Genomic DNA, 57,671 nt, shown 5'->3' with positions numbered 1-57,671 from the left:
CGATACCGGCGATCACTTCGTTGCCGAGTTCGCCGGACTCGGCAGCGTAACAATAGATTTCGAATAGACAAAGCGGGATTTCGAATAACAAGCGTTGGGCTTCCCAACAAACAACAGGAGGCGTAGGTGGCAGCCAAGCTGACCGCAGCGATCATCGGGTCGGGCAACATCGGCACCGATTTGATGTACAAGCTGGAACGATCCGAGGTGATCGAGCCGCGCTGGATGGTGGGTATCGACGCCGACTCCGAGGGCATGAAGCGGGCGGCCGATCATGGCCTGATCACCATGAGCGGCGGGGCTGACGAACTGCTCGGATCCAGTGAGAAGCCTGACTTCATCTTCGAGGCCACGTCAGCCTACGTGCATCGAGAGTACGCGCCGAGATATCAGGAGGCCGGCATCACCGCCGTCGACCTGACCCCGGCCGCGGTGGGGCCCGCAGTGGTGCCGCCGGCCAATCTGCGCGAGCACCTCGACGCGCCGAACACCAACATGATCACCTGCGGCGGTCAGGCGACGATCCCGATGGTGCACGCGGTGAGTTCGGTTGTGCCAGTGCCGTATGCGGAGATCGTGGCCTCGGTGGCGTCAGTGTCCGCGGGGCCGGGCACGCGAGCGAACATCGACGAGTTCACCCGCACGACCTCGAGGGGCGTCGAGACCATTGGTGGCGCGCAACGCGGCAAGGCGATCATCATTCTCAACCCGGCCGACCCGCCGATGATCATGCGCGACACCATTTTCTGCGCCATTCCCGAGGACGCCGACACCGATGCGATCGCTGCGTCGATCCACAAGCGGGAAAAGGAGATCCAGCAGTACGTGCCGGGGTATCGGCTCCTGCAGGACCCGCAGTTCGATCCGCCGAGCGTCCTCAACGGCGGCCATGCCCGCGTCTCGATCTTCGTCGAGGTCGAGGGTGCCGGAGACTTCCTGCCCCCGTACGCGGGCAACCTCGACATCATGACCGCCGCCGCCACCAAGGTCGGCGAGGAAATCGCGAAACAGAAGCTGGGAGCGTCGGTATGACCACCGCACAATCGGACCTGATGGCCAACGCGCGCAAGTACTCCGACACTCTTGACATCCGGGTCACCGACTCGTCACTGCGCGACGGTAGTCACCACAAACGTCATCAGTTCACAGAGGACGAGGTCCGCTCGATCGTGGGCGCCCTCGACGATGCCGGTGTGCCGGTCATCGAGGTCACTCATGGCGACGGTCTCGGTGGGTCGTCGTTCAACTATGGATTCTCGAAAACCCCCGAGCAGTTACTGATCAAGGCCGCCGCGGAGACCGCGAAGCGGGCCAAGATCGCGTTCCTGATGCTGCCGGGCCTCGGGACCAAGGACGACATCCGCGCCGCGCAGGACAACGGCGGACAGATATGCCGCATCGCCACCCACTGCACCGAGGCCGACGTGTCCATCCAGCACTTCGGACTCGCCCGCGACCTCGGGCTCGAGACCGTCGGCTTCCTGATGATGAGCCACTCGCAGCCACCGGAGAAACTCGCCGGACAGGCCCGGATCATGGCCGACGCCGGGTGTCAGTGCGTGTATGTCGTGGACTCGGCCGGAGCATTGGTGCTCGAAGACGTGTCCGATCGGGTCGCCGCCGTACGCGCGGAACTCGGCGACGACGCCCAGGTCGGATTCCACGGACACGAGAACCTCGACATCGCGATCGCCAACTCGATCCACGCGGTCCGGGCCGGCGCCCAGCAGGTCGACGGTTCGATCCGCAGATTTGGTGCGGGCGCGGGCAATACGCCGACCGAGGCCTTTGTCGGTGTCTGCGACAAGCTCGGCATCACCACGGGTATCGACTTCATGAAGATCGCCGACGCCGCCCAGGACGTGGTCCGGCCTGCGATGCCCAGCGAGTGCCTCGTCGACCGTTCGGCAATGATGATGGGCTACGCCGGCTGCTATTCGTCGTTCCTCAAGCACGCCGAGGGACATGCCGAGCGGTACAACGTGTCGGCGGCCGAGATCCTTATCGAGGCCGGCAATCGCAAACTGGTTGGTGGGCAAGAGGATCAGCTCATCGACATCGCGCTGGAGCTGAAGAAGAAGCAGGATGCCGGCATCGTGCCTCCTGTGTCCCGCGTGCTGTGAGCAAGGCTGCCCTTAGCTACTCTACTCAGCCCGGATCCGTTTCCGGGTAAGCCATAGAACCATCCGCCGTAGACCACCGAACGCCTCAGCGGCAAGCTCACCGGAATCTCCGCCGACCGTAATCTGCTGCTCGCCATCGGTCCCGACGAGCAGGTGTACAGCCACGACACGCCGAACGGCGATCTGAATCCCGGCCGGTGGACGTGGGGTTGGGGCCCGTACTTCTGGTTGGGTTCGGAGGCGCGGCTGCCGTCGGGCCCGATGCCCGGCTCCGCTTCCTCGGTACGTGCTGGGATCTGACCCTGAACGGGAAACCGGAACGCCCCGATGATGTTTCGCACGTCATCGTGGGTGAGCTCGCCGGCAGGCTGTCCGGGATCGTGAACGACGGGCGCGACCCGGGTGAGTGCCTGGCCAAGTAGCGGCCGACGATGAGGACCATGCACCGCTGGTGGGGCGGTGGCGCCTACGGCCGGCGGTTCTTGGGATTCTGTGGATGCGAGAGAAGCGACTCATCTGCATTTCCGGGGATGCGAGGAGCAATCCCCGAAAATCTTGCGGGGTATCGGACGAAAACGCTTCATCGTCGGCTCGGCAAAACCGCAGGTCAAGCGGGTAAGGGCGAGCCCTTTGACCTTGCCCGCGGTGATCTGGGTGACGTACTTTTGAGGGGATAAATGGCTGTGGGAGAGCCATGAATCGTATCCCGGTTGCCGACGATCACTGGCCGTGGCGCATTGTGTCGGAAAGTGCGGCCGGTCCAGCCACAGCAATCCGCGAACTTTCAAGGAGCGACGACCATGTCGACCGAGACGCCCTACATCATCACACAGGACGAAGCCAAGGTGTTCTACGAGGGTCCCGAGCTCTGCCGGGAGTACTTCCGCAACGACAAAATGTGGTTCGGCACCTCCACGGTGCAGCCGGGCGACACGGGCGATGTGGACCCGGGACACGCGGGTACCTGGGAGGTCTTCTTCTGCGTCTCGGGCGAGGGTTACCTCGACGACGGTGCCAACGAGTACTTTCTCAAGGAGGGCGACGCCTGGGCCGTGCCGGCGACCATCCCGCACCGCATTCACAACCGCAGTTCGGCACCGGTCGTCATGGCCTGGGCGGGTGGCCCCACGCTCCCGTCGGAGAAGTGATTTCGCACGTCGACCTGATCGAACCGGGTTCGCCGCCGCACTCTCCGAAGGGCGGCGGCGAACATCTTCTGCGCGAGGACTATTCGGCGGAGGCCTCGGCGCGCGTGCGGAGGGTGTCCAGCACGTCCGAGGGCACGGCGATCTCGGCGAGCGGGGTCTCGCGCGCGGTGCCCGGTGTGCGGACGCCCTGTTCCCCCAGCCGGGTCACGTGCGCGTCCGTGCGGCCGACGAAGTCGTTCCCGAGCTTGTCGACGTCGATCGCGAGGAGGAACATCCCGACGCCGGGGTTCTCCGTTCCCGAGTCCCACGCCGGCGCGTCGATCGACCACGTGCCGCCCGACATGCCGGCGAGCAGTTCGACCATCCACGCGATGTTCGCGCCCTTGTAGCCGCCGAACGGGAGCAGTGCCCCGTCGAGGGCCGCGGCGGCGTCGGTGGTCGGCCGGCCGGTGGCGTCGATCGCCCAGCCCTCGGGGATGCCCTGGCCCTTCGCCGCGGCTTCGCGGACGGCCACGTACGCCACGGCGCTGGAGGGCTGATCGACGGTCAGGACCTGCCCGCCGGTCCGTGGGAAGGAGTACGACAACGGATTGGTGCCGAGCACGCGGCCGGTCCCGGGGGCGGTCGCCAGGAACGCATTGGAGTTGATGGCGCCGAGCGCTACGAGGCCCTCGGCGCAGAGACGCTCGGTGAACCACCCGAGCTGGCCGCCGGCGAACGCTCCGGACTGCACGAACATCGCCACGCCTGCGGACCTGGCGGTGGCGACGAGATCGTCGAAAGCCGCGTCGAATCCGGTGTGGAAAGTGCCGCCCCTGGCCTCACACGCGAGTATCCCGGGCGCGAGGCGCCGGACCTCGGGCACTGCGGCGGGGTCGAGGCGGCCATCGTCGATCGCGTGCAGGTAGTCGAGCAGATGTGCGACGCCGACGCCGCGCATCCCGCGGTCCTCGGCGAACAGCGCGGCGTCTACCAGCAGTGCCGCCGTGGTCTCCGATGCCCCGGACCCGCGCAGCGCGCCGAGTGCGAGCCGGGCGATCTCCTCGCGCGGAACCTGTACATCAGGCGCTGTGGTCATGTACTGATCTCTCCTTCACTGTGATTCGTGGTCTGCGGGGGATTCGTGGTCTGTGGGGGCGATGCGGTGCCGCCGGTGGGGTCGGAGTACAAGATCTCGCACCTGGCCCGGACGATCTCCAGAGCCTCCGCGACGACCGGGTGGTTCGACGCGCCCCGCCGGGTCGCGGCCACGATCCTGCGCGCCGGCACGGGCTCCCCGGACAGGCGGATCCGGGTCACGGACCATTCCGGACTCAGCCTCCCCCGCCGTGGAACCAGTGTCACGCCCAGTTCCTGGGACACCATCGCGGCCCCGGTCTCCCATTCGTCGGCCTGGTGCACCAGGTTCGGCGTGAATTCCGCGGTGACACATGCGGCGACGGTCAGTTGGTGGTACGCGCTCTCGGGCCGGCTGACGATCCACTGCTCCCTGGCGGCGTCAGCCAGGGTGACGCGCTCGCGCGAGGTCAGCGGATGGTTCACCGGCACCACCAGGTCCAGCGGATCGTCCACGAGGAGTTGCTGATCGAAGCGGGCGTCGCCGAGGGGCGGCGAAGTGGTGGTCACCATGACCAGTGCCAGATCGGCCTCCCCCATCTCGAGGAGCTCGAAGCACTCGGCGGGGTCCGCCTGGACCAGCCGGACGGCGAGATGTGGATGGCGGTGCTGCAGGGTTACCGCGGTCGGGGGCAGGAGTTGGGTTGAGGCGGTGGAGAATCCGCAGAGCGTAAAGCACCCGGACGGTGTCGCGGATCCGCCGCGAGCACTTCCCGGCGGTCCCGGCCGGCGGCGCCGATCCCGTCCTGCCGCTGAACGCGGTCCTGCTGTTCGTGCACCTCGAGCCGGGCCGCTCGGTGCTTGTGTTCCACAGCGGCGCGCCGGCGCTGGGGCGATCGCGCCGCAGCCCGGCGTCCACGCGCGAGGTCTCGGACGCCGTGGAGGTGCTCCTGTGCGGCGCCATGTGCGTCGAGGAGCCCGAGCCGGAGGCACAGGCTCGGCCCGTCGAGCTGTTGCGCCGCGCGACCGATCGGGTGCCGCGCGGCCGCGCGGCGACGATCGTGGTCGATTTCGAGCTCGACCAGCAGTCGGCAACCTGGGTGCGCCGGAATCCGGGCATCCGCGCCGTCGTAGTCGCACCACGGCGCTGGCTGGAGTTGCTGAGCCCGATGGTCACCGCCCTCGATCCGCGACAGCTCCCCGAGCTGCTCGATCTGCAGGAGGCCGTGCGGGCGTGGTTCCGCGGCGAACGCGGCGCCTTCGGCTGGAGTCGAGGTGAACGGACTTCTGATTCGGATGCTGAAGTCCGGGCGGTGGTCAATGCGGCACACCGGGAGAAGAACTCGGTGATCGTGGTCAGCGGCCTCTGCGAGGCGATCGCGGACGGCGATCTGCACGCGGGCCGCGTCATCAACCTGCGCGCGATGGTCACCCGGACGGGGCTGTCGGCCGGTGCGCTCTCGGACGCGCTCCGCCATCTCGCGGAGGACGGCCTGGTCAACCAGGACCGGGCGGGCCACTTCTACGTCCCGGCGCCCGCGGAACGCGACGTCCTCGAGTCGTACACCGCCCGGGGGCTGCTCGGCACCGCGCTCGTCCGGCGGCTGGCTGCGCGGGGTGACGGCGTGCCGCGCACCGTCGGCGAGATTTGGGCGAGCATCGGTCTCAGCGTGACCAGGGACGTCCCCGCCGTGACGGGCGCGCTCGACCTGGACCTGCAGGACGAGCTGGCACGGGCGGCCGACATGCCCCGGATCGAGGCGATGTTCACCCGGCTCACCCTGCAGATCCGGTTGTTCGCGGCCGCGCTGGGAATCTCGTACCAGCACCCCGTGGACGGAATCCTTGTCGATGACAGCAAGGTCTTGGACGCGATCGGGAACTCGGACCAGGAGGCGGCTATCGCCGCGTGGCGCGAGAAGATCGACAACTGCATCCGCTACATGATGGGGCACCTCGCCAACCAGCGCCCCAGAGGCGGATCTCCGAGCACCGCGCTCGGCGCGCGCTGAGCGCGGCTGTACAGAGAGCGGGTGTGTACGCCGATGCCGCCGGAGACGGGCAGGTTGTCGCCGGAGATGTAGGGGACCGGATCGCCTCGCTGCCCCGGCCCTGGGGGTCGGTGGGCCCGGTAGTCGTTCGATGCCCCGGAATAGCCTGGCGCACGGTGGAATTTCCGGCCCTCCTGACCCCTGTCAGCGGTACTCGGGTGAGGGGGCCGTCCGGTTCCGCGTCGGTGCCGTGCTGCGGTGGCGTCCGATGACGGTGCGTGCGCTCGCGTGCAAAAGCGCCGAGAAGCCGCGCCGGGCCCGTGGCGCGAAGAGGAAGGACCTCGTGGTGTGTCGGCCCGGGGTCGCCATCGCCGTGTCGAATCGTCGCTCCAGCCATCCGAGCATCGTCGGCAGGGCCAGGATCATCGCCGAGTTGTGTCCGCTCGAGCGGTCCCGCAGATATCGGAGGTCCGCACCGCCGTCGAGGTACCGGCCGACGAGGGCATCGACGTCGGCGACGTCGATGGTGCGGTCGCGTTCGGCCTGCACGACCAACACGGGGCAGGCCGGGGCGGTGACACCGAGGCGCAGGTCATCGAAGACCGCCGACACCTCCTCGCCGGCGAGAATGTCGTCGAGGGGGACGTCGATGTAGTCGCCGAAGTCGTCGTAGGCACAGTGCGCCACGGCCTTGACCGTGGTCATCTCGCGGAGCGCGTCGAGTCGGCGCAGCCCCTCGGTAGTCCCGTATCGGCTGATGACGTCGTCCAGTCCTGGATAGACCTCGCGCAGGCCGGACACCACAAGGGCCGGCAGCCCGGCGAACAGTCCGCCGTTGAGTTTGCGGAACGCTTGACCGGGATCCCCGACCGGCGATCCCAGGACTGCCCCGACGATCGGCAGTTCCGGGGCGTAGGCGGGTGCCAGTTCGGCGGTCCACGCGCTGGCCATGCCGCCGCCGGAGTAGCCGATGAGTCCGACCGGGGTGGCGGCGGCCAGGCGCAGCGGCGCGAAGGCGAGGGTCGCCCGGATTCCGTCGAGGACCCGATGGCCGGGTTCGCGTGGTGCGGCGAATCTGCCGCCCCGGCCCTCGTGGTCGGCGACCGTGACCACGTAGCCGCGGGCGGCGAGCGCCGCGATCACCAGCAACTCCAGCTGCGGGAATGAACCCCAGGCCCGCGCGCCGGCACGCAGCGCGTACGAGGGGAAACACACATCGGCCACGGCGTCGATGGCGCACTGGTAGGCGATCATCCGGGGAGGCCGGGCCGTGGCCGGCCGGCCGGCCGTCACCACGGTGGTGACCGCGAGTTCGGGACGCCCGTGGAGATCGGTGCTGCGGAATGCGAGTTGATGGGCGATCAGGTTCCGCTGCGGTACGAGGCCGAGGAATCCGAGCCGGACGCGTCGACTGCGGACGATCGTTCCGGGGTCGAGCAGCGACAGGTCGCCGGGCGTGTCGTAGAAGGGATCGTGTAGCGGCCGCGGGGGGCGCCGGACCCCACGGTCGTCGGTATGCGCGCCCAGTGGCTCGTCGCCCGGGTTCGGGTACACCGGCGCCTCGGCGGAACCGTCCGGGGCGGCGGGATCGACGGCCTCCGGTGTCGGCCGGGCGTCGGTCTCCGGCAGGGCGGTGACTGGGTAGCGCGATGTCATGGCACCACACTGCCCGAGCGCGACGTCCGAAACTTGTGTCAGCACGACAACTTGGGGGAGGGTGGGTGGGACGCTATGGTCCGGGGTCGCCCGCACCCGCCCGAAGTCCGCGTGGATCGACGCCGAACCAGCGCCGCACCGCATGACTGAGGGTTGACTGTTCGTTGAACCCGACCAGGGACGCCACCTGGGAGAACCGCATGTTCGTCGTCACGATGTACCGGTAGGAGGTGTCCCGCCGGACCTCGTCGAGCACCACCGCGAAGGACGTCCCCTCCGCCGAGAGCCGACGCTGGAGCGTGCGTGGATGCAGAGCCAGCAGTCTGGCGACATCGGCCATGGACGGTGTGCGAATCCCGAGGATCGCCGTCAGCGCGGTCCGCACCCGGACAGCTGTCATCGTTCTGGGGTCGGGAAAATGCTGTGCGAGGTAGTCCTGCGCGAGGGCGCAGATCTGGGCGTTGGCGCCGCCGAGTCGCTCATCGAGAACGCTGCGCTCGGCGATCAGGCACGCGAACGGCGCACCGAAGCGCACATCGGGAACATCGAAGAACTCCGTATACCGCGATACCGGCGACAACGGCTGATGCGGGATCCGGACCGAATACAGTGGCAGCCCGTCGCCCAGCAATCGCACCGCGGTGCGATGAAACAGGCCGAGCCCCAATTCGATGGCCTGCGGCGAATAGGGCGATTCACGCAGATCCTTGCGGTAGGCGAAGGCCACCACATTGCGGCGGCCCGCCGGATCGGGCTCGACACCGATCCGCAGCGCCGGGCTGTGCACGTACATGAACCGCGCCGCGCAATCGAGTGCCTCGGCAACCGAACCCGCTGATTCGATCGCCAGCGCCAACGGCCCCAGGATCGTCAGATCCTGGGCCACCGCCAGGCGCAGGCCCAGATCCGGGCAGGCCAGGTCCCTTGCCGCCGCGTCCAGGATGAGATCGTGAGCGGTGATGGAGATCAGGCGATCATCGGCGAGGAGCGCGTCGTCGGGAATGCCGAACCGCCGGAGCAGCGCCGCCGGGTCCCCGCCTTGTTCGGAGACGAGTTCGGCGAACCCGCGCAGGCTCGCGGCCCGGATCATCGGTTCGGTCGTCATCGGTCCGGTCGTCATCGGTTAGGGGGCATCGGTTCGGGGGAGATCGGTTCGGGAGTCGGTGGTCCGGTTTTCATCCGTGGCGGGGACTTTCCGTCGCCGATGGTTCGGCGGGCGGTACCGGGGGTGTGGTGGCGCGGTGCAGGACGTAGCGGTCGAGCAGATAGCTCACCGGAATCGCCGCGCCCACCGCGCATAGCACCGTCGCGGCGCAGGTCAGCCGCGCCGACAGCGGACCGCCGACGGTCAGGACCATCGCGACCGCGGTCAGCGGGAGCCGATAGCCGCCGGCCACGCCGCCCGCCGCCCCGGCGGATGCGGCCAGATCAGGGGAAACACCGAGCCCGGGCGCGAGTGCCCGTCCGCAGAGGTCGCCGATGGACAGCAGCGGAACGAAAAGTCCGCCGCACCCACCGGCCATCACGGCGGCGGTGGTGGCCAACGCCCGGAGCATCGCCACCAGCAGCAGTACCCCGGCGGAGGCCTGCGCCGTTTCGGCCCAGGTGATGGCGCCCGCTCCGGGTCCGATGGCCGCCGCGGGGGTGGCGATCACGCTGATGAGCAGCAGGCAGGCCAGCAGGGCCGCGCTCCCGACCAGAAGTTTGGTCACGAGTCCGGCCTGCCAACCGCGTGCCTGGTAGATCGCGGCGCCGGCCGCCGAGGACACCGCCCCGGCGAGAGCACCGACGACGACCGCGGCCCATATGGCTTGCAGCACACTGTTCGGTGGCGTCACCGGGACGATCAGCCTGATCAGGCTGAGCTCGAGCAGCGAGTTGATCGCCCAGCCGGTGAGCGCCCCACTGGTTGCCGCCAGGACTCGCGGCAGCGAAACCGGGGCCTGACTGCGCCGCCCGAGCTCGAGGATGAATGCCAATCCCACCAGGGGCAGTCCCATGAGCACCGCGACCCCGGCCGCGCCGCCGCCGACACCGCCCGGGCGGGCGAGTCTGCGCAACCACTCGTGCCGGCCGAGGCCACCGGCCGCGGATCCGGCGGCGACGCCGAGATGGGCCGCGGGGGACTCGGTGCCCATCGGCGCCCCGAGTCCGACCGTCGTGACGATAGCGAGCGCCCGGATGGGTGCCAGCCGCGACGGGAAGGTTTCCTCGTGGCCCGCCGAGTGCACCACGTCGGCGGTCAGGTCGGCGCGCACCGCGTTCGCCGGAAACCGCAGCCACGCGCTGAATCGACGGGGCGGTGCGCCGGCCCTGTCCGCTCGTTGTGCGGCGCGGCCGTCGGCGACGCGGTTCAGCAGCAAGACCGCCGCGACGATGCCGACGAACGGTGCCGTCAGGATCACCCACGAGTCCTGGTCCACGACCCATGCCAGCATCGCCTTGATGGTGCTGGTGACCGCGACCACCAGCACCGAGGCCGCCAGCCCGCCGAGCGTGCCACCGACGACGGCCTCGGCGACGACCCTGGTGTATGCCGGTCGGCCGGCACGTTTGTCCATCGGTTGAGCGTAGTGCGAAATCTGCTGCGTGAGTTGATGAACACGCTTCCGTACGGGGCGGAAAACGTTGCTGTTGCTCACGAATGCGGAGTGCGGATGTCCGACCGTCGGATGGATCGTCGTCCCGGTCGTCGGATGACCGGCCCACCGTGCCGACGGCCGACGGTATCGATCGAGGTCGACAACGTGTATGGCCAGCTTTCGAGGATACCCTGTGGCCGAGATTCGGAGTGACGGGCCAGCACGGTAGCGCCGCACGGCGCGTTGCTTATGCTGTCGGGATGCAAGATCTGGGCTTGGGCAACGAACGCACCGTACGCATGATCAGCGGACGGGTGTGGGATGAGATCACCGGGTTGTTGGGCGGCTCGCGGCAGATCACCGCGGCGGTCGCCTATATCGGCGACGGCGCGACCGAGCAGCTGCCGCTGCGCAGCGGATCGTCGATCATTGTTGATGCTTCGACGAAGGCTGTGGCACAGGAGAGTACGGCTCCCAGCGCCCTGCTCGCCTGGAAGGATTCCGGGGTGGTGATCTATTCACTGCCCGGGTTGCACGCGAAGACGATCGTGTGTGAGCGCAAGCCGACCCGCGAGCATCCCGATCCGGAGACCTTCCTGGTTGTCGGCTCGGCGAACGTGTCGGCCAATTCCGCTCGGCGCCTTGACGAGTGCGCGTTGCTGACCGACGATCCCACCACCGTCCGCGAAGCCCTCGACGCGATGACGGCCTGGAAACTGCGGGCCGGTGATCCGCTGTCCCGTGAGGATCTGGTCGCGCTGGCCGAACTGTATCGGACGGAGGCCGGCGACGACCCCGACGATGAGGAAGGCGGGCCCGACCCGGCCCCCGACGATTCGGCGGATCTGGTCGAGGCCGACGCCGCCGCCGATGACGCTGTAGTAGCCCATGACGCGGATGAGGAGGTTCCGGTGGCCGAGACGACGCCGGCCCCGCGTCCGCGGAACCTCATGCTTACTTCGGTGCGGGAGGACACCCCGTCGGAGGAGGCGAAGCACGAGGCGGAAGTCCTGGCCAGGGACAACGATCTCGCCGTCGCCGACACGGCCGCCGTGCTCGTTCCCGGCCGGGAGTACCTCGACTTCTTCTGGCTCGATTTCGACAAGGACTACTACGGTGATCCCTTCCCCGAGGGAGCCACTGTCGTCGCGACGTTCAGGAATGATCGTGGACAGCTCACCAAGACCTGTTCGGTCTCGCCGCCGATGCGCATCATGTCGAAGTTTCGCGATCACCAGGACGAGCGGACGTACTACTACGGCGTGGTACGCCATTCGGACACGAGCGTCAGTTACGCGGACCTGCAGGAAGCGGCCGGCGGTGCCGGGCGCACGGTGAATCTCGCGTCCGAGGATCCCGCGAAGGTGTTCCGGCCGGGAGCGATCTCCGCGATCATCGGGTTGTGGGGTGACCTGGTCTTCGAATGACCGTCACTCTCGTGCCGGCCCGGCACGAGAGGAGGTGGGCGCGGGGTGCCGTGAGGGAACTGCGGCGGTGCCGTTCAGGATTGGCTGTCGCCGCGGTCCCCGACATAGCGGCGCAGATCGGGGTCCGACGAGACCAGCCGGTCGACCTCCTCACCGCCGTCGCACCGATACAGCCCGACGACCAGGGTGTCGCCGCGGCGACCACTCACGCGCCACACCCCGCCGACATCGGTCCACCGCCGCAACATCTCCACGGGATCGGATGAAGTGTCCACGCCCACATCCTAATCCCGGTGCGGCAGCGGTCAGGAGAAGACCATCGCCTCGGTGACGTCATAGCGGCGGGCGTCGACGGCGTCGAGGATCGCGTTGTGCCGCACCAGCCAGGGGGCGGTGTCCGCGGCCTTCGGCAGCCGGGAACCCGCCCGCCGCACGTAGCCGGAGTCGAGTTCGAGCAGCCCGTGCGCCGGTGGTGTGGCACCGTCGAGTGTCGGATAGGCACGGGTGTAGCCGTGTGCGCGCATATGCTGGATCAGATCGGCGACAGCCTTGCTGGTGAGGTCGACGCGCAGGGTCCACGACGCGTTCGTGTAGCCCACCGACCACGCGAAGTTGGGGACCTCGTTCAGCATGTAGCCGCGGTAGGCGTATTTGTCGCCGGGCTCGACGGGTTCGCCGTCGACGCTCAGGTCGATGCCGCCGAAGGCGAGCAGTTCCAGACCGGTCGCGGTGACGATGATGTCCGCGTCGAGTTCGCGGCCGGAGGCGAGGGCGATGCCGGTGGGCGTGAAGGTGTCGACGGTGTCGGTGACGACCTCGGCCGAACCGTCGGCGACGGCCTTGTAGAAGTCGGCGTCAGGGATGATGCACAGTCGCTGATCCCACGGCTGGTAGGCGGGTTTGAAGTGGGTGTCCACCGGGTACCCGTCGGGCAGTTGCCGCACGGCGATCCAGCGCAGGAGCCGGCGTGCCGCCTTGGGGAAACCCCGGCAGAACAGGTACAGGACCAGCGTGAGCAGCATGTTCCGGTAACGGGTGATGTCGTGCGACAGCTGGCGTGGCAACACCTTCTGCAGACCGGCGGTGATGGGATCGGTCCACGGGTACGGGAACAGGTAGGTGGGGGATCGTTGCAGCATTGTCACGTGTCCGGCGGTCGCGGCCATCGACGGGATGAGGGTGATCGCGGTCGCGCCGCTGCCGATCACCACCACCTTCTTGCCGGTGTAATCGAGGTCGGCGGGCCAGAACTGCGGGTGCACAACGGTTCCGGTGAAATCGTCGATGCCGGGGAAGTCGGGCAGGTAGCCGGCGTCGTAGCGGTAGTAGCCGGTGCAACTGTAGAAGAACCGGGCCCGGTAGGTGGCCGGCTCCCCGTCGACCCGGACGTCGACGGTCCACAGGCCGGTGCCGGTGTCGAAGTCCGCCGCCACCACCTCGCTGCCGAACCGGATGTGCGGCGCGATACCGAAGTCGTGGGCCGTGTCCTCGAGGTACTGGCGGATCTCGTGGCCTTCGGCGATGAGCCGGTTGCCCTTCCACGGATTCCACGGAAAGCTGAGCGTGAAAATGTCGGAGTCACTGCGGATTCCCGGATAGGTGAACAGATCCCAGGTGCCGCCGATCCGCGCCCTGTTCTCCAGGATCACATAGTTCAGGTCGGGATTCTTCTCGCGCAGCCGGTATGCGGCGTCGATGCCCGCCAGGCCGGCTCCGACGATCAGGACATCGAAGGTTTCAACGGCGTCGAAGGTTTCCATGGCGTCGAAGGTTTCCATGCTCGCACTCACCACTGTCATAGGTCGGTTTGTTGCGGAGACTAGCAGGTACCCGGTGTCGGAACGTCGTTGCGGTACAAGATCGGAAAGGACGCCGCGGTTGTGTCACCGAAACGCGTCGACACCAGATAGATGAGCCGGTCGAGGAGTCCCGGTGCGGGCGGATTCGCGACGCCCGATGGCATGCCCTAGCATCCGGTGTAACGTGTTCCAGTTCTGCGTGGAGGATGCGAGATGAAGCAGCGGGTGGCCAGGTCGCTCACAGGGATTGTCGTCGCGACGGTCGTGGCGATCACCGGGGCGGCTATGGGTGTCCCGGCCCAGGCCTCGCCGGGATCGTCGGCACCGGTATCGGGCACGCGGCCGCTCTCGTGCGTCCCGCTGCTGAGCACCTTCCAGGTGGTGCTGCCGCTACCGGGGCTGTTCCTGCCGTTGCCCAGCATCAAGGGCCTGTCGGAATTCAAGGATCTGCCGGCGGCGCGACAGGCGTGGGACCTGCCCACCCGCGTCGACCACCGTGATCAGAACCAGGGATTCAACAGCTACGCCGAGTTCGTGCTGCGGTCGGGTTCGATCTACACCCGGCCGCGCAACTCCGGTGACACCTGGCGCAAGGTGACCACACCCGCATGTCTCGACCGGCATGTCGTGGCGATCTCGGTCGACAACAACATGCTCGTCGCCCTCGACCGCAACGGGTGGATCTACTCGATGGATAACGTGCTGTCGGGTCCGTTGCTGTGGAACTGGACACGGTTGTTCGGCTCGCCGGTCTGGTTCTGGCCGGGAATGCAGGTTCCCGGCCAGGGCCGCGCCGGGCACAAGTGGGCGATCAGCCACCGTATGTCCAAGAGTTTCGTCGATGCCCGCGGCTTCACCCATCCGACGACCGCAGGTCTCGTGCAGTTGATCAGTCTCACCGGCGGCGGCACCCGCATCGTGTACCAGGACCCGTGGCTGCCCGCCGACCACAGCTATGAGATCGGCGGACCGATGGGCGGCCGGTTCATCTCCGAGTCGGTCTCGTCGTCGGGTTCGGTCACCTTCGTGACCAACAGGTACGGCGACATGTACACCCGCAAATACGATCTCGACCTCGCGGGATCCAATGAGATTCCCGGACGGTACACCTGGCAGATCCAGCGCCGCGACAAGCCGTCGGCACCCGATCAGCTGCAGGAGCGGTTCAACCCGGCGTTCGCGGCGATCTCACTGCCGGCGCAGGAGTGGCAGCACGTCCCGAAGATCCCGGGAGAGGTGACCGCGCGCATCTCGATCCACGACTCGGGCCCCCGGATGGAGGACCGCGAACTCCGCGTCGAAGGACGCCGGAACGGCCGGACCGGCTTCTGGCGCAAGGGTCTGTCGGAGCGGGTGTGGCGCTTCACCGAAACCGGCGGACGTCTCGCCGACCCGATCCTGACCGGTGCGAATCCCGCTGTGGACCAATCGACCTCGACGCTGGCGGCGCCCACGGGTATCACCTTTGCCGGTCGTCTGCCCGGCGGCTGGCACGCCCGCACCGACAATTTCGACTGGGCACAGACATCGCATTCGGTGACGCTGACCGGACCCTCGGGGCGTCGATACCAGGTCACGATGCACACCACCGACGGCCTGCGTCTGGTGCCCCGTGGCCCGGGCCTCGACAACAACCCCCGCACCCTGGCCGGTGCCCTCGATGTCCGGTCCGCTCAACCGGGCCGGTCGGCCGAACTCGCGGACTTCGTGCGCACGACGATGTCCGGCCGCCAGATCTTCGAGATCAGTGTTCAACTCACGACATCGCGGCTGGTCCTCTCGCCGGCCGGTTTCCTGACGCGGCCACTGGGCACCTGGACGAGGCCGTGACGGTGATGCCGTCGGTGCCGCGCTCGGCCACCGCGTGATCGTGGAGTAGGGGTCACCCCGAATCCGGCGAATGCCCGGCGGCGACGCTGCTAGGTTGGCCCCATGCCGGAGATCGCCACGTCAGTGAAAGACCTGTTCCTCAACCCGCGTACCTACGATCCGTCGCAGTTCGACACCGAGACCGCGCGGCTGCTGCGCGCGACCATCGACTACTTCGAGGGTGTCGGCAAGACGGAACTGCTGCGCCGCGACCACGACGCGGTGTGGGTCACCGACTACCTCGACTTCGTCAAGCGCGAAAAGCTCTTCTCGACGTTCCTGACCGGGGCGGACTATGCCGACGGCGACGAGAACCGGCGTTGGGACACCTCCCGCAACGCCGCACTGAGCGAGATCCTGGGATTCTACGGATTGGCCTACTGGTACGCCGAGCAGGTCACCATCCTGGGCCTCGGGCCGATCTGGATGAGCGGCAACGAGGAGGCCAAGCGCAAGGCCGCGGCGCAACTCGCCGACGGCGGGGTGATGGCGTTCGGCCTGTCCGAACGCGCCCACGGCGCCGATGTGTACAGCACCGACATGCTGCTCACCCCCGATGGCGAGGGTGGCTTCACCGCCGACGGCACCAAGTACTATATCGGCAACGGCAATGTCGCCGGGATGGTGTCGGTGTTCGGCCGCCGCACCGACATCGACGGGCCCGAGGGTTATGTCTTCTTCGTCGCCGACAGCAGCCGCCCCGACTACCGCCTCATCGACAACGTGACGCACGGCCAGATGTATGTGAGCACGTTCGCGCTGGAGAAGTACACGGTCACCGAGGCGGACATCCTGCACACCGGACCGGAGGCCTTCGCGGCCGCGCTCAACACGGTGAACATCGGCAAGTTCAATCTGTGCAGCGGTTCGGTGGGCATGGTGGAACATTCCTTCTATGAGTCGATCACCCACGCGCACAACAGAATCCTGTATGGCCATCCGGTCACCGATTTCTCGCACGTGCGGGGAAATTTCGTGGAGGCATTCGCCCGCATCGCGGCGATGAAGCTGTTCAGCACCCGCGCCGTCGACTATTTCCGCAGCGCGAGCCTCGACGACCGCCGCTACCTGCTGTTCAACCCGATGACCAAGTCCAAGGTCACCTCCGAGGGTGAAAAGGTGATGACATTGCTGCTCGACGTCGTCGCCGCCAAGGGCTACGAGAAGTCCACCTACTTCCATCAGGCCAACCACTACATCGGTTGGCTGCCGCGTCTGGAGGGGACGGTGCACGTCAACGTGTCCCAGATCCTCAAGTTCATGCCCAACTACTTCTTCAACCCCGCCCAATACCCCGCGATCGGTACCCGGGCCGACGGCGTCGACGACTCGTTCTTCTGGGCACAGGGACCGGTCGGCGGCACCGGCACGATTCGATTCGACGACTGGACCAAGCCGTACGAGGAGTACGGCAACCTGCCGAACGTCGCGGTGTTCTACGAGCAGGCCAAGGCACTCAAGGACCTCCTGAGCACCGCCGGGCCGTCGGCCGACCAGCAGAAGGACCTCGACTTCCTGCTGACCATCGGGCATCTGTTCTCGTTGGTCGTCTACGGTCAGCTCATCCTCGAACAGGCCAAGATTCTCGATCTCGATCCCGCTCTGATCGACCAGATCTTCGTCGTCTCGGTGCGGGATTTCTCCGCATACGCGGTGACACTGCACGGTGCGACGGCGGCCACGGAGGCGCAGCAGCAGTGGGCGCTCGGGGCGATCCGCGCCCCGCATGTCGACGACAGCCGCTTCGGTCTGGTGTGGGACATGGTCGCCTCGTTCGACGGTGCCTACGAGATGCCCGCCTGATCCCGGGCGCACTCATCCGATGGGTTGCGGGTGCCGGACTGCGGCCCCCGCAACCCGAGCTCGTCAGCAGCCGCGCCCGGCCAGGATGAAATCGGTGGCGCGCGCCGAAGACGACCGGCCCGACGAGAGTCGCCGACGGTCTCCGGGCGGCGGTGGAATTGCTCGCGTACCGGCGTGGTTGCCCACTTCATGAGCACCCCCGCATTGTTCACGCCTCTGACGATCCGTGATCTGGAGATCCCCAACCGCGCATGGCTGGCGCCGATGTGTCAGTACAGCGCGGGAACCGACGGCGTACCCACCGCCTGGCATCTGGTGCATCTCGGGGCCCGCGCGGCCGGTGGTTTCGGACTGGTTCTGACCGAGGCGACCGCCGTCGTACCGGACGGGCGGATCAGCCCGCAGGACGTGGGGATCTGGAACGACGACCAGGTGCGCGCGTGGCGTCCGATCACCGAATTCATCCACGCACAGGGTGCGGTCGCCGGTATTCAGCTGGCGCACGCGGGTCGCAAGGCGTCGGTGTATGCACCGGGATCGCCGGTGTCCGGCAGCATCGGGCCTGCAGAGGGCGGCTGGACCACCGTGGGGCCCTCGCCGATCGCCTTCCCCGGCCTCGCGGACCCGCGTGAACTGAGCATCGAGGAGATCGGGGAGGTGGTGGCGGCGTTCGCCGAAGCCGCGCGCCGTTCCGACGCGGCCGGTTTCGATGTGGTGGAACTCCATGCGGCACACGGCTATCTGCTCAACAACTTCCTTTCGCCGCTGAGTAATCACCGGACCGACTCCTACGGCGGCGATTTCGGCGGACGTATCCGTATCCTCGTCGAGGTCGTCGACGCGGTCCGCGCGGTGTGGCCGGCCGACAAACCGATGTTCGTGCGCATCTCGGGCACCGAGTGGCTCGACGACGGGTGGCGGGTGGAGGACAGTGCCCGACTGGCCACGATCCTGGCTCAGCACGGCGTCGACCTTATCGATGTCTCATCGGGGGGCAATGTCCTGGCCGACATCCCCGTCGGTCCCGGCTACCAGGTGGATCTGGCTCGCGAGGTCCATCGCGTCTCGGGTGTGGCCACCGGTGCCGTCGGGCTGATCACCGAACCGGATCAGGCGGAGAAGATCGCCGCCGACGACGACGTGACCGCGGTGTTCCTCGGCCGGGTCGCGCTGCGTGAACCGTCGTGGCCGCAACGCGCCGCCCATGAGCTCGGCATGAGCGATAACCAGGCCCCCTACCCGCAGCAGTACCTGCGCGGAACCTGGCGGCACTGAGCACCTGGCGGCACTGAGAACCAGGTGACCTGGCAGGTCAGAGCGCTTCGGGTCGAGTGCCCTGTGCCGCAGCGCCTCATCGAACCCCGCGGGCAGGTTGTCGAGTGCGTTCAGGTCGCCCAGCCACACGCCGTCGTCAACCAGGTGCGGTGCGATCGCGCCCGGAGTTGTCCGATCATTCCTCCGCGATGTATTCTGTCAGACAACGGTTTTCGGTCCGCGGTTGACGGCCAGTTCGGCGGCGTGTGCGAGGTCCTCGGCCCGTTTGCCGGGGTAGCCGTGCAGAATGCGGAGCCACCGTGCCGGAATCTTCGAGGAGCCCCATTTCGCGCCGACGAGCGCACCGGCGATGGCGGCGACGGTATCGGTGTCGTCACCGATACCGATCGCGGTGTCCAGGGTGTGGCCGAAACCGTCGCTGTGCACGATCGACGACCACGCCGCCTGCAGTGCGCTGACCACCCAGCCGTTCGGGTTGAACCGCCCCGGCTCGGAGGTTTCGGCCTCGTCGATCCGCTCGGTCCAGTACACGACGGCCTCGTCGTCGAGGTAGCGCAGACCGTCCCGCAGATCGAGGTCACCGTCGATGACGGCACGGCGGATCGCCAGCGACCACAGCACGCACGCCTCCTGCGCCCGCGGGTCGTAGTGGGTGAGTGCGCTGATTCGCCGGGCTGCCTCGACGACGGCGCCGGGGTCGTCGAGGAAGGGCAGTGCGACGGCGGCGGTACGCATCAGCGACCCGTTGCCGGCGGTGCGGCCGGTCTGCCGGTGCAGCTTCTCGGCGGCCGCAGTAAGCACGTCGGCGGTCGGGTCGGTGCCGACCCTGCCGAGAATCTGACTGGTCTGAATGCCGATATCGGCCGGCCCCGATTCCTGCCAGGTGCGGAAGTTGCGCCCGATCGCGGTCAGCGCGGCCTCGGACCGCAGGTCCTGCCCGGTCGCGGCGACGTCCAGGATGCACCACGCCATCGTGGTGTCGTCGGTCCATTCGCCGCGGGCGAAGCCGCCCAGGCCGCCGCCGATCATCTGCGGACCGTCGGCGCCGACGCGCGCCGATCCGAATTCATAGCCCGCGCCCAGCGCATCGCCAACTGCGGAACCGAGGACCGCGCCACATGCGCGGTCAATGTGTGCGGAGTTCGGGATCATCTCGAACCACCCTTCTTTAGCTCGTCAAGCTCGATAAAGGGAAGTTAGCACGCCAAGTTCGCTAATGTAAACCCATGGCTGGAAGTGATCTGGAAAACTACCCTCGACCTGGTGTCACGGTCGATCTCGCGATCCTCACGGTGTGCGGAGTGCAGGCCGATCCAGCGCTACACGTGCTGATTCAGGACCGGACAGACCCCGATGGGCGTGCACTCCCCGGCGGATTCATGCGTGAACGCACAACCGTCGCGCAGACCGTCGACGACGTATTCACCCGCAAAGTCGGCATCCGGCCCCGGCGTCTGGCGTACCCCCGGCTACTACGACTGTTCGACGATCCGGCGCGCGACGACCGCACCTGGGTGATCTCCGCCGCCCACTCGGTATCGATGCGGGAATCCGATCTGGCGTCGGCCGCAGGGGCTCTGGTCCCCGTCGACACCGACGGCCGGCTCGTGGGGGAGGGGCCGCTGCTGTTCGACCATGACGAGATCGTCGCCGCCGCCGTCACCGGCCTGCGCGAACGCTACGAGTTCCGGCACCGCTACGCCGACACCCTGCCCGACCCCGACGGATTTCTGCCCGAACCGTTCACCCTGCACCAGCTCCGTAAGGTCCACGAGGCCGTCGTCGGTACCCCGATGCACAAGGACAACTTCAGCCGCCGCATGAAACCGTTCCTGGAACCGCTGCTGCGCGACGGCGAACCGGTCCTGTCCGAAGGCGACCGGGGCCGCCCCGCGACCCTCTATACCCGGGCCGACAGATCGGGCACCCGGGAGTAGCCCTCGATTTCGGTGATGCGCTCGGCCATCGCGGGTTTCATCCGGCCGAGGAGATTGTGCCAGCCGGTGCCCATCTCGGGTGTCCAGCGCTCGCCCAGGCCCTCGCGGATGGTGTCATGGATCATCTCGAACATGTCGAACACCATGTCCCGGCTGACTTCCCATGCCACGTGGTCGGTGATCCAGTACAGACACTCGTCGATCGTGCTCGTGTGATCGGCCAGGTCCGAGATCATCATGAGGACCGACGACATCATCCGCTCCTCGACGTGGCGATCGTAGGCGAACATCTCCTCGGCCTCCGGATACCTGGCGAAGAACCTCTCGTAGATGATCGTTGTCGGTTCGCCGACGTGCTCGCCGTACAGCTCGAGGGAGCGGAGCACCGCCGCGTCACCGGTGTCGACCTGCTGCACAGTGAACCTCCGTAAATTGGTATCTGATACTCCAAATATTTCCATCGTGATACCGCTACGGACAATGCCCACGCGGACGAAGGTGACTTTGGTCCCGATTTTCCTGCATCGGATGTGTCGTGGCCGGTTCTGTGTCGTGGTCGGGTTTGTGTCGTGGTCGGTTTCGTGTCGTGGTCGCCGAACGAGGCGGCGCCCACGTGGGTGCGACGGCGGGCCGTTCACAGCCACCTCGCAGCCGTCCTCGAACCTGGTGCCAGCGGCGGACCGTGAAATGGTCTCATGAGCACAGCGACAGCAACAGCACCCGTCACCCACCTTTGCAGCGCCGTCCTGGTCGTCACCGACGGCACGCCGCGCAGCCACGACGTCGTCATGCGGTCGGTCGGGGCCGGCTACAACGTCGTCGTCGTCGGCCGGCAGGCACACGACGTCGTCGACTACCTCAATGCCGGGCTGCGTGATCAGGTGTGGGCGTTGATCGCCGACCCCGCCGACCCCGGCCAGGTCGACCACATCATCGAACGTGCCATCGACATCGCCGGACCACTGATGATGATCATCGATCCGGGCGGACTGCTCGCCGATGTCGGCGCCGCCGACCGTCGTGTCGCGTGAGCGGAGACAGTGGAAGCGGACACGGTCATCTCACGGGGTTTCGAGGCTCGCAGGCTCGCACCTCAACCGGCTGTGGGGTGGCCTCGGACCGAGCACCTGGGAGAGGTCGTGGGGCGGGGCCGGACCGAGCGCCTGGTAGGAGGCTCGCAGGCTCGCACCTCAATCGGCGGACGATCGTCGGACCGACACCGTGACAGTGAATTTGGCGTTGCGCGCCACTTGCCGGGTAGGGCCGACGGACCGTTCGAGGATCGGCCGATAACGCAGATGTGAGTTCCACACGCACCACAGGTCACCGCCGGGCGCCAGTGCCCGGCCGGAATCGGTGAACAGGACGTGGGCGATCCGCGTGGACACCGCGGCGTCGTCGTGGAACGGCGGATTGAGCACAATCCGCTGCACCGACGAATCCTCCAGCGACTCAAGACCATCGGCCTGAGCGGTGGACATCCGATCGGCCACCCCGTTGATTCCGGCGGTGGCCCGCGCCGACGCGACGGCCGCCGCACTGCGGTCGGTCGAGAGAACACTCACCTCGGGGTCGCCCAGCGCCAGCCACGCCCCGATCACACCGGTGCCGCACGCCAGGTCGACGACCCGCTCGACGCGCGGCGCGGAAACCAGCTGCGCCAGCAGGAATCGGGTGCCGATATCGATGCGGGTACCGGCGAACACCCCGCCGTGCGCGGCAACCGTGAGCCCCAGATCGTCGTGCCGCTGCGTCTGCGGCCACCGGGCCGAGGCGGCCACCGCGTCGGCGGGCCGGGCACCCGAGGCGATCAGCACCCGCGACTTCTGCCGCGCCGGCGACACATCCACCCGGTCGAACACGGTGCGCAGCACGTCGTTCATCGCCGGCGTCATGTACTTGATCCGGCCGCCGGCCACGATCCGGACAGTCGGCGCCGCCCGCGCGGCGACGAGCGCGGCGACCTCCGCCAGCCGGTCCAGTGAACGTGGCAGCCGCAGCAGCACCACCTCGGCCCCGTCGAGCAGGTCGGGTCCGAGCGGCAGCGGGCGATAGACCACACCGGCTGTCGCGGCGTGTCCGGCCAGCGACCGCTCACCGGTGATCAGATCCTGATGCACCCGGATATCCCCGGCCCCCGCCGCGGCCGCCCCCAAGGTCAACGCACCGTCGACGTCGTCGATCACCGCCACAGGGCCGGACGCGGCGGACAACCGCGCCGCCTCGTCGAGGATCAGCCGATCCGGCGGTGTGCTCACGTCCATCCTGAGCACGCTACGCGGCTGACCCGGCAGGTGAGGTCACCCGCCATGACCGAGGCCGGGCGAGGTCACCTGCCCGGGCCGGATCAGCGGCTGCGCCAGCGGTCCAGTCTGCGCCGGTGTTCGGGGAGTCCATGAGTGAGCAGCCTTTCGTCGGCGACGGCGAGTACCCGTCCATCATCGTCGGTGCGGGCTCCGTCGCGCAGACCGTCGCCGCACAGCGCCGGACATCGGTCGGCTCACCGGCTGCGGTCGGCCACCTCGAGGGCCTCGTCGAGAATCGCCAGACCGGCCCGCGCCTGCTCGTCGGTGATGATCAGCGGCGGCACCGCGTGGATCCGGTTGTAGTTGGCGAACGGCAGCAGTCCGAGTCGTTTGCATTCGGCTACAACGGTATTCATCGATTCACTGGTCCCGCCGTACGGGGCCAGCGGTTCGCGGGTGGCCCGGTCCCGCACCAACTCGATCGCCCAGAACATGCCGATGCCACGCACCTCGCCGACACTCGGGTGCCGGCGTGCGAGTTCGGCCAGACCCGGGCCGATGACCTCGGCACCGACCCGGGCCGCGTTCTCGACGATGCCTTCCTCGGCCATCGTGGTGATGGTGGCCACCGCCGCGGCCGTGGCCAGCGGATGCCCCGAATAGGTGAGACCGCCCGGATAGGTGCGCTCGTCGAAGGAGGCCGCGATCTCGGCGCTGATCGCCACCCCACCGAGCGGCACGTACCCGGAGTTGACGCCCTTGGCGAACGTGATCAGGTCGGGAACCACAGGATCGGATTCCCCGTCGCCGCCCTGGGCATGTTCGATGGCGAACCAGCGGCCGGTGCGGCCGAACCCCGACATGACCTCATCGGCGATGAAGACGATGCCGTGGCGGTCGCAGATCTCGCGCACACCACGCAGGTAGCCGGGCGGCGGCACCATGATCCCGGCGGTACCGGGCACCGATTCCAGAATGATCGCCGCGATCTGGCCGGGGCCCTCCATCGCGACGACCTCGTCGAGATGGGCCAGGGCCCGTTCGCATTCCTGCTCCTGCGTGTCGGCGTAGAACCGGGACCGGTACAGGAACGGGCCGAAGAAGTGCACCACACCGGCATCGCCGTAGTCGTTGGCCCAGCGCCGCGGATCGCCGGTGATGTTGACGGCCGTGTCGGTGCCGCCGTGATAGGAGCGATACCGCGACAACACCTTTCGTCGTCCGGTATGCAGCCGCGCCATGCGCACCGCGTGTTCGACCGCCTCCGCGCCGCCATTGGTGAAGAAGACCTTGTCCAGATCGCCGGGGGTGCGTTCGGAGATCAGCCGCGCGGCCTCCGACCGGGCGTCGTTGACGTGCGATGGTGCGATGGTGCACAGCTTCTGTGCCTGCTCGACGATGGCGGCGACCACCCTGGGGTGCTGGTGACCGATGTTGGTGTTGACCATCTGCGACGAAAAGTCCAGGAGCCGTGACCCTTCACCGTCCCAGACATAACAGCCCTCCGCCTTGGTGATGGTCATCGGGGCGAGCCCGGCCTGCGCCGACCACGAGTGGAACACATGCCTGCGGTCGAGTTCGTAGGCCCGACGGCCCGCGACCAGTTCGGCCGCGGAGACGGTAGGGACGTCGTCGGTGGTGGTCATGAAAGTGCTTCTCCTGCAACGGTTACTCGGGTCGGTGTCGGGGCCGCGGCACAACGCCGCCTGCCCCGGACCTCCTCAGTATGCGGCCCACCGCCGCCCGGGGCAGCCGAAACCGTGCTGCCACCGGTCCCGGCCGCCGATCGGGGTCCGCCCACCCGGGCCCCTCGGGGGTGCCCCGCCGCAGCGCCGCCCGGGCATATTCTCAAGCGATGAACCCCGAATCAGTCGCGCAGGCTCTCCTCGACGCCCAGGTCACCTGGATCGTCGGCCGCCTCACCGGTGACGAGGTGCCCGACCTCGTCACCGCGCTCGTCGACGACGCGCTCGCCGTCGCCGAGACGGTCACCCTCGCCGCGCTCATCGACCCGTCGACGGTCAAATCCATCGCCCGGACCCTGGCCACCGATGTGCCGCCGAGCGTGGCGGCATCGACGCTGGTGGAGCGGGGTGCGGAGATCCTGATATCGGACCGGGCGGGCACCTACGCCCTCGGTGAACTGGTCGATCGGGAGAACGTCGCCCGGATCACCGACGAGATACTCGCCCTGACCCCGGTGATCGAGGAACTTCTCGACGACCTGACGCGCAGCCCACTCACCGCCACGCTCGCCTCCCGGTTCGTCGGCCGCATCGTCAACGACGTGGTCGCCGGGAACCGGGCCATGGCCGAGAAGATCCCCGGTATCGGGTCGCTGGTGTCGTTCGGATCGAAGGCGGCGGGCCGGGCGATCGGGACCGCGGGCGAACAGCTCGAGGCGGTATTCGGCGACACCGCCGCCAAGGGCGCCGAGTTCATGATGGGCAGGCTCAACAAGATCATCATCGCCATGCTCAACGATCCGTCGGCGCGGGCCGCCGTGCTGGAGGTGTACGACCTGTACGCGGGCAAACCGGCCAAGCCGCTCAGCGAGATCATCGCACCCGATGACGCCACCCGGATCGCCGGTGTCGGTCAGGACGTGGTGATCGCCGCCGCCGTCGCCGAACCGGTCCGTCGACTCGTCGACGCGTTTATCGACGGTTTCTTCGCCATCTACGGTGATCTGCCCGCCGCGGAGATCCTCGACGACCTCGACCTGACCCGAGACATCGTCGTCGAGTACGCGGTAGCGGCGGCACCGCGCGCGATTGCCGCGATACACGGGTCCGGGGAACTCGACCGGATCGTCCGCGACCGGCTCGCCCCGTTCTACACCTCCCCCGAGGTGCTCGCGATCCTGGCGGGCGACTCCTGACGTTCGTGCGTCCGGTCATGGCGCCGGGCCGAACCCGGGTGCGTGGGATAATGGCGGGCGTTATGACGCAGCAGAACCAGGTCTCCGCAACTGTCCGGTACGTCGCGCTCGGCGACAGCTTCACCGAAGGCGTGGGTGATCCCGCGCTCGACGCCGAGGTGATGCGTGGGTGGGCCGATCTGGTGGCCGACGGCCTGGCCGCACACCACGGCGGCATCGCGTACGCGAACCTCGCGATCCGCGGGAAGCTGCTGGAGCCGATCGTCACCGCACAGATCGACCAGGCGCTCGCACTCGACCCGCTGCCGACCATCGCCACCCTCAACGGCGGCGGCAACGACATGATGCGGCCCGGCATGGATGCCGCCACGCTCATCGACCTCACCGAACAGGGCGCACGCAGGTTGCTCGACGCCGGGGTGCAACCGGTGCTGCTGGCCGGGGCCGACCCATCCGGCGGTCTTCCATTGCGTAAGGTGTTGCACACCAGGGGATCACAGCTGACCGTGGAGGTCGAGAAACTCGCCCGGCGCCTCGGTGTGCCCTTTGTCAACGCCTTCGCCGACGATCAGGTGCGGGCCCCCGAGTACTGGTCCGAGGACCGGCTGCACCTGAACCCGCACGGGCATCGGCGGGTAGCCAATCTCGTCCTCGACACGCTCGGCGTCGAGCATCCGGAGGACCCCGTGCTCGCGCCGTTGCGCTACCACACCACCTCCCATGTACGTTTCGCGCGAGTGCATTTCGCGCCGTGGCTGGGCCGTCGGCTCACCGGCCGTTCGTCGGCCGACGGCCGTACCGGCAAACACGTCGGCTGGACCGAACTGGCCCCAGCCGGGCGGTGAGATGGGCGAGTTCAGTGTGGCCTCGTTCAATGTGAACGGGATCCGGGCGGCGCGGCGGCGGGGATTCGACACGTGGCTGGCCGAGCGGTCGCCCGATGTCGTCGGGATTCAGGAATTGCGTTGCCCGGAGTCCGAAGTCGGTGAGTTCGCCGGGTACGAGGTGGCCCTCGACGTGGGTTCGGTTCCCGGCCGCAACGGTGTGGCGCTGCTGACCCGTATCCCGCCGGCGGCGGTGCGCACCTGGGTCACCCATCCGCCGAAGGCGCGGGCGCTCAAGGAGTTCGCCGATCAGGGACGGTACATCGAGGTCGATCTGGCCGACCGGGCGGTGACGGTGGCCTGTCTGTATCTGCCGAAGGGCGGGCTGCCGGCCGGGCTGCAGCGGGCCGGCGGGATGCGCGACAAGCCCGACGGTGGAGCGAAGTACGAGCGCAAGCAGCGATTTTTCGGCGGCTTCGCCCGGGAGCTGAACCGCAACAGGACGGCCGCGCGGCGCGACGGCCGCGAGTTTCTGCTCGTCGGCGACCTGAACGTCGCCCACACCCGCCATGACGTGACCAACTGGCGGGCGGCGCGCGCCATGGACGGATTTCTGCCCGAGGATCGGGACTGGTTCGACGCGATCCTCGGGACCCGGCGGCTCGTCGACGTGGTGCGCCGGGCACACGGTGACCGCCCCGGCCCGCTCACCTGGTGGAGTTGGGCGGGCGGGTCGTTCGCCAAAGACGTGGGCTGGCGGGTCGATCACCAGCTGGCCACACCCGGGCTGGCGGCGCGGGTGCGCGGCGTCGCGGTCGACAAGGAGCCATCGGCGGGGGAGCGGTTGTCCGATCATGCGCCGCTGGTGGTGACGTTCGCGGACTGACTATGTTCTCGGTCCGCCGCCCGGTCGCGGACTACTGGCCGGCAACTACCGGGTCAACCGGCCGGTAACTACCGAGTGCCTGTGCGGCAGCTGGCAATGCGCACTATCATCAGTCGATGACGGTGCGCCCCCAGGACCTCACCGACGAGGCGATCGAGCTGGTGCGCTGCTGGCTGGATATCGCGTCCGAACTGCCCGTCGATACCTCCGCGTCCCGGCTTGCCGGTGTGCTGAGCGACCCGAAGGGGCTGGCGTTCACCATCGGATTCGTCGACGGCGTGGTGCGGCCCGATGATCTGCGTTCGGCGGCCAAGGCATTGCGCGAGCTGGCACCGCTCACCCCGGGGTTCCTGCCCGCCCCGATGCGGGCCGCGATGGTGGTCGGCGGTGCGACCGCGTCCGCGCTGCCCGGTGTGGTCGTGCCCATCGCCCGCACGGTGTTGCGCTCGATGGTCGGTCACCTGATCCTGGACGCGTCGGACCGCAGATTTGGCCGGATGATCGGCAGGATGCGTGGTGACGGGGTGCGGCTCAACCTCAACCTGCTCGGCGAGGCCGTCCTGGGTGCGCGGGAGGCGCAGCGGCGGCTGGACGGGACGCGGCGCCTGCTGGACCGGGACGACGTCGACTATGTGTCTGTCAAGGTCTCCGCAGCCGTTGCCCCGCACAACCATTGGGCATTCGATGAGACGGTCGGGCACGTGATCGAGGTGCTGGCGCCGCTGTACGCGCGGGCGGCGGCGGCGAGCCCGGCCAAGTTCATCAACCTCGACATGGAGGAATACCGCGATCTGGACCTGACGCTGGCGGTGTTCACCGGAGTGCTGGAGCGACCTGAGTTCCGCGGCCTGTCGGCGGGTATCGCGCTACAGGCGTACCTGCCCGATGCGCTCGGGGCGATGATGCGGCTGCAGGAGTGGGCCGCGCGGCGGGTTGCCGGTGGCGGTGCGCCGATCAAGGTACGGGTGGTCAAGGGCGCCAATCTGCCGATGGAGCTGGTCGACGCCGCCATTCATGGCTGGCCGTCGGCCATCTGGCCCACCAAACGCGACTCCGACACCGGCTACAAGGCGGTGCTCGACTACGCGCTCACCGCCGAACGGGTGGCCAACGTACGGGTGGGGGCGGCCGGGCACAATCTGTTCGACGTCGCGCTGGCGTGGTTGCTGGCGCGGGCACGGGGTGCGGCCGCCGGACTCGACATCGAGATGCTGCTGGGTATGGCCACCGCGCAGGCCGAGGCCGTCAAAGCCCATGTGGGGTCGTTGCTGCTGTACACGCCGGTGGTGCATCCGGAGGAGTTCGACGTAGCCATCAGCTATCTGGTGCGCCGGCTCGAAGAAGGTGCCGGACAAGACAATTTCATGTCCGCGGTGTTCAGCCTGTCCGACGACGCGGCGATGTTCGAGCGGGAGAGGCGGCGTTTCGTCGACGCGCTGAGCGCGCTCGAGAGCATCACCGGCGACGGCGACCTGTTGTCGTACCGTGTGCCCGAACCCAACCGGCGGCAGGACCGTACGCGGTACGACGAGGCGGGGGCGCGGGCGCGGATCGAGGCGCGGGTGGCGGCCGATGCCGGGTGGGGCTTTGCCAACACCCCCGACACCGATCCCTGCCTGCCGGCGAACCGCCGGTGGGCCCGCGACATCGCCGGGCGGATGGTGTCTTCTACGTTGGGGGTCGATCTGGCCGGGGCCTCGCTGGTCGGTGACATCGCGGCCCTGGACGGCGTGATCGGGACGGGGGTCGCGGCATCGGCCGGATGGCGGGCGATGGCCGCCGAGGACCGCGCCCGCATCCTGCACCGGGCGGGCGAACTGCTCGAGGCCCGGCGCGGTGACCTGCTGGAGGTGATGGGCTCCGAATGCGGCAAAACCCTGGACCAGAGTGATCCCGAGGTGTCCGAGGCCATCGACTTCGCCCACTACTACGCGATGCTCGGGGTGCGGCTCGAGCGGGTCGACGGAGCGCGGGCGCGGCGATGCGCGCTGGTCGCTGTCATTCCGCCGTGGAACTTCCCGCTGGCGATACCGGCGGGCGGGGTGTTCGCCGGCCTGGCCTCGGGGGCCTCGGTGGTCGTCAAACCGGCGTCGGCGGCGGTGCGGGTCGCGGCGCTGCTGGTCGAAACGCTGTGGGACGCAGGTGTTCCGCATGAGGTGTTGCAGTTCGTGCGGTGTCCCGACCGGCGGGTGGCCTCGGCGCTGGTGGCCGATCCGCGCGTGGATCGGCTGATCCTCACCGGCGCCTACGAGACGGCGGCGAGCTTTCGTGCACTGCGCCGCGACCTGCCGATCCTCGCCGAAACGAGCGGCAAGAACGCGATCATCGTCACTCCGTCCGCGGATCTGGATCTGGCCGTCAAGGACGTGGTGGCCTCGGCGTTCGGGCATGCGGGACAGAAGTGTTCGGCCGCGTCGCTGGTGGTTCTGGTCGGTTCGGTCGCGACGTCGACACGGTTCCGGGGCCAGCTGCTCGACGCGGTGCGATCACTGAAAGTCGGTACACCCGAGCATCTCGACAGCCAGATGGGGCCGATCATCGCCGCGCCGTCGGGAAAGCTGCTGCGTGGCCTGACCACTCTCGGGCCCGGCGAGAGCTGGCTGGTGCAACCGTCGCCGCTGACCGCCGACAGCCCACTCGCGCTCGACACGAACGGCGGGAACCGGCTGTGGTCGCCGGGTGTGCGCGACGGCGTGCGGCGCGGTTCCGAGTACCACCTCACCGAATACTTCGGTCCGATACTCGGCATCATGACCGCCGAAAACCTTGATGAGGCAATCGATATCGTCAATGAAACGGACTACGGACTGACCAGTGGACTGCATTCGCTCGATCCCGAAGAGTTGGCCGTCTGGCTCAATCGGGTGCAGGCGGGCAACCTGTACGTCAACCGGGGTATCACCGGTGCCGTCGTGCGCAGGCAGCCGTTCGGCGGGTGGAAGAAGTCGGCGATCGGTACCGGGGCGAAGGCGGGTGGACCCAACTACCTGCACGGGCTGGTCGACTGGTCCGATGCGCGGGTACGCGAACCGGCGGGCGGACCCGGGGATGCGGTGGCCGGCCTGCTGGCGGCCGTCGCGGAAGGGGGAATTGCGGAAAGGGAAGCGAGCGGCGACGAACTGTCCTGGCTGCGCGCCGCGATCGGCTCCGACGCGAAGGCATGGGAGGACGAATTCGGTTGTGCACGAGATGTTTCCCAACTCGGGGTGGAGCGAAACCTGTTGCGCTACCGGCCGGTGCCGGTGATCGTCCGGGCCGCCGCCGACGCTCCCGCGCACCAGGTGATCCGTGTCGTCGCCGCCGGCCTGGCCGCGGGGGCGCAGCCTACCTTGAGTACGCAGGTGATGCTGCCCGACGGGGTGCGCGACCGCCTGGCCGAGGCCGGGGTGATCGTGCTGGCCGAGGACGGCGACGCATGGCGAGACCACCTGGTCCGCCTCGCTCGGCGCGACGGCCCGGACGCGGGGGTGCGGGTGCGGATCGTGGCCGGCCGGTCCCGCGCCGACGTGGTTGCCGCGGCGTTCGAGTCGACGGGGGGTAAGCCTGATGTCGCGATCTTCGCCGGTCCGGTCGTGTCGGCGGGGCGCGTCGAGATGCTCACCTATCTGCGTGAGCAGTCGGTCTGCATCACCGCCCATCGTTTCGGTACCGCCGCCGGATTCTCGGAAGGGGTCATCTGATGTCCGTGGCAGACCGCGGGAATAAAACGGACTATAGTCCGGTTAATGCGGGTATGATCACGCCAGCCCCGACCGTCCGGCCACCGGTACTGTTTCTCAGTCACGGGGCGCCGCCCCTCGTCGACAGCGTGCCGTGGGTGGATCAGCTGAGCAGGCTCGGTGCGGAACTGCCCAGGCCGACGGCGATTCTGGTGATCTCCGCACACTGGGAGGCCGCGCCGTTGACCATCGGATCGACCGATGCGTCGACGCCGCTGACCTACGACTTCTGGGGCTTCCCCGAACGCTTTTATCGCACGACGTACGACTCACCGGGCGCGCCGGAACTGGCCGCGCGTGTCGCGGCGATGATGCCCGACGGAGAGCCCATCGCCCGCGACCCGCGGCGTCGGCTCGATCACGGCGCCTACGTGCCGCTGACCGTCATGTATCCCGACGCCGACATTCCGGTCCTGCAGATCTCGCTGCCCACACTCGACCCGGAGCGGCTGCTCGCGCTCGGTCGCAGACTCGCGCCGCTGCGCGACGAGGGCGTGCTGATCATCGGCTCCGGGTTCACCACGCACGGCCTGCCGTATCTCGACGACCCGTCACCCGAGGCCGTTCCGCCGGCCTGGTCGGTCGAGTTCGACGACTGGGCGCGCGGCTGTTTCGATCGCGGCGACGTCGAATCGCTCATCGACTTCAGGCGCAAGGCGCCGGGGATGCCGTACGCGCACCCCACCATCGAACACTTCTCGCCGCTGTTCCTCGCCCTCGGCGCGTCGGATGATCCCGGGCAGGCGGCGGACCAGCCGATCGACGGCTTCTGGATGGGTCTGGCCAAACGCAGCCTCGTCCTCGGCTGAACCGCGCGGCGCACGGTTCTGCGGCCACAGTTGTGTGGCCTCTAGGATGGGCCGCATGGTGAGTCGGCATGTTCCCATCCTGACCGTCACCCCGAATCCGGCGCTGGACGTGTCCACCTCCACCGCCGTGGTGGAGGCCGAACACAAGCTGCGCTGTGGGGTGACCAGACTCGATCCCGGCGGTGGTGGGGTCAACGTGTCCCGGGTGGTGCGCAATCTCGGCGGCCGCTCGCTCGCGGTGTACGCGGTGGGCGGTCCGACCGGTGATGCGTACCGCAATCTCCTTGAGGACGAAGGGGTTGCGGGGCTGGCGGTGCGCATCGCCGAAAGTACGCGGGAGAGTTTCACCGTCGACGAGACATCCACCGGACGGCAATTCCGGTTCGTACTGCAGGGGCCGAGTCTCACCGAGGCCGAATGGATCGCGTTGTTCGATGCCGTCGGCGGCGAACTGCCCGGCCCCGGTTTCGTCGTGGCCAGCGGTAGCCTGCCGCCCGGTGTTCCCGACGACTTCTACGCCCGACTGGCCCGGCTCGCCCGGGACAACGGCGCACGCTGCGTGGTCGACACCTCCGGAGACGCGCTGCGCGCCGCCCTTGACGAGGGGGTGTACCTGATCAAGCCGAGCAAGCGTGAACTCGGTGAATTGGTCGGCGACCGCATCGACGACGACGGCGAACTCATCGAGGCGTCCCGTGAACTGGTGGGCGCCGGTCGCTGTGAGGTGGTCGCCCTCAGTCTGGGCGGCGACGGTGCGATCGTGGTCAGTGCCGACCAGGCGCTACGGCTGCCGACCCCGAAGGTTGAGGTCCGGAGCACCGTTGGCGCCGGTGACAGCTTCCTGGCCGCGTTGCTGCTCCGCATCGCCGAAGGTCACGATCTGGGCGAGGCGTTGCGGGCCGGGGTCGCCGCCGGTAGTGCGACAGCCGCACTTCCGGCCACCGCCCTCGTCGGCGCGGACGATCTCGCACGGCTCGCCGAGGGGCTGGTTCCGGAGTCGATCTGACCGCCGGTCCGATCCATTCTCGGCGCACTCGACGAATATGCCGACGCCATCAGGCGCGGCACGGTGGCACGCTGAGACACCGGGCGCGCTGAGATCAGGCCGAGGTTTCCGCGCCGCCTGGGGAGTCAGGCTGTTCCGGCTGTTCGTCGACGATCGGCGGCGTCGCCGGAGGAGCCTGCCGCACGGCTTTCTTGGTAGCGGTCTTTTTGGTGGCGGCCTTTTTGGCTGCGGCACCGGTCGTGGTCGCCTTGGCTGCGGTCTTTTTGGCGGCGGTGGTCTTTTTCGCTGCCGTCTTCTTCGCCGGGGTCTTTCGCGCCGGGGTCTTTCGCGTGGGTGCGGTTTTCCTGGCGGCAGGCTGTGTCGACCGGGACGGGGCGTCGGGACCGCCGGGTTCCGCGGGATCGGCGTGCGGGGGCTCGGTGGCCGGTGTGTCCCCGTCGGTCCGGGATCGGCTGTCGGCCGGGCTGAGCGTCACCGACGACGAGACCACGACGGCTGCCGGCGCGACGACGACGGCCGGTCCGTCCACCGAGATCGTCGACGGTGTCGCGGCGGACTCCGCGTCGGCTTCGGGGGCGGTGGAGTCGCCGGTGGCCGGGGCGGTGAGGGCGCGCTGGGCGGGCGCCGCGGCCGGTGTGCCGCCGAACTCACGGTTGGCCACCGCCACTCCGACGCCGAGGGCGAGGGCGACCGGCCATTCGATTGCCCCGGTGGCGCCGAGTACACCGATCACTCCGTACACGGCGAGCTGACGCGGCGACGGTACCGACACCTTGCCGACCAGCGGCAGATTGAGGGAGAACTTCTGCGCCTCGCGCACGAGTTGGGACACGTCGTGGTGTGTCGCGATGAACTCGCGGACATCGTGCAGGACCGAAGTCCCGTCATCGCCCGCAGGGGTGTTGGAATCGCTTGTACTCAAGGTAGCCTTACCTGTTATGACGGAGTTCACTCGCGCTATCGGGCCCGATGCCCTGGTCGAATCGGGTGCTCGGTTGCTGACGCCCGCCGTCGAGCATCTGTACGCTGTGCTCGTCCGTGTCGGTGTCCTCAGCATCGACGAGTAGTCGCCCATTGTCGCCGACGAGTAGTCGCCCATTATCGCTCACCAGGACTCGGCGTAGCCACGCGGCCAGGTCCTCGCCGGTTCCTTCGGCCGAATCCAGGGCGGCCATGACCCGGTGCAGGGCGCCGTTCGGGTCGGCTTCGGACTCGAGGAATCTCGCTATCAGCCAATCGACGAGCTGCGGGGTCATCTTGGACACGCCCGCGGCGATGCCCGCCGCCGCGAACGCCTGAGCCCAGCCCACCGGCCCCACCGGCGTGCAACCGAACATTTGGCTGACGCCGGGCACGGAGATGATCAGGGCCATCACCGCGAGTGTGCCGATGTTCGTCGCCACGACGAGCGGGCCGTGCGAGTCGGTGAGCGTCTCGATCATCTGCGTCACCACCAGCCCGATCAGTCCGATCGTCGCCGCCCGTGAGGCGGTGCCGGTGGCCCGGCCGAAGGCCCAGGCCAGCAGAGCGCCCAGTGACGTGAACACCGCCCGCACCGCCACCGCACGCCAGATGGTCGACTCGTCGTGCCGTCCCGCGACGTCGGGGTCACGTTGTGGACTGACGGCCAGCGCGGCCGCCGGCAGGGCGTCGGTGAGCATGTTGACCAACAGCATCTGCCGCGCGTTGAGCGCCGGCTTACCGGTGAGCACGGTGGTGACCAGACCGAACGTCACCTCGCCGACGTTGTGGCCCAGTAGCACCGACACCGCCGACTGCACGCGCCGCCACAGCTGTTCACCCTCGTCGAGGGCGTCGATGATGGCTTCGATGTCACCGTCGAGCAGCATCACGTCGGCCGCCATCCGGGCCGGGTCGCTGCCCTGGGACACCACACCGACACCGACCGATGCGGCGCGGATCGCGGCGGCGTCGTTGGCACCGTCCCCGACCATCGCCGTGACGAGCCCGCGCCGGTCCCGATACGGGGTTTCCAGAGCCTGCACCACCTGCACCTTGTGCTCGGGCGCCATGCGGGCGAACACCCGGTGGGTGCGGGTGGCCGCCACGCGTTCGGTGGCGTTGAGCAGATCCCATTCGGGTCCGGTCATCACCTCGTCGCGTTCGACGGCGATCCCCAGGTCGCCGGCGATGACGGCAGCCGTCACCGGGTGATCGCCGGTGATGAGCCGCACCTCGATACCACGGCGCTGCAATTCCTCCAGCAGTGGGCGCGCACCGGCACGCGGGGTGTCCGACAGTCCGATCACGCCCAGCAGGTGCAGCGACGACCCGCACAACCGCGCGAATGCGTCCGGGTCGTCGGCGGCCGAGTGTGCCTGCTCGTCGGTGACCCACCGTTCGGCCACCGTCAGCACCCGCAGACCGCGGGCGGCCATCTCCTGCAAGGCCTCCCGCAGCTCGTCGCGGTGTCCCGGCTCCAGCGCCGCCGCCAGCTCCTCGGGAGCGCCCTTGACCAGCAGCCGGTTGCCGACGAGAGCCGCGGCGAGCGGCCGGTCGGACTGGAACGGCAGGAATGCGTCCACGGCCGGATGGTCGATGCCGGCCTCCTCCGCGGCACGATGAATGGCTGCGTCGGTGGCGTGTTCGACCTTGCCGCTCTTGCTGATCCGCATCGTGGCGCCCGCCGCGCGCAACACCTCGGCGGTGGTGGCGCCGAGCAGGCCGTGGGTCTCGGCGACCCGGAGCCGGTTCTCGCTGAGGGTGCCGGTCTTGTCGAAGCAGACGGCGTCCAGGCGTGCGAATGCCTCGATGGCACGCGGGTTACGCACCAGGACCGACGATCCGGTGAGATTGCGAGCCGACGACGATTGCGCCAGCGTCACCACCAGCGGCAGCCCCTCGGGCACCGCGGCCACACCGATACCGACGGTCCCGGACGCGGCCTCGCGGATCGGGGTGCCCCGCAACAGCGACAGCACGCCCACCAGCGCGCCGCCGGCCAGACTGAACGGCAACGCGCGCCGGGTGATCGCGCCGAGCTGCGCGGCCAGGCCCACCTCGCCCGACGAGGAGGGGGCCAGTGCCAGTGCCCGGCTGACCTGGGTGGACTCACCCGCCGCGGTGACCACGCCCACCGACTTCCCGGCGACGACGGTGCTGCCGGCGAACAGCATGCCGGTGCGTTCGGCCTGCGGGGCGCCCGGGGTGTCGGCGCCGTCCTTGCTCACCGGCAGCGATTCGCCCGTCAGTGTCGACTCGTCGACCTCGACGGTGTCGGCGTCGATGATGCGGATGTCGGCGGGCACCACCTCGCCCGAACGCACCTCCACGATGTCGCCGGGGCGTAGATCGCCGGCCGGTACCTCGTCGTAGCCATGTGTGCCCGGTTCGCCGATCACTCTGCGGGCCAGCGGTTCCTGGACGGCGAGCATCTTCTCCAGCAGCTTTTCCGCGTGCAGCGACTGGTAGGCGGAGATGGCGGTGTTGACCGCGAGCACCCCGGCGACCATGACGGCGTCGACCGGTGAGCCGAGCAATGCGCTCGCGGCCGATCCGGTGGCCAGGATCGGGGTGATCGGGTCGGCGAGGTCCTCGGCCATCGTGCGCCGGAAATCCCGCAGGGTGTCGACCGTGTCGGTGATGCTCGCGCGGGCCAGCCGGATCGGCGCCGACCGTGCCACCGGCGCGATGAAAGTGTCTGCCGGTGCTGGTCTTTCAGGTCTCGGCAGCAGTCGCAGGACTTCGTCGATCGGCAGCGCGTACCAGTCGTGCGAGGAGTCGGGGAGTGGGTCGGGCTCCGTGAACACCTTGGTGCCCAGGTGGTATCCGTGCCAGAGGCTGAACAGGGCCGTGGCATTGACGGAGGTGGGACCGTCGCCGCGCACGCCGGGGATGAGCATCAGTGAGCCCAGCAGTGACGCACCGGAGGCCAGCGAGACCGCTCGCTGATTGGCTTCGCGGGCAACCGGAATGGCGTGTATCACCCGCCAGGCGGCGGTGAGGTCGTCGACGAGGATATCGGCTCCCCATGGTGCCGATCCTTCGCCGATTATCCCGATTCCGGTGTGCGCCAGCCGGATCGCGTTGCTGCCGGAGTTGCACACGAGGGCGACCGTGGCGCCGTCGGCGCGCAGCCGGGTCACGGCTCTTTCCAGCGCGGTGTCGGGATCGCTTCCGGAGTCGAGGAGTTCGTCGAAACCCTGGCGCAGCGAATGCAATCCGTCGTCGACGAGGGAGACCACGCGCAGGCCGGCTCGTCGCGCCCCGGCGAGAAAGGCGGTGGCCAGCGGCCGACGCAGCGGGCTCACCAGCGCCTGGCCGGGAACATCGGCCAGCGTGTTCCAGCCCGGCTTGAGCAACCCGGACTCCAATGCCGCGGTCGCCGCCCGCCACGTTCGGGCCCGGTCGCCGTTGTCGACGTCGATCACGCGGGTCACGGCCAGCTCCGCGGTGAACAGCACCCGCGGATCGACCAGCAGTGTGTCGATGTCGCCGAGCGTGCGCAGCGACTGCGGATTGAGCACCACCGCCCCCCGGGCGTGCAGACCGCGGCCGAGGGAGGCACCGAACGCCTGGCGCACCGATCGGGCCGGTGTGGGTGCGGCCACCAGGACCGCCTCGGCCGCGGTGAGCGGCGACGCGGTGACCGCGAGGATCGCGGCTCCGCCCAGTCCGGCGTCGACCGCGATCTCGTCGGAACGCCTGCCGGTGCGGACGGACCGGGCATCGGGGACCGTGGGGTAGGGAAGCCGTCCGTCCTTGCGGGCGCGGTCGGCGAGCGTCGGTTCGACGCGTCGCCAGGCGCGCCGGCCGTTGAGCGCCTCGGCGGTGGCGATGGCACGTGAGGACACGTTGACCGCGACCCCGAGGGGTGCGGCGGCCAGTGCCTGCCCGGTCACCTGCGCACCGGCCAGTAGCAGTTCGGTGGCCTCGCCGCCTAGCCTGTCCTCGATCATCCCGCGGACCCGCGGATGGTGGGCGGCGACGGTGATCGGCGCCAGTGCGATCCGGGAGATCCGCGGAACGGGCAACAGCGAGGTGACCAGTGAACCCACGAGGGCGGCAGAGGCCACGCAGGTCCCGAGCAGGCCGGCGGCCACCGTGTTGTCGTCACCCGGGAGCGAGCGCGCCGGTCGCGGGGTGGTGCCGGACAGGTGTGTGAGTGTGCGCTTCTCGGCACGGGAGACGGTCTGGGCCAGTTCGTCCGCCGACGGGCCGCCCTCGTCGACGGTCACCAGCACGCGCGAGAGCGGGCCGTTGACCTGGACGTCGACGACGCCGGGCAGGCCGGACAGGGCCGCGTGCACCTCGGTGCTCACCTTGTCGAACGCGGTGTCGAGTCCGCGGACCTCGATCCAGCGGGTGGTGGCGGTGCTGCTGCGGCGGCGTGCCGGTGGGCCGCCGACCGCCTCGCCGAGTGTGCCGATCACCGCGACGCCGATCGCGGCCAGCTCGTCGCCGACACCGCCCGCCGTGGCTGCTGCCGTGGAACCGGCTTTGCGGCCGGCCTCGACGATGGCATCACCTCCGAGCAGTGCGGCACCGACGGCGATTTTGGACAGGGTGATCGGTGCGCTCAATAACGACATACGGGGCGAGCCTCCTAACCCTGCCATTCTCGCGGTCGGAGGCTCCGCTGTCCTGGGCATTTGGACCCCCGTGTCCGGTGCGATGGACCTGGTGGCCGCGGGGCCCGACGCGGGTCGACGGCACGGCCGGGAAGCCGCGTGACTCCGGTAACGGCGCAGGTCTCAGGCCACTTTTTCGCGGTACACTCGGGGGTCAGTCAACAGTGAGGCGGCATCATGGTGTACCGGAGCGTGCCCGCGCCCACCAGCGCGGAGATCCGTAGCTGGTGTGACCGGTCCCAGATCCCCGGGGACCGGCCGGAATTGTCCGCGACGGCGGCCTCGCTCATCGCGAGCGGATTCCTGACGCCGACCGGCCGTGCGGTGGTGGTCCGCCGGGTGTCGTCGGGTCTGCCGTTGCCCACCGTGCTGGCGGGTTTCGGCGAATTGCGGCGTCTGCAGCGGGCGATCGCGCAGGCCGAGAGCCAGACCAGCAACCCGATGATGCCGGGTGTGGTGTCGGCGGTGATGCGCAACCGCCTGAACGGGCTGATCCGCAGGCGTGAGGACGCGCACAAGACCGTCGTGTCCGCAAAGGGTGTCTTCGCGGGCAGTACCCGGGCGATCCGGCGTGAGCGGCGCGAGAACATCTACCTCGAGATCGAGGAGCGTGAACGGCTGTTCGGCGGCCTGCTCTACACGCCGACGCCCAATGCCGCGGCGGCCCGGTCGATGCGGGAGGCCGGTGGTGCGGCGGTCGGCAGGATCGTCGGGCTGGTCGGGCAGGTGGCCTCACGCAGCGGCAACACGCAGGCCGAACAGTGGGCCGATGAGCTTCTCGGGACGTCACAGCCCGAGGCCTCGCCGCCGGGTACGGCCTCGTTCCTCGACGGCTACGAGACGATTCTGTTCCTGGCCGGTCACCTCTACGACCGGATCGTCAACAATCCCGCATGGCGGTCGGACCATTTCGAGTTGCAGCGCACCCAGGTGAACCTGCACGCCGAACTCGCCGAGATCTCCTCCGACGTGATCGCGCTGCGTGCGGTCCGGATCGATCTCGACCGTGCCAAGCGGCGTGGTGGTTTCGACAAGGACTTCGCACAGCAGATCGACAAGCGCGAGGAGGCGCTGCGGCCGGTGTGGAGCGAACTCATCGACCGGGTGCAGGCGCTCGGCGAGGTGGCGCACGTCGTCGAGTCGGCGGCCGTCGAGTTGCGGATCCTCGACGAGTACAACCGGGCCGCGACCATCGACGACCGGATCGACGCCTTGATCTCCAGGTCGGGCGACCGGGAGGTTTCGGTGGACAACTCCAAGCGGCTCACCGAGCAGGTGCGCAGCGGGGAGGAGAACCTGCGGATCTATCGGGATGTGTTGCAGGGAAACATTTCCCGACTGTCGCCCGCGCCCTCGATAGTGCTCCCGGAGCGCTATGAACCGGACCGGTGACATGTGATCCCGGGGCCACCGCGGATGCGCTGTCAGCAGGATGTGAACTGATGAAGGAAACATTGATGTCCGGCCACGACATCTCCTGTGAGAATCCGCTACCGGCCGGTATAATCGGGCGTCGTTACGCCCTGGCAACCGGGAAGCCGGGAACGGAACGAGCGCAACGAGCGCCTCGGGGCATCGGGTCCCGTGCCGACGCCACCACACAGAGGGGATGGCAGTGAACAAGTTCCGGGGTCTGACCGCATTGGTCGGTGTCGTCGCCACGGCGATACTGGGCGCTCCCGCTGTGGCGCACGCCGACAGGCATCAGGCCGCGCGCATCACCAAACTGTCCGACATCGGGCCGCTGCGCACCGACATCTGGGTGTACTCACCGTCCAACCATAAGAAGATGAAGGTCAACGTCCTGACCCCGGCCAACTCCTCCGGTCCGCGGTCGGTGGTGTAGATGCTCGACGGCGCGGACGCCGGCGACGAGGTCAGTGACTGGATCACCAAGGGGCGCGCCGGCCGGTTCTTCGCCGACAAGAACGTCACCGTGGTGCTGCCGACCGGTGGCAAGGGCTCCTTCTATACCAACTGGCGCAACCGTGACCCCAATCTCGGCAAGCCGCAGTGGGAAACGTTCCTCACCGAGGAACTGCCACCGCTTATCGACAAGAAGTTCAACGGCACCGGCCGCAACGCGGTCGTCGGGCTGTCGATGGGCGGCCAGGCCGCACTCGCACTCGCCGTCCGCGCACCCAGGCTGTACACGGGCGTCGCCTCGCTGAGCGGCTGCCCGGAGGTGTACGCACCGGCCAACCAGGCGTACGTACACACCACCGTCGCCAATGCCGGCGGCAACGCCATCAACATGTGGGGCCCGCCGCGATCGCCGGCGTGGAAGGCACACGACCCCGCCACCCGACTCGATGAACTGCGCGGCAAGAACATCTACCTGTCGTCGGGTTCGGGTTTGGTCGGGCCGATGGACCTGCTGCGCAAGATCGACCCCGAGGAGGGCACCCGGCAGTCGGTGACCGCCAGCTCATCGGCCCTGGAGATGGGCGCCTGGCGCTGCTCCATCAACTTCGCCCTCGAAATGCGCAACGCCGACATTCCGTTCACCGACGGCCTGCGGCTCGTCGGCACCCACTACTGGGGCTACTGGGAGCAGGATCTGCCCCGGATGTGGCCCACGATCTCCCGCGGCCTGTAGGGCAGGCGTCAGCCGACGAACTTTTCCGCGAACGCCAGGAGGGCATCGTTCTCGGCGGTGGTGGTGACGGTGACGCGTACGCCGTCGCCGGCGAACGGCCGCACCACGAGCTTGTCGGCGATGGCCCGCGTGGCGAAGTCGAGAGCGGCCTCGCCCAGGTCCAGCCACACGAAGTTGGCCTGCGTGTCGGGCACCCGGTAGCCGAGTTCACGCAACCGGGCGGTCACCCGCGTCCGTTCGGCGACGACGGCGTCGGTGCGGGCCAGCAATTCGTCGTCGCCGGCCAGGCTGGCGATCGCGGCGCTCTGCGACAGTGAGGTGACCGAGAACGGAACGTGCACCTTGCGCAGCGCGGTGACCAGCTGCGGGTCGCCGATCGCGTAGCCGACGCGCAGACCGGCCAGACCGTACGCCTTGGAGAAGGTCCGCAGCACCACCAGGTTGGCGAACTCGCGGCGCAGTTCCAGCGCGTCGTAGGCCTGCCCCGGGCCCGGCCGCATGTACTCGAAGTACGCCTCGTCGAGGGCGACGACCAGATCCGAGGGCACCCGCCGCAGGAACGCGCGCAGATCGTCGGCGTCGACAACGGTGCCGGTCGGGTTGTTGGGGTTGCAGATGAACACCAGCCGGGTACGGTCGGTGACGGCCGCGGCCATCGCGTCGAGGTCGTACACGTGGTCGCCGGTCAGCGGCACCGGTACCGGCGTGGCGTGCGCGGCGCGGGTGGCCAGCGGATATGTTTCGAACGACCGCCAGCCGAACACCACCTCGTCGCCGGGTTCGCAGGTGACCAGGATCAGGTTCTGGCACAGGATCACCGACCCGCAGCCCACCTGCACCTCGTCCTCGGTCACCCCGAGTTTCTTGGCCAGCGCCGCCGTCAGCTCCACTGCCGCGTTGTCGGGGTAGCGGTTGACCGACGTCGCGGCATCGGCGATGGCGTCGATGACGCTCGGCAACGGTCCCTCGGTCACTTCGTTGCTGGCCAGCTTGATCGCGCCCGGAACCGTCTTGCCGGGGGCGTAGGCGGGCAGATGATCGAGATCGGGGCGGATGCGCAAGGTCACGCCCCCAACTCTATGTCGGCGGCACCAGGTGCGGTGCCGCAGCCACCCCAAACCCGTGAATCTGGGCTCTGACCAGCCGGTTTGCGCCTCCGTGCGCAGTGTGTGTAACCTTTGCTCTCGGCAGTTCGAAAGGACTTCGCCAGGAGGCGTGCCAGAGCGGCCGAATGGGATTCACTGCTAATGAATTGTCTCGCTAAAACGGGACCGGAGGTTCAAATCCTCTCGCCTCCGCCGTGTCGCGGTCGAAAGGCCGTGGCTACAACTGAATAGCTACGCGCCCGTAGCTCAACGGATAGAGCATCTGACTACGGATCAGAAGGTTTGGGGTTCGAATCCCTACGGGCGCACCAAAGAATGGCCAGGTGAAACAGTGTTTCACCTGGCCATTCTGGTAACTGGGCAACACGATGTGACACGTCTGCTTTGGCTCCAGTCGCTAGAATCCTCGTTGTACGGTACGTTGGTTGGCGCTTGGCGGCGAGACTCAATACGGCAACCCAATACCCCGTGCAGATTGGCACAGTCCACGACCCGGGCTCTGTGACGATGGCTGCCGCGAGAACTAGGGACCTTGGCCCCTGCAGGGATGATCCGGTTGTACTTTTCAGAGTTTCTGGAGGGCTCGTTCTTGCTCCCCACTCGTGCAGGGCTACGACTCGGAGGCAAGTCGCAAGATTCTTAACGTTGTCCTTTTTATATAGATTGAGCTAACATGCCCGTGTGGAAGAGAGTGTGAGTCGTAGCAAACCGCAGGTAGCGCCCCTGTCGTCCGACGCTCCGCACGAGGTGAAGTTTTACAAGCGGCACCGAGACGACGACAAAGTGCAGACGATCCCGGGTCTGGATGCTCTCCTCGGCTTCCCGGTCAAGGTGCGGGCACGGCTGCTTGCGACGCTCTCAGCGGTGGCGAAGGCTCCGCCGAAGCGGTTCGCCGGCGGCGGGCAGTGGGAAGCGATGCATGGCGACATGACCGGCTACTTCGAGGCACGTGTCACCTCAAGTACTCCGAACGGGAAGTGGCACTACCGGCTGTTCTGCGTCCTCGACTACACCGCGCAGGGGAAGGCCATCCCGCTGCTCGTGGTACTCGACGGGGCTGCGAAGCGGTACCAGACCACTCTGTCGAATGCGCGCTATGCCGAGGTCCGCGACCTGGGTGATGAGTACCGCGAGCGCAACCCGCGATCGTTCGCCACGGCTGAGGACGTCAGCGCGGCGTTCGGCTCTGACTAGCTAGGCGAAGGCCCGCATGGGCTCGGTGATGCGAGCCTTCTCGTCCTCCGACATCGGGGTGAGCGTGACCTTCATGCCCAACGCGGCAGCGACCTCGGCGACGGTGCTGAGAGTCGGGTTCACCGACTCCGACGAGAGTAGACGTCGTACGGTGCTGGCGTCGGAACCGATCGCGCGGGCCAGCGCCGCCTTGCTCAGTTTTTCTCCTCCGCGAGCCTCGTCGAGCGCACTGATGATGGAGTCGACCGCCTCGATGCGTGCGGTCTCCGCAGCGTACGCGCGAGCGAACTCGGGGTCACGGGCCTCGAGTTCGAGCAGCGTGTTGAATACGTCGTTCATGGCTTCCCCTCGCTGTTGGCGGTGTATTCTACGGACCCAAGAACCGTAACATAAATGCCACGTTTGAGTTAGTGTCACCGATCATCGCTGCGGCAGATAGCGTTGGTGTCGCGGCGGGGAGACTCAGTACTGCGGGTCGGACGATGCGGCGGCGCCGGTCCAACAGTGACGGGAAGGATGAGCCGCCCCGCAGCTTGGGGATCTTCACCTCCACATCACCCGAGGTCGTCGACGCGGTCTTAGTGCGGTGACCATTGCGGTGGGTGGCGCGCTCAGCGGAACGCTCGTAGCGCCCGGCGTCGATCTTTTCGCTGGCCTCGGCCTCGATCAAAGCGTGCAGGCCGGCGCGGATCAACTCAGCGAACACCGCCCCGGCATCAGCGGCGGTGAGTGCATCAAGCTGTGCGAGCAAGGCAGAATGGTCCTGGGTCATCGTGTGGTGTGCCCTTCTGTGAGTCACTGTGAGAGGTAACTCATCGACCACTACGCGATGGCCCACCCCGACAGGGTCACCGACACGCTCAGCAGCGGCTCACCTCAGACCCGAAACCCCACCACCCCAGGGGACTCACCCGCGGGTCGTGGGCTGTATCGGTCTACAGCGGTGTTGGTCGACACCGAAGTCGGCCTCTGCGATGATGATTGTCGCGAGAACTAAGGGCCTTGGCCCCCTGTGGGGATGATCCGGTTGTGCTTTTCAGAGTTACTGGAGGGCCCTTTTGCTCCCCGCTCGCGCGGGGTTACCCTGTGCGTCAGGCTGAGGTGAGACACCATCACTGAGTTACTTCCCTCGGCACGGGGTGTAAGATCCAACAATACATATAAAGTTGTACTTTTATCTGGATCGAGCTAGTGTGGTCCGCATGGAAGACAGCAAACACCACACCTCTGACATCGAGTCGCTGGTCGAAGGGCTGTCGGATCGAGCGCGATCGCTGTGGGCGAAGTCGGACTTTGCTGATCCGACCAACTGGATGCCCCTGTTCCAGCACATCGCGGACAGTGCTATGACCGCATGCCATCTGTGGGACACATTCCTTCCGCAGGCGGTACGGGGCATCGTTGTGTCCGAGTTCGGTGGAGACGAAGTGCTAGCGCGAAAGGTGGCGGTGTGGCTGGCGGCGGCCCATGACTTGGGTAAGGCGTCGCCGGCATTCGCATGCCAGTCGCCGGGGCTGCGGGAACAAGTACAAGACAGTGGCCTGCCGTTCACGGCTCGAGCGATCGACAATCGGCGGAGTCTGCCGCATTCGCAGGCGAGCTATGCGATCCTCGTGAACTGGCTCGAATCGCAGGGTGTGCCTCGCCGGACCGCCAGCTTCTATGCGGCAGTGCCGCTCGGGCATCACGGGCGTTTTGCGGCGCATACACAAACCAAGTTGCCCGCTGGGTATCCACCACTCGGCGATACTGAGCGATGGCAGCCGGTCCAACTGGAGTTTGCCGCCTACGCCGCTCGCCTCGCCGATATCGGGCCCGATGATTTGGTGCGCCTTGGTGGTATTCGCCCGCGGCAAGTAGTCATGATCCCGATGACGGCGTTGGTGATTCTGAGCGACTGGATCGCGTCCAACCCCAGTGTGTTCCCGGTGCAATCACACCTCCGACCACGCGGCGAGGCCGGCCATGCGTTGACACGATTGGCCCTGCCGCGCCCGTGGTCGCCCAAAGAAGCGACCGACACCGAGATTCTCGGTGAGCACCTGGGGATCAGCGACCCGCGACCGGTTCAAGGTCAGTTGCTTACGTTGGCTCGGACAGTCGAGGAGCCAGAGCTGATCATCGTCGAAGCTCCGACAGGGGAGGGTAAGACTGCTGCGGCGCTGGCTGCGGCAGAAGTGCTGGCCAACCGGTTTGGGCTAGGCGGCGTCGTCTTCGCGTTGCCGACTCAGGCGACATCGGATGCGATGTTCGGAACGATAAAGCGTTGGCTCAAAGCCGTTGTCGCCGCTGACGATGTCTCGGTCGTGCTCGCGCATGGCAATGCTGAGTTCAACGACGAATACACCGCGATGCCGAGGCTTTCTCCCGTCTACGACGAGGGGGAGGAGACTGCGTCTGCCGCATGTGACGAGTGCGAGACTGGGCGCGCCATCGCGCATTGGTGGCTGACGGGACGAGGCAAGCTGGCCACGATGTCCGACTTTGTGGTGTGCACGATCGACCAAGTCCTGCTGGGCGCGCTTGAGTCGAAACACGTTGTACTTCGTCACCTCGGATTGGCCGGCAAAGTCATAGTTCTGGACGAGGTGCACGCGGCTGATGTGTATATGCGTCAGTACCTCAAGCGGATGTTGACGTGGCTCGGCGCGTACCACGTACCAGTGATCGCGATGTCCGCAACGCTGACGCCGTCGATACGGCATGAGCTTGCACAGGCGTACAACGACGGCCGAAAACGGAATACGCCACACCTTGATGGAGCGGACCTCGCGTATCCCCGTTTGACGTGCACAGCCGAAGGCGGGACCGCGAGTTACGAACTTCCGGCGTCGTCGCGATCGTCGACGTTCGTTATCGAGGAGCGTGACGGAGACCTAGCAGATATCGCGGCCCAGGTGATTGCCGATGTCGGCGATGGTGGTCACGCGGCCGTCGTGTGTGACACCGTCAGCAGAGCACAACTGATGTACGACGAGCTTGTGGACCGGCGCCCCGACGGTGTTGAAGTTGTTCTCCTCCACTCCCGCTTCCTCACGCCTGACCGGCTGACTCGTGAGCGGATGCTCCGTGCCAGGCTTGGGCCGAAGGCGCAGCGTGATCCGGCGGTGAAGCTGATTGTGGTTGCTACGCAGGTGATCGAACAGTCACTGGATATCGATTTCGACGTGATGTACACGGACGTTGCGCCGATCGACCTGATTCTTCAGCGGGCGGGACGACTTCACCGGCACGGATGGAAGGATGAGGACAGACCGCACGGGCTGCGCCAGGCGAGGCTGACGTTGATGGGACTGCGGCGTGACGAACTCGGAGTGCCGACTTTCGACAAAGGAATGTGTTCGGTATACGGCGAAGCCTATCTATTGGCTGCGGTGGCGACACTCGACGAACACAGGTCCACGACCGATTCGGTGGCAAGCCCCCAGGACGTTGCCCGACTCGTCACGCGTGCGTACGAGACGATCAGTCCGCCGCCCGGTTGGGACTCGGCATGGGAACGTGCCCAAACAGCGCAAGATACCGCTGATGTACGTCGTGCCGTCGCGGCCAAGCAATTCCAGATTCCGCCACCAAGGCCCGAGTCATTGGTTCGATGGGCGACAAAGGGAATCGATGACACGGCCGGCGAGCGAGGAGTCGCGCAGGTACGTGATTCTGATGAGTCGATTGAAGTGGTGATTATTCAGCGCATCGACGGTCGACTCGTGGTGCCGAAATGGTCCGCTGAATACCCGAGCGAGTCGGTGGAGAACGGCACAGTCATCGACGATGACCTTGCGAGGGTCGTCGCACGCAATGTTGTCAGACTCCCGGGCTATCTTGGTCTCGGACAACAAGGAGGCAACTTGATCGCCGAACTTGAGGACAACTATATGCCGACGTGGCAAAATTCGACCTGGTTGAGGGGAGTTCTTCCTATGATCCTCGACAACCATGGCGCGACTACATGTGCTGGGCACGTCTTTCGGTACGACATCGACCGCGGTCTGCTCGTCGAACGACAAGGGAAGAACTGATGGGAACCACTTTCAATTTGATCGATGATCCGTGGATCGTGATCAGGACCGTCGATGGTGACTCCGAGGTGGTATCGATAAGGGATGCCTTCGCCAGGTCCGCCGATATCCGTCGGATAGCAGGGGATCTCCCGACTCAAGACTTTGCGGTGCTACGCATCCTACTGGCAATCCTGTATCAGGTGTTTCGGGAGAGGGCTGCCGAAGGCGACCGTATCGAGGTATTCGAAGGGCTGTGGGAATCCGGGGATCTACCTATCGACGAGATCGATAGGTACCTCGAACACTGGCACGGTCGATTTGACCTCTTCGATGAAACGCACCCTTTCATGCAAGTCGCTGGACTTGCTAGCACAACAGGTGAAGCAAAACCGCTGGGTGGAATATTGATTCCTGATTCTCCCGGAGACAACAGCCTTTTTACGATGAGTCGTAACGTTCGCGAATTGGACTACGGAACGGCTGCACGTTGGCTGGTACATTGTCAGGCGTATGACTACGATGGAATCAAAACCGGAATCAGTGGCGATCCCCGGACGAAGGGCGGCAGAGGTTACCCTATCGGAATTGGATGGACGGGTTGGCTTGGCGGACTCTACCTGGAGGGCAGCAATCTTCGTGAGACGCTGTTACTTAACTGGTCACCGCCAGACGACCACGACGCGGCGGACAGGCCACTATGGGAGCGGCAGCCGCTGACTCCCGCTCCGCGGCCAAGCATAGGGACCGCACCGTGCGGTCCGCTCGACCTGTTTACGTGGCCCGTCCGCCATATCAGGCTGATTCCCGACGGCGACGCTGTCCGGCAGGTGCTGGTAGGGATCGGTGAAGCTGTGCCGAAGGCGTGGCAACTGCGCAACGAACCGATGACCGCATGGCGGCTGAGTCCAACTCAGATGGTAAAGGAGAAGTCAGAAGGTACACCGCTTTACATGCCTCGCTCGCATGACCATTCTCGATCGATGTGGCGAGGGCTGGCTGCTCTGCTTCCGGATCCGAAGCCGGCGGTCGACAGTAGGATAGGGCATCCGTTGAGCTATCCCGCACAGATTCTCGATACCTTGGGACATCGTTCCGAGGTACTCCCGGACCGAATGTTCGCGGTCGTGTCGGTCGGGGTTGAGTACGGCGCCAATATGTCGAGTTTCGGCGAGATATTCACAGACCGGGTGGTACTTCACCCCGGGATAGCAGTCGCCGAAGGCAACGCCCGAGCGGCCATCGTCGAGGTCTTGGATCGAACTGACCGAGCGGTGGCCGCGTTGGCGTCATTGGCCGGTGACCTTGCTATCGCCGGTGGAGGGGATCGAGCACCGGCGATGACACGTGCACGGGAACGTGGATACGCAGTACTGGATCAGTACTTCCGGCAGTGGCTTCCCATGGTCAGAACCGATTGCGACTTCGATGACGTGCTGAATACCTGGTACAGGATTGGGCTAGAAGTACTCGCCCAGGAAGCCGATGCGTTGCTCGACCAAGCATCGCCCCGGACACGTGCGGTGAAAATCGTTGATGGAAAGACTATTTCGGCCGGACAGTCGGTCAACTGGTTCCACTACAACGTGCGACAGCATCTACCGTATCGAAAGGACGCCGAGGAATGGCAGTAGCACAGAAGGATTCGAAGCCCGACGATCGACGATCGACAGTCTACAGGTACGTTGCTGAACGTGCGGGCAGACTTTATGAGGGAAAGTTGGAGGACCGGGCTGGGGCCGTCGCTGATCTTGCCAGACTGCGAAGCGGTGCAACGCGTGAGATCGGATCGGATCCGGCGGTGTGGCGGGCCGCGTTCACCGGATACCCGGAAGTGGCCGATGATACGACATTTCCGAGTCACGCGGAATTTGCTGTGTACGTCTCTCTCAGTTTGTACGCGTATCACCAACAGGGACAGAGTAGCTCGATGCATACCGAAGGACCTTCGTTCGGCACTGCGCTCAGGAAGCTGGCATATGTAGGTACCGAAACCACGCCGAAGGAGTCGGTGGTCAGGAGATTCAATGCACTCGTGACAGCTGACACCTTCGACGAAACTAGATCGCACTTGCGGAGTCTTGTCGGTCAGCTTCGTGCAGAGGGGATTCCCCTCGACTACGGGCGACTTGCCGACGACCTCGAGCGTTTGCACTCACCGTGGCGTAACGGCGTCCAGCTTCGCTGGTCTCGCGACTTCAGCCGCACTCCGCGTACGGAAGGCCCGTCGTCGGATGCTGACGAATGAACCCGTGAATCCTGCGTGGCAACTGATTCGACAAAATTCAATTCCAATCAGCAAGGAGATAATCATGCCGCTTACCATCGACCTTCACATCATCCAGTCAGTTCCGCCGTCGAACATGAACCGGGATGAGGACGGTAGCCCGAAATCGACCATGTACGGAGGAACCCGGCGAACCAGGGTGTCGAGTCAAGCATGGAAGCGTGCGATCCGGCGGGACTTCGAAGGGTTCCTCGACACCGCTGATCTGGGGGTTCGGACACTTCGGGCGGTTGGCGAGATCGCAACGCGTATCAAGGCTATCGACAGCACGATCTCCGATGAAGACGGTGAGCGCCTTGCTACCGCCGTACTGACAGCAACCGGAATCAAGGTTACAAAGGTTCCGGCCAGGAAGAAGGCGAAGTCTGCCGACGACGAGGAGCCGCAAGAGCACAGCAAGACCGGAGCACTGCTCTTCCTCAGCAATCCCCAGTTGGACGAACTGGCCCGGCTCGCCGTTGACTCGCAGGGATCGGTTGACAAAAAGGCAGCCAAAGCTATTCTGCTGAGAGGTAACTCCATTGATCTGGCACTATTCGGGAGGATGGTTGCCGACGCCCCGGACTTGAACGTCGATGCGGCCGCTCAGGTCGCGCACGCGATCGGTACCCACGCATCTGTCCCCGAGTTTGACTACTTCACGGCGGTCGACGAAAAGCGAGTTGACGACAATGCCGGTGCTGGAATGATCGGCACGGTTGAGTTCAACACTGCGACTCTCTATCGGTATGCCACAGTGAACATCGACGCACTTCGAAAAAATCTTGGGTCAGATGAAGCAGTAGGTCGCGGGGTGGAAGCCTTCATCAGATCTTTCATACGTTCGATGCCGACGGGTAAGCAGAACACATTCGCCAACCGTACGTTGCCGTCATTTGTGTACGCGGCGGTGCGCACCGACCAGCCCATCAATTTGGCGGGAGCGTTCGAGAAGGCCGTTGATCCCCGTAAAGGGTTGACTGAAGAGTCCGTCTCTGCGTTGATCAGTGAGGCGCGCAATCTGTATTCAAACTTCGATGCGTCGCCGACCGCAGGTTACGTTGTGTCACGCGTCGACGTTGACGTCGATGGTTTCGCCGACACAGTGACCGCTGAAGCTCTGGTCTCAGCGTTGGGGGCACAAGTACGGGACAATACAAAGGTGTCGTCGTGACAACATTGTTGTTCAACCTGTCAGCGCCGCTGCAGGCATGGGGCGACTCCAGCCGCTTCGTGGAAAGACGAACGCGACCTGAACCCACCAAGAGTGGAGTAGTCGGTCTGCTGGCAGCGGCATTGGGACGGCGCCGCACCGATCCGATTGAGGATCTCGCAGGACTGGAGTTCGGCGTACGCACAGATCAGGCGGGTGTGTTGCAGCGCGAACTGCAGACCGAGACGGATTGGCGTACTGGCAAACCTAAGCCGCTCACACACCGCTACTATCTCGCGGATGCGAGATTCGTAGCGGCCGTCAGCGGCCCTGAAGGGCTGATCGGTGGATTACATGACGCTTTGCGGAATCCTACGTTCCCGCTGTATCTGGGGCGTCGATCATGTCCACCCGCCGGTCCGATCTACGGTGTCCTGGACGAGCGTTCATTGAAAGAGGTGCTGCACTCGGCAGCGTGGAGCGCAAGCCTGACGCACCAGCAGGCACAGGCGCGGCAGGTCGGATTGCCGATCGTACGTGACGTTCGTGGAGACGATAGCGTTCCTGTGGCTGAAACCATCCGTGATTATCCAGTCAGTTTCGACCCCGAAGGCAGGATTTACGGCTGGCGTGATGTCGTCCACGAACAGGTGTTGATAGACAATCCAGAGTCTAAGAGGCCGGTGACGGACAAGGATTGGCTTGCTGTTCTGGGAGGTAGCTGATGTACATGTCCAGGATTGCACTCAACCGGCGTCGTCGCGGTGGAATGAAGTTGTTGAGTAGCCGTCACGCAATGCATGCTGCTGTGATGTCATCGTTCACTCCGGGGACTCAGACGGAGTCGGAATCCGGACGTGTTTTATGGCGTATAGATCGTCATGGTGAGGAGATGAATCTGCTCATCGTCAGCCCCGAACGCCCGTGTCTGGCTCATATAGCCGAACAAGCCGGGTGGTCTACTGACAACACGTGGGTCACCAGAGATTATCGTCCGTTCTTGGAATCTTTGGTGATCGACTCCGAGTTTATTTTCCGATTGGTCGCGAATCCAACTCGGCGGATGAGCAGTATGTCGGCAGGTGACGGTGACTCCCGGAAGCAGATTGTTGGTCACCGCACGGTGGGGCACCAGCGGCAGTGGTTACTCGACCGTTCGTCGGACTGGGGCTTTACCGTAGTGGACTCGCTGGTGGAGGACATTCCGGAGAAAGAGCTTCGGATCTGTGAACGTGATACAGTCACGTTCCGGAGAGGGAGTGGTCGGGTCACTTTGGTGACGGCTGCATTTGAAGGCAAATTGGCTGTCACTGAACCTGATCGGCTGAGGAATTCGCTCAGCCACGGAATCGGACGTGCCAAAGGCTATGGGTGCGGACTCCTCACATTGCTGCCAGTGGGGTCGTCGGCGCCGTGAATGAGATGCCGGGCACCAGGCCGAGTCGTCCGAGCGAGTTGGTCCGCGTTCAGGACAGGATCTCGTTTGTCTACGTGGAGCGAGCCACGATTGGACGTGATGATAGCGCGATCACGGCTACTGATGATGCCGGGGTCGTGCACATCCCGGCGGCCACCTTGGGTGCGCTCTTGTTGGGGCCCGGCACACGCGTCACACACCAGGCGATGTTGCTGTTGGCCGACAGTGGTTCGACCGCGGTATGGGTGGGGGAGAGAGGCGTTCGCTACTATGCGCATGGCCGTCCGCTGGGACGGACGTCTCGCCTGTTGGACGCGCAAGCGCATGCAGTCTCGAATTCGAAGGAGCGGATCGCCGTCGCCAGGCAGATGTACGCGATGAGGTTCCCGGACGAAGACGTCTCGACGTGCTCCATGCATCAGCTCCGTGGGCGAGAGGGCGCTCGCGTCCGCGGACTGTACCGGCAGCACTCGGACCGGACAGGCGTCGAATGGAATCGCCGGGACTACGATCCAGAAGACTTCTTTGGCTCAGATCTGATCAATCAGGCATTGTCGGCCGCGCACACATGTCTATACGGTGTGGTGCATTCGGTGGTGGTCGCGTTGGGATGTAGTCCCGGGTTGGGTTTTGTCCATACAGGGCATGACAGATCCTTTGTGTACGACATCGCGGATCTATATAAGGCGGAGATTACTGTTCCTGTCGCGTTTGACGTAGTAGAGCGGATCGAGCGGGAAGACCTGCCAGATGATGATGTGGCCGGCATGACGAGACGTGCGGTCCGCGACGCGGTGAAGTCAGGAACAATACTCACTCGGTGTGTGCACGACATTTACCGTCTGCTGTTGCCGGATGATCGCTCTCGCGGCGACGACGAAAACTTTGCTGATGTGATCGAACTATGGGATGACCGACAGCAGAACGTCGCCGGTGGCCGAAACTTTGCGCCGGAGGATCTGGAGCCACCATGGTAGTCGTCGTTCTGACCAATTGTCCGGCGAAGCTGCGAGGACACCTGACACGATGGCTGCTTGAGATCAGCGCAGGGGTCTACGTCGGTCACGTCCCGGCCCGCGTTAGAGATCTTCTGTGGAATCAAGTTGTCGAGTACGTCAAGGATGGTAAGGCGCTCATGGTGCATAGCACGGTTGGTGAACAGAGGCTCGCGTTCCGTACGCATCAGCACGAGTGGGAGCCCGTCGACTACGACGGGGTTCTACTGATGCGTAGGCCGGCGGACAATTCAACTGTTCGCACACGGCGGGCACGTCGCGGATGGAGCACTGCGTCTCAGCGGCGTAGGTGGAGGTAACCGCTCAACTGCATCTGATAGCAGCGGTCCGCTACTATAATTGCTGGTTACCAAGTGTGCTCCCCGCGCGAGCGGGGATGATCCCACCGGCGAATCCTGGATGCCGAACAGGTCCATGTGCTCCCCGCGCGAGCGGGGATGATCCCCCAGCCTTGCGGGCGCGGGCCTCATCCCACCGGGTGCTCCCCGCGCGAGCGGGGATGATCCCGTGCGGCCGTCGGCGACGAACCCGCTCATGATGTGCTCCCCGCGCGAGCGGGGATGATCCCCAGTGTGTTCCCGGGTAGTTCGGTGTTCCCGTGTGCTCCCCGCGCGAGCGGGGATGATCCCATCGCGCACAAGTCGCGAGCGCTGTCGGGATAGTGCTCCCCGCGCGAGCGGGGATGATCCCAAGTCCGGCAACGGTGACGTGGTGGCCGGTATGTGCTCCCCGCGCGAGCGGGGATGATCCCTCGGCGAGCACCGCGGCCGGGTTGTCGAGTCGGTGCTCCCCGCGCGAGCGGGGATGATCCCCGGCGTGGCCTGGTCATCGAGTGGCCCACCCAGTGCTCCCCGCGCGAGCGGGGATGATCCCGTGAGATTGTGGTGGTCGCCGTCGACGGTGAAGTGCTCCCCGCGCGAGCGGGGATGATCCCCAACGGAGAGAACATGATTGCGCGGGGTGAGGGTGCTCCCCGCGCGAGCGGGGATGATCCCGGACACACGCCCGGATACGACGGTGCCCCGGCGTGCTCCCCGCGCGAGCGGGGATGATCCCTCGGCCAGCCGATTCACCGCGTCGCGCTCGGCGTGCTCCCCGCGCGAGCGGGGATGATCCCTGGTCATCGAACTCACCGCCCGCCTCGAACGAGTGCTCCCCGCGCGAGCGGGGATGATCCCGCGAAGGTGGAATCCGGTCCTACGCGGTGGAGGTGCTCCCCGCGCGAGCGGGGATGATCCCTGTCCGGTGTCGTCATGGCCGAGTCCGATCGGGTGCTCCCCGCGCGAGCGGGGATGATCCCTCCTGACCTATTCTCAGAACGTCTGTTCGATCGTGCTCCCCGCGCGAGCGGGGATGATCCCGCGGTGAGGCTGACGCCCTCGATGGGCACGCCGTGCTCCCCGCGCGAGCGGGGATGATCCGTAGGACCACAGGCCAGATCGTGTGCCGTCACGGTGCTCCCCGCGCGAGCGGGGATGATCCCGCCACATATGGGCGTGATGGCATCGTCCGCAGGTGCTCCCCGCGCGAGCGGGGATGATCCCCCGATGGAGCACTTGATGAGCGACTTGAAGACGTGCTCCCCGCGCGAGCGGGGATGATCCCACGATCGGGATGATCGCACCCAGAGCGGCTTGGTGCTCCCCGCGCGAGCGGGGATGATCCCGACATCATGGTCCCGGCGTGGAAGGGTATTTCGTGCTCCCCGCGCGAGCGGGGATGATCCCCTGATCGCACAAATGCCGGTCCCTGGCGACTAGTGCTCCCCGCGCGAGCGGGGATGATCCCATCGGCAGCGGGTCAAAAAGCATGGTGATCCGGTGCTCCCCGCGCGAGCGGGGATGATCCACCCACAGCATCGGATGCCGCCAGGAATCCGGGGTGCTCCCCGCGCGAGCGGGGATGATCCCGTGTCGGTGCCCTCGAACGTCCAGTCCGGGTGGTGCTCCCCGCGCGAGCGGGGATGATCCCTGAAAGCGTACAACCCGTTTTGGCAAGAAGAAGTGCTCCCCGCGCGAGCGGGGATGATCCCCCGCCCTCATTCTCTGCCGCCAAAGGCATCAAGTGCTCCCCGCGCGAGCGGGGATGATCCCGTTTCCGATACAATGCATCTTGCAACCGCACAGTGCTCCCCGCGCGAGCGGGGATGATCCGATGGTGTCGATGAAGTCGGCGGTGAAACCGGCGTGCTCCCCGCGCGAGCGGGGATGATCCCCCGGCGGGCCGCGTGCTGGTGTTGGTGATGTCGTGCTCCCCGCGCGAGCGGGGATGATCCCATCATGTCCCCCGACGATCCCCGCTGGTTCGGGTGCTCCCCGCGCGAGCGGGGATGATCCGTAGGTGCTGACCACCGTCCACCACACGCTTATGTGCTCCCCGCGCGAGCGGGGATGATCCCGGCGAAGACATCGGCCTGTCATGGGCCGAAGCGTGCTCCCCGCGCGAGCGGGGATGATCCCACCTGGATCGCCGCCCGGTATTCCGTGATCATGTGCTCCCCGCGCGAGCGGGGATGATCCACTGGTGGCGCCCTGTGGTCGATGCCGATCATCCGTGCTCCCCGCGCGAGCGGGGATGATCCCTCGGTGCCGAACGACGTGAAGCAGCCAGGGAGGTGCTCCCCGCGCGAGCGGGGATGATCCCGCCGCAGCGCCGATGAGGGCACGAATCACATTGTGCTCCCCGCGCGAGCGGGGATGATCCGCGCTAGGACGCGCAATCTGCGAGCTGGCCCATGTGCTCCCCGCGCGAGCGGGGATGATCCGTCATGGCCTGCGTCGCCGCGTGCCACCCACGCGTGCTCCCCGCGCGAGCGGGGATGATCCCTCGTCGCATGGTGCGGGCGGCAGGACTGGGCCGTGCTCCCCGCGCGAGCGGGGATGATCCCGCCCTACTCGCCTACGCCCGACCGGGGGACACGTGCTCCCCGCGCGAGCGGGGATGATCCCCTGTGCTCGCAGGTCCGCCTTCCACGCGCTCAGTGCTCCCCGCGCGAGCGGGGATGATCCCCGCTCACACTCACTCGTACGGCAGCTCGAACAGTGCTCCCCGCGCGAGCGGGGATGATCCCAAATCCTGTAGATCACGTTTGGTGACACCGTCGTGCTCCCCGCGCGAGCGGGGATGATCCCGTGAGTGCGCCGAGGGGTGGCCGGTTTCCGGGGTGCTCCCCGCGCGAGCGGGGATGATCCGTGAGGTTGTGGTGGTCGCCGTCGACGGTGAATGTGCTCCCCGCGCGAGCGGGGATGATCCCAGGTAGTCGTACTCGTCGCCGGTGATGCCGTAGTGCTCCCCGCGCGAGCGGGGATGATCCCGCCCGAATCCGATGCAAGGTTCGGACTCCAACGTGCTCCCCGCGCGAGCGGGGATGATCCCGTGACCGCAACGGTGAGTCTGACCGGTCATCCGTGCTCCCCGCGCGAGCGGGGATGATCCCCGCAACAACGAAGTCCGGGCGATGTTGGAGCCGTGCTCCCCGCGCGAGCGGGGATGATCCCGGCTCGCCATACTTTTGGACTCTTTTCAGGTGGTGCTCCCCGCGCGAGCGGGGATGATCCCCGGTTGCGCGCGGCGGCGATGCTGTGCTTGGAGTGCTCCCCGCGCGAGCGGGGATGATCCCCAAAGGAAATCCCACATGAGAAAAGAAGAGAAGTGCTCCCCGCGCGAGCGGGGATGATCCCATCGGTGTGTAGTCCGGGACCAACCCGGCTGGGTGCTCCCCGCGCGAGCGGGGATGATCCCGAAGGCCGAGGGCAACCTGTCCCGGGCGGATAGTGCTCCCCGCGCGAGCGGGGATGATCCCAGTGCCCGCAGAACCCGTTTCAGGTTCTTGGCGTGCTCCCCGCGCGAGCGGGGATGATCCCTCGCCATGATCCGCGAACGCCAAGCCGAGGGAGTGCTCCCCGCGCGAGCGGGGATGATCCCCCGCGATTATCTGCGGCATTACGTGGAGTCGGGTGCTCCCCGCGCGAGCGGGGATGATCCCCACCAACACCGGGATAGACCGATCCTCGGGCAGTGCTCCCCGCGCGAGCGGGGATGATCCCAGCATGCGGGTCGCCAACTCGGGTGCGTGTACGTGCTCCCCGCGCGAGCGGGGATGATCCGCTGACCATGAGTTGGTAGCGGATGCCGGTGCCGTGCTCCCCGCGCGAGCGGGGATGATCCCACCGAATCCACTTCAACCGCTCATAGTCGTGCGTGCTCCCCGCGCGAGCGGGGATGATCCCTCCGGGTGATGCCGGAACCCGGCCTCCCACAAGTGCTCCCCGCGCGAGCGGGGATGATCCCGCGC

General features: G+C 66.8%; 41 protein-coding genes, 2 tRNA genes, 4 pseudogenes and 1 CRISPR repeat array (2 of these 48 only partly in view). Of the genes and pseudogenes, 31 read left to right on the top strand and 16 right to left on the bottom strand.

The window, feature by feature from the left end; genetic code table 11:
- The 4 genes and pseudogenes from GII31_RS21405 to GII31_RS21390 form a co-directional block, all read left to right on the top strand.
- Window positions 1-67 (top strand): annotated as a pseudogene (locus GII31_RS21405) (2-keto-4-pentenoate hydratase) (its annotated part extends 41 nt beyond the left edge of the window); the annotation flags it as partial.
- A 59-nt stretch (window positions 68-126) separates the two neighbouring features.
- Window positions 127-1,032 (top strand): acetaldehyde dehydrogenase (acetylating), encoded by a 906-nt coding sequence (locus tag GII31_RS21400; protein WP_213245323.1) that lies wholly within the window; start codon window positions 127-129, stop codon window positions 1,030-1,032.
- Window positions 1,029-2,123 (top strand): 4-hydroxy-2-oxovalerate aldolase, encoded by a 1,095-nt coding sequence (gene dmpG / locus GII31_RS21395; protein WP_213245322.1) that lies wholly within the window; start codon window positions 1,029-1,031, stop codon window positions 2,121-2,123. The genes GII31_RS21400 and dmpG overlap by 4 nt, the downstream gene beginning before the upstream one ends.
- Window positions 2,124-2,923: 800 nt before the next feature.
- Entirely contained in the window at window positions 2,924-3,271 is a 348-nt protein-coding gene (locus tag GII31_RS21390) for a cupin domain-containing protein (protein WP_213245321.1), read from the top strand.
- Window positions 3,272-3,350: 79 nt separating this feature from the next.
- On the opposite strand, the gene GII31_RS21385 is transcribed toward GII31_RS21390, so the two are convergent.
- Both GII31_RS21385 and GII31_RS21380 read right to left on the bottom strand, forming a co-directional pair.
- A complete protein-coding gene (locus GII31_RS21385; protein WP_213245320.1) occupies window positions 3,351-4,349 on the bottom strand; it encodes an Ldh family oxidoreductase in 999 nt (332 codons plus the stop codon).
- On the bottom strand, window positions 4,346-5,023 hold the full coding sequence (locus tag GII31_RS21380; RefSeq protein WP_246222364.1) for a LysR substrate-binding domain-containing protein: 678 nt from the start codon (window positions 5,021-5,023) through the stop codon (window positions 4,346-4,348). The genes GII31_RS21385 and GII31_RS21380 overlap by 4 nt, the downstream gene beginning before the upstream one ends.
- A gap of 50 nt (window positions 5,024-5,073) precedes the next feature.
- On the opposite strand from GII31_RS21380, the gene GII31_RS21375 reads away from it, so the two are divergent.
- Complete coding sequence (locus GII31_RS21375) at window positions 5,074-6,339, top strand: GntR family transcriptional regulator (RefSeq protein WP_246221995.1); 1,266 nt, start codon at window positions 5,074-5,076, stop codon at window positions 6,337-6,339.
- A gap of 183 nt (window positions 6,340-6,522) precedes the next feature.
- On the opposite strand, the gene GII31_RS21370 is transcribed toward GII31_RS21375, so the two are convergent.
- The 3 genes from GII31_RS21370 to GII31_RS21360 all read right to left on the bottom strand — a co-directional run bounded on the left by GII31_RS21370 (window position 6,523) and on the right by GII31_RS21360 (window position 10,535).
- The gene (locus GII31_RS21370) at window positions 6,523-7,974 is read right to left on the bottom strand and encodes a lipase family protein (RefSeq protein WP_213245317.1); all 1,452 of its coding nucleotides are present in this window, start codon (window positions 7,972-7,974) and stop codon (window positions 6,523-6,525) included.
- A 73-nt stretch (window positions 7,975-8,047) separates the two neighbouring features.
- Window positions 8,048-9,079, bottom strand: a complete 1,032-nt coding sequence (locus GII31_RS21365) for an AraC family transcriptional regulator (protein ID WP_213245316.1) — start codon at window positions 9,077-9,079, stop codon at window positions 8,048-8,050.
- Window positions 9,080-9,149: 70 nt separating this feature from the next.
- Entirely contained in the window at window positions 9,150-10,535 is a 1,386-nt protein-coding gene (locus GII31_RS21360; RefSeq protein WP_213245315.1) for a chloride channel protein, read from the bottom strand.
- 281 nt (window positions 10,536-10,816) lie between these two features.
- On the opposite strand from GII31_RS21360, the gene GII31_RS21355 reads away from it, so the two are divergent.
- Window positions 10,817-11,983, top strand: coding sequence for a phospholipase D-like domain-containing protein (locus GII31_RS21355; RefSeq protein ID WP_260840178.1), 1,167 nt, complete (start codon window positions 10,817-10,819; stop codon window positions 11,981-11,983).
- Between the two features lie 74 nt (window positions 11,984-12,057).
- Here GII31_RS21355 and GII31_RS21350 read toward each other — a convergent pair whose 3' ends face one another.
- Both GII31_RS21350 and GII31_RS21345 read right to left on the bottom strand, forming a co-directional pair.
- Complete coding sequence (locus GII31_RS21350) at window positions 12,058-12,258, bottom strand: hypothetical protein (protein ID WP_213250922.1); 201 nt, start codon at window positions 12,256-12,258, stop codon at window positions 12,058-12,060.
- A 30-nt stretch (window positions 12,259-12,288) separates the two neighbouring features.
- Window positions 12,289-13,743, bottom strand: coding sequence for a flavin-containing monooxygenase (locus GII31_RS21345; RefSeq protein ID WP_213250850.1), 1,455 nt, complete (start codon window positions 13,741-13,743; stop codon window positions 12,289-12,291).
- A gap of 252 nt (window positions 13,744-13,995) precedes the next feature.
- On the opposite strand from GII31_RS21345, the gene GII31_RS21340 reads away from it, so the two are divergent.
- The 3 genes from GII31_RS21340 to GII31_RS21330 all read left to right on the top strand — a co-directional run bounded on the left by GII31_RS21340 (window position 13,996) and on the right by GII31_RS21330 (window position 18,729).
- The gene (locus tag GII31_RS21340; protein WP_213245313.1) at window positions 13,996-15,612 is read left to right on the top strand and encodes a hypothetical protein; all 1,617 of its coding nucleotides are present in this window, start codon (window positions 13,996-13,998) and stop codon (window positions 15,610-15,612) included.
- Window positions 15,613-15,714: 102 nt separating this feature from the next.
- Window positions 15,715-17,454, top strand: coding sequence for an acyl-CoA dehydrogenase family protein (locus GII31_RS21335; RefSeq protein ID WP_213245312.1), 1,740 nt, complete (start codon window positions 15,715-15,717; stop codon window positions 17,452-17,454).
- A 189-nt stretch (window positions 17,455-17,643) separates the two neighbouring features.
- Window positions 17,644-18,729, top strand: a complete 1,086-nt coding sequence (locus GII31_RS21330; protein ID WP_213245311.1) for an NADH:flavin oxidoreductase/NADH oxidase — start codon at window positions 17,644-17,646, stop codon at window positions 18,727-18,729.
- A 198-nt stretch (window positions 18,730-18,927) separates the two neighbouring features.
- Here the strand turns inward: GII31_RS21330 and GII31_RS21325 are convergent, their stop codons facing one another.
- Complete coding sequence (locus tag GII31_RS21325) at window positions 18,928-19,881, bottom strand: ADP-ribosylglycohydrolase family protein (RefSeq protein ID WP_213245310.1); 954 nt, start codon at window positions 19,879-19,881, stop codon at window positions 18,928-18,930.
- A gap of 227 nt (window positions 19,882-20,108) precedes the next feature.
- Here GII31_RS21325 and GII31_RS21320 point away from each other — a divergent pair, with 227 nt between their 5' ends.
- Window positions 20,109-20,666, top strand: a complete 558-nt coding sequence (locus GII31_RS21320; RefSeq protein WP_246221994.1) for an NrtR DNA-binding winged helix domain-containing protein — start codon at window positions 20,109-20,111, stop codon at window positions 20,664-20,666.
- On the opposite strand, the gene GII31_RS21315 is transcribed toward GII31_RS21320, so the two are convergent.
- Window positions 20,630-21,082, bottom strand: a complete 453-nt coding sequence (locus GII31_RS21315; protein ID WP_213245308.1) for a globin — start codon at window positions 21,080-21,082, stop codon at window positions 20,630-20,632. The two genes, GII31_RS21320 and GII31_RS21315, sit on opposite strands and share 37 nt — an antisense overlap.
- A 279-nt stretch (window positions 21,083-21,361) precedes the next feature.
- Between GII31_RS21315 and GII31_RS21310 the strand changes: the two genes are divergently transcribed.
- Window positions 21,362-21,697 carry a Rossmann-fold NAD(P)-binding domain-containing protein gene (locus GII31_RS21310; RefSeq protein WP_213245307.1) on the top strand — a complete coding sequence of 112 codons (336 nt, stop codon included), beginning with the start codon at window positions 21,362-21,364 and terminating at the stop codon, window positions 21,695-21,697.
- Between the two features lie 159 nt (window positions 21,698-21,856).
- Here the strand turns inward: GII31_RS21310 and GII31_RS21305 are convergent, their stop codons facing one another.
- Window positions 21,857-22,930, bottom strand: a complete 1,074-nt coding sequence (locus tag GII31_RS21305; protein WP_213245306.1) for a class I SAM-dependent methyltransferase — start codon at window positions 22,928-22,930, stop codon at window positions 21,857-21,859.
- A gap of 236 nt (window positions 22,931-23,166) precedes the next feature.
- Entirely contained in the window at window positions 23,167-24,558 is a 1,392-nt protein-coding gene (locus GII31_RS21300) for an aspartate aminotransferase family protein (protein WP_213245305.1), read from the bottom strand.
- A 209-nt stretch (window positions 24,559-24,767) separates the two neighbouring features.
- On the opposite strand from GII31_RS21300, the gene GII31_RS21295 reads away from it, so the two are divergent.
- The 6 genes from GII31_RS21295 (at window position 24,768) to GII31_RS21270 (ending at window position 33,037) form a co-directional block, all read left to right on the top strand.
- Window positions 24,768-25,793, top strand: a complete 1,026-nt coding sequence (locus GII31_RS21295) for a hypothetical protein (RefSeq protein ID WP_213245304.1) — start codon at window positions 24,768-24,770, stop codon at window positions 25,791-25,793.
- Window positions 25,794-25,855: 62 nt separating this feature from the next.
- Complete coding sequence (locus tag GII31_RS21290) at window positions 25,856-26,638, top strand: SGNH/GDSL hydrolase family protein (protein ID WP_213245303.1); 783 nt, start codon at window positions 25,856-25,858, stop codon at window positions 26,636-26,638.
- Window position 26,639: 1 nt separating this feature from the next.
- Window positions 26,640-27,503, top strand: a complete 864-nt coding sequence (locus tag GII31_RS21285) for an exodeoxyribonuclease III (protein ID WP_213245302.1) — start codon at window positions 26,640-26,642, stop codon at window positions 27,501-27,503.
- Window positions 27,504-27,619: 116 nt separating this feature from the next.
- Window positions 27,620-31,183, top strand: coding sequence for a proline dehydrogenase family protein (locus GII31_RS21280; protein ID WP_213245301.1), 3,564 nt, complete (start codon window positions 27,620-27,622; stop codon window positions 31,181-31,183).
- Between the two features lie 53 nt (window positions 31,184-31,236).
- The gene (locus tag GII31_RS21275) at window positions 31,237-32,031 is read left to right on the top strand and encodes a dioxygenase family protein (RefSeq protein WP_213245300.1); all 795 of its coding nucleotides are present in this window, start codon (window positions 31,237-31,239) and stop codon (window positions 32,029-32,031) included.
- Window positions 32,032-32,086: 55 nt separating this feature from the next.
- A complete protein-coding gene (locus GII31_RS21270; RefSeq protein WP_213245299.1) occupies window positions 32,087-33,037 on the top strand; it encodes a 1-phosphofructokinase family hexose kinase in 951 nt (316 codons plus the stop codon).
- Window positions 33,038-33,131: 94 nt separating this feature from the next.
- Here GII31_RS21270 and GII31_RS21265 read toward each other — a convergent pair whose 3' ends face one another.
- Complete coding sequence (locus GII31_RS21265; RefSeq protein ID WP_213245298.1) at window positions 33,132-33,959, bottom strand: hypothetical protein; 828 nt, start codon at window positions 33,957-33,959, stop codon at window positions 33,132-33,134.
- Here GII31_RS21265 and GII31_RS22700 point away from each other — a divergent pair.
- Entirely contained in the window at window positions 33,886-34,104 is a 219-nt protein-coding gene (locus GII31_RS22700) for an Rv1535 domain-containing protein (RefSeq protein ID WP_353735585.1), read from the top strand. The genes GII31_RS21265 and GII31_RS22700 overlap by 74 nt on opposite strands.
- Before the next feature lie 213 nt (window positions 34,105-34,317).
- Here GII31_RS22700 and GII31_RS22695 read toward each other — a convergent pair.
- Window positions 34,318-36,510: pseudogene (locus GII31_RS22695) on the bottom strand (cation-translocating P-type ATPase); the annotation flags it as partial.
- Between the two features lie 2,295 nt (window positions 36,511-38,805).
- On the opposite strand from GII31_RS22695, the gene GII31_RS21255 reads away from it, so the two are divergent.
- The gene (locus GII31_RS21255) at window positions 38,806-40,020 is read left to right on the top strand and encodes a hypothetical protein (RefSeq protein WP_213245296.1); all 1,215 of its coding nucleotides are present in this window, start codon (window positions 38,806-38,808) and stop codon (window positions 40,018-40,020) included.
- A gap of 217 nt (window positions 40,021-40,237) precedes the next feature.
- Window positions 40,238-41,227, top strand: a pseudogene (locus GII31_RS21250) (alpha/beta hydrolase).
- Window positions 41,228-41,235: 8 nt separating this feature from the next.
- On the opposite strand, the gene hisC reads toward GII31_RS21250, so the two are convergent.
- Window positions 41,236-42,294: a histidinol-phosphate transaminase gene (hisC, locus tag GII31_RS21245; RefSeq protein WP_213245294.1), complete on the bottom strand. Its 1,059-nt coding sequence runs from the start codon at window positions 42,292-42,294 to the stop codon at window positions 41,236-41,238.
- A 142-nt stretch (window positions 42,295-42,436) separates the two neighbouring features.
- On the opposite strand from hisC, the gene GII31_RS21240 reads away from it, so the two are divergent.
- The 3 genes from GII31_RS21240 (at window position 42,437) to GII31_RS21230 (ending at window position 43,527) form a co-directional block, all read left to right on the top strand.
- Window positions 42,437-42,525: transfer RNA gene (locus GII31_RS21240), tRNA-Ser, on the top strand.
- 43 nt (window positions 42,526-42,568) lie between these two features.
- Window positions 42,569-42,644 (top strand) — tRNA-Arg (locus tag GII31_RS21235).
- Between the two features lie 370 nt (window positions 42,645-43,014).
- Entirely contained in the window at window positions 43,015-43,527 is a 513-nt protein-coding gene (locus tag GII31_RS21230) for a hypothetical protein (RefSeq protein ID WP_246221993.1), read from the top strand.
- On the opposite strand, the gene GII31_RS21225 is transcribed toward GII31_RS21230, so the two are convergent.
- The gene (locus GII31_RS21225; RefSeq protein ID WP_213245293.1) at window positions 43,528-43,866 is read right to left on the bottom strand and encodes a helix-turn-helix domain-containing protein; all 339 of its coding nucleotides are present in this window, start codon (window positions 43,864-43,866) and stop codon (window positions 43,528-43,530) included.
- A 136-nt stretch (window positions 43,867-44,002) separates the two neighbouring features.
- Window positions 44,003-44,299 (bottom strand): annotated as a pseudogene (locus tag GII31_RS21220) (transposase); the annotation flags it as partial.
- A 430-nt stretch (window positions 44,300-44,729) separates the two neighbouring features.
- Here GII31_RS21220 and cas3 point away from each other — a divergent pair.
- The 8 genes from cas3 (at window position 44,730) to cas2e (ending at window position 53,676) form a co-directional block, all read left to right on the top strand.
- On the top strand, window positions 44,730-47,546 hold the full coding sequence (gene cas3, locus GII31_RS21215; protein WP_260840177.1) for a CRISPR-associated helicase Cas3': 2,817 nt from the start codon (window positions 44,730-44,732) through the stop codon (window positions 47,544-47,546).
- On the top strand, window positions 47,546-49,159 hold the full coding sequence (gene casA, locus GII31_RS21210) for a type I-E CRISPR-associated protein Cse1/CasA (RefSeq protein ID WP_260840176.1): 1,614 nt from the start codon (window positions 47,546-47,548) through the stop codon (window positions 49,157-49,159). The genes cas3 and casA overlap by 1 nt, the downstream gene beginning before the upstream one ends.
- On the top strand, window positions 49,150-49,773 hold the full coding sequence (gene casB, locus GII31_RS22690) for a type I-E CRISPR-associated protein Cse2/CasB (RefSeq protein WP_213245290.1): 624 nt from the start codon (window positions 49,150-49,152) through the stop codon (window positions 49,771-49,773). The genes casA and casB overlap by 10 nt, the downstream gene beginning before the upstream one ends.
- Before the next feature lie 64 nt (window positions 49,774-49,837).
- Complete coding sequence (gene cas7e, locus GII31_RS21205) at window positions 49,838-50,965, top strand: type I-E CRISPR-associated protein Cas7/Cse4/CasC (protein WP_213245289.1); 1,128 nt, start codon at window positions 49,838-49,840, stop codon at window positions 50,963-50,965.
- Window positions 50,962-51,669 carry a type I-E CRISPR-associated protein Cas5/CasD gene (gene cas5e, locus GII31_RS21200; RefSeq protein ID WP_213245288.1) on the top strand — a complete coding sequence of 236 codons (708 nt, stop codon included), beginning with the start codon at window positions 50,962-50,964 and terminating at the stop codon, window positions 51,667-51,669. The genes cas7e and cas5e overlap by 4 nt, the downstream gene beginning before the upstream one ends.
- A complete protein-coding gene (gene cas6e, locus GII31_RS21195; RefSeq protein ID WP_213245287.1) occupies window positions 51,669-52,361 on the top strand; it encodes a type I-E CRISPR-associated protein Cas6/Cse3/CasE in 693 nt (230 codons plus the stop codon). Before cas5e ends, cas6e begins: the two co-directional genes overlap by 1 nt.
- 5 nt (window positions 52,362-52,366) lie before the next feature.
- Window positions 52,367-53,338 carry a type I-E CRISPR-associated endonuclease Cas1e gene (gene cas1e / locus GII31_RS21190; protein ID WP_213250844.1) on the top strand — a complete coding sequence of 324 codons (972 nt, stop codon included), beginning with the start codon at window positions 52,367-52,369 and terminating at the stop codon, window positions 53,336-53,338.
- Window positions 53,332-53,676, top strand: a complete 345-nt coding sequence (cas2e, locus tag GII31_RS21185; RefSeq protein ID WP_213245286.1) for a type I-E CRISPR-associated endoribonuclease Cas2e — start codon at window positions 53,332-53,334, stop codon at window positions 53,674-53,676. Before cas1e ends, cas2e begins: the two co-directional genes overlap by 7 nt.
- Window positions 53,677-53,732: 56 nt before the next feature.
- A CRISPR array of direct repeats spans window positions 53,733-57,671; the repeat unit is 29 nt; unit sequence GTGCTCCCCGCGCGAGCGGGGATGATCCC (it continues 2,497 nt past the right edge of the window).

Source organism: Gordonia pseudamarae, assembly GCF_025273675.1.
Lineage (GTDB): Bacteria > Actinomycetota > Actinomycetes > Mycobacteriales > Mycobacteriaceae > Gordonia > Gordonia pseudamarae.
Note: the sequence above shows the minus strand (reverse complement) of the source record. Positions and strands in the feature narration are given on the sequence as shown.

What these genes read in the sequence shown, in the direction of transcription:
- dmpG (WP_213245322.1), top strand. Translation starts at nt 1,029, where the DNA reads ATGACCACCGCACAATCGGACCTGATGGCCAACGCGCGCAAGTACTCC.
- GII31_RS21390 (WP_213245321.1), top strand. Translation starts at nt 2,924, where the DNA reads ATGTCGACCGAGACGCCCTACATCATCACACAGGACGAAGCCAAGGTG.
- GII31_RS21385 (WP_213245320.1), bottom strand. Translation starts at nt 4,349, where the DNA reads ATGACCACAGCGCCTGATGTACAGGTTCCGCGCGAGGAGATCGCCCGG.
- GII31_RS21370 (WP_213245317.1), bottom strand. Translation starts at nt 7,974, where the DNA reads ATGACATCGCGCTACCCAGTCACCGCCCTGCCGGAGACCGACGCCCGG.
- GII31_RS21365 (WP_213245316.1), bottom strand. Translation starts at nt 9,079, where the DNA reads ATGACGACCGAACCGATGATCCGGGCCGCGAGCCTGCGCGGGTTCGCC.
- GII31_RS21360 (WP_213245315.1), bottom strand. Translation starts at nt 10,535, where the DNA reads ATGGACAAACGTGCCGGCCGACCGGCATACACCAGGGTCGTCGCCGAG.
- GII31_RS21355 (WP_260840178.1), top strand. Translation starts at nt 10,817, where the DNA reads ATGCAAGATCTGGGCTTGGGCAACGAACGCACCGTACGCATGATCAGC.
- GII31_RS21345 (WP_213250850.1), bottom strand. Translation starts at nt 13,743, where the DNA reads ATGGAAACCTTCGACGCCGTTGAAACCTTCGATGTCCTGATCGTCGGA.
- GII31_RS21340 (WP_213245313.1), top strand. Translation starts at nt 13,996, where the DNA reads ATGAAGCAGCGGGTGGCCAGGTCGCTCACAGGGATTGTCGTCGCGACG.
- GII31_RS21335 (WP_213245312.1), top strand. Translation starts at nt 15,715, where the DNA reads ATGCCGGAGATCGCCACGTCAGTGAAAGACCTGTTCCTCAACCCGCGT.
- GII31_RS21330 (WP_213245311.1), top strand. Translation starts at nt 17,644, where the DNA reads ATGAGCACCCCCGCATTGTTCACGCCTCTGACGATCCGTGATCTGGAG.
- GII31_RS21325 (WP_213245310.1), bottom strand. Translation starts at nt 19,881, where the DNA reads ATGATCCCGAACTCCGCACACATTGACCGCGCATGTGGCGCGGTCCTC.
- GII31_RS21320 (WP_246221994.1), top strand. Translation starts at nt 20,109, where the DNA reads ATGCGTGAACGCACAACCGTCGCGCAGACCGTCGACGACGTATTCACC.
- GII31_RS21310 (WP_213245307.1), top strand. Translation starts at nt 21,362, where the DNA reads ATGAGCACAGCGACAGCAACAGCACCCGTCACCCACCTTTGCAGCGCC.
- GII31_RS21305 (WP_213245306.1), bottom strand. Translation starts at nt 22,930, where the DNA reads ATGGACGTGAGCACACCGCCGGATCGGCTGATCCTCGACGAGGCGGCG.
- GII31_RS21300 (WP_213245305.1), bottom strand. Translation starts at nt 24,558, where the DNA reads ATGACCACCACCGACGACGTCCCTACCGTCTCCGCGGCCGAACTGGTC.
- GII31_RS21295 (WP_213245304.1), top strand. Translation starts at nt 24,768, where the DNA reads ATGAACCCCGAATCAGTCGCGCAGGCTCTCCTCGACGCCCAGGTCACC.
- GII31_RS21290 (WP_213245303.1), top strand. Translation starts at nt 25,856, where the DNA reads ATGACGCAGCAGAACCAGGTCTCCGCAACTGTCCGGTACGTCGCGCTC.
- GII31_RS21285 (WP_213245302.1), top strand. Translation starts at nt 26,640, where the DNA reads ATGGGCGAGTTCAGTGTGGCCTCGTTCAATGTGAACGGGATCCGGGCG.
- GII31_RS21280 (WP_213245301.1), top strand. Translation starts at nt 27,620, where the DNA reads ATGACGGTGCGCCCCCAGGACCTCACCGACGAGGCGATCGAGCTGGTG.
- GII31_RS21275 (WP_213245300.1), top strand. Translation starts at nt 31,237, where the DNA reads ATGATCACGCCAGCCCCGACCGTCCGGCCACCGGTACTGTTTCTCAGT.
- GII31_RS21270 (WP_213245299.1), top strand. Translation starts at nt 32,087, where the DNA reads ATGGTGAGTCGGCATGTTCCCATCCTGACCGTCACCCCGAATCCGGCG.
- GII31_RS22700 (WP_353735585.1), top strand. Translation starts at nt 33,886, where the DNA reads ATGAACTCGCGGACATCGTGCAGGACCGAAGTCCCGTCATCGCCCGCA.
- GII31_RS21255 (WP_213245296.1), top strand. Translation starts at nt 38,806, where the DNA reads ATGGTGTACCGGAGCGTGCCCGCGCCCACCAGCGCGGAGATCCGTAGC.
- GII31_RS21225 (WP_213245293.1), bottom strand. Translation starts at nt 43,866, where the DNA reads ATGAACGACGTATTCAACACGCTGCTCGAACTCGAGGCCCGTGACCCC.
- cas3 (WP_260840177.1), top strand. Translation starts at nt 44,730, where the DNA reads ATGGAAGACAGCAAACACCACACCTCTGACATCGAGTCGCTGGTCGAA.
- casA (WP_260840176.1), top strand. Translation starts at nt 47,546, where the DNA reads ATGGGAACCACTTTCAATTTGATCGATGATCCGTGGATCGTGATCAGG.
- casB (WP_213245290.1), top strand. Translation starts at nt 49,150, where the DNA reads ATGGCAGTAGCACAGAAGGATTCGAAGCCCGACGATCGACGATCGACA.
- cas7e (WP_213245289.1), top strand. Translation starts at nt 49,838, where the DNA reads ATGCCGCTTACCATCGACCTTCACATCATCCAGTCAGTTCCGCCGTCG.
- cas6e (WP_213245287.1), top strand. Translation starts at nt 51,669, where the DNA reads ATGTACATGTCCAGGATTGCACTCAACCGGCGTCGTCGCGGTGGAATG.
- cas1e (WP_213250844.1), top strand. Translation starts at nt 52,367, where the DNA reads ATGCCGGGCACCAGGCCGAGTCGTCCGAGCGAGTTGGTCCGCGTTCAG.
- cas2e (WP_213245286.1), top strand. Translation starts at nt 53,332, where the DNA reads ATGGTAGTCGTCGTTCTGACCAATTGTCCGGCGAAGCTGCGAGGACAC.